We start from the raw sequence: 57238 nt of genomic DNA on the forward strand, positions 1-57238 counted from the left end.
AACCAATGACAGGCTTAAATCAAACGCGTCCATCTAAACACAGATAATGTAAACCAACAGTAAACCGGGACCTGCGCAACAAGGCAAAATAATACGGAAATTCCTTATTAACACAGCAACATTTCTCGAATTATGTTGCTTATACCGTATTCGCGACAATAAAAAACGAGAACCTTTTGGCTCTCGCTCTTATTAATTCCAGAAAGTAAGGTAGCGTAAAATGTGAAGACGCCGTTTACAGCGCCTGCGTCATCGGACGGAAAATAACCTCGTTCACACCGACATCTTCCGGCTCGCTGATAACAAATGCCACCCTGCGCGCAGAGGTGTCCGGAGGGATACCGACTTGAGTACCATAATCCTGATTAGCGCGTTTCATCACAAAAAGGAAGGGAGATAAAAATGCCAAAAGGCTCCCGGCGGAGCCTCAATTATTTTCGGTAGTCTACCGGTGTCTGACCGGAACGAATGTACTGTGTAATATTGTCAAATGTCACCATGACAGATTTGCAAAAAATGCATTTTGCGCCGAAAGGGTTTTTCTCGGTAACATCAAAAGCAGAGGTTCTGTACTGAGAACCATGACAACATGGACATCTGAAGTGGATATGAGGAGTCATAACGCTCACCTTAAAGTGCGGGCCTCTGGGGCCCTGGTCTACGCTAAATTCGACGTCCTGATCCTCATTTAACGTTTTAAAATTGTCGCTCTGAATTGCAGAAGAAGGGACAAACACATCTTTGCTGCCATCAGCCGGAGCAATAAAACCGAAACTTTTTTCAGCGTTGAATTCTTTTACTAAGCCTGTCTTTTTAATTGACATGATCGATACCTTAATTTGAGCCTTCCGGCGTAGGGTTTTTACAGAAACGACGAAGTGAATAGTGGGAAGACTCAAAGAAGGGACAAAGAGAATATACCTGAAATGAGAACTGCTTGAGTAAACAACTTTATAGATCGTTTGTTCTTAAACCGATGATGTCATTAACGCATGGACGTATCCGTTAAGCAATGTTTATTTTAGCCATCCGGATATCCTTATAGCCAGAAAATAACTCTGGCGTTCTCTTTAAGCACGTGTATAGTGCACCCTGTAATTAGCATTAAGGAATTTGTTTGTCCCGTAAAATGACAGGAATTGTCAAAACCTTTGACTGCAAAAGCGGTAAAGGTCTAATCAGCCCCTCCGATGGCCGCAAAGATGTTCAGCTTCACATTTCCGCACTCAGCCTTCGCGATTCAGAAGTACTGACCCCTGGGTTACGCGTTGAGTTTTGCCGAATAAACGGTCTGCATGGCCCTTCAGCAGCGAATGTTTATCTTTCGTAATCTGTATTAACACCTTTCGCCCAGGAAAAACCGTGGTGCATCATTAGCCATTCGCTAACAGCCCGCAGTCAGTCTATACCTGGCAGACGTTATCGGAAAAAATAAAAAACGGGAACCACTGGCTCCCGTTATAGTGTCACCCAGAATCTGAATTACATATTGGCGATGATCGCGTCGCCAAACTCTGAACATTTCAGCAGTTTAGCGCCTTCCATCAGACGTTCGAAGTCATAGGTCACGGTCTTCGCGGCGATCGCCCCTTCCATGCCCTTAACAATCAGGTCTGCGGCTTCGAACCACTGCATGTGACGCAGCATCATTTCAGCAGAAAGGATGATGGAGCCCGGGTTCACTTTATCCTGACCTGCGTACTTCGGCGCGGTGCCGTGAGTCGCTTCAAACAGCGCGCACTCGTCGCCAATGTTCGCGCCCGGGGCGATACCGATGCCGCCAACCTGCGCAGCCAGCGCATCGGAAATATAGTCGCCGTTCAGGTTCATACAGGCGATAACGTCGTATTCCGCCGGACGCAGCAGGATTTGTTGCAGGAACGCATCGGCAATGACGTCTTTAATGACAATCTCTTTGCCGGTGTTCGGGTTCTTGATTTTCACCCACGGACCGCCATCGATCAGCTCGCCGCCGAACTCATCGCGCGCCAACTGGTAACCCCAGTCTTTAAACGCGCCTTCGGTGAACTTCATGATGTTGCCTTTATGGACCAGGGTCACGGAGTCACGATCGTTGGTGATCGCGTACTCGATTGCCGCGCGCACCAGACGTTTGGTTCCTTCTTCAGAACACGGCTTGATACCGATACCGCAGTGCTCAGGGAAGCGGATTTTTTTCACGCCCATCTCTTCGCGCAGGAATTTAATCACTTTCTCAGCGTCCGCTGAGTCCGCTTTCCATTCAATACCTGCGTAGATGTCTTCAGAGTTTTCACGGAAGATAACCATGTCGGTCAGTTCCGGGTGTTTAACCGGGCTTGGGGTGCCCTGGTAATAACGCACCGGACGCAGGCAAACGTACAGGTCAAGTTCCTGACGCAGCGCAACGTTCAGAGAGCGGATACCGCCACCAACCGGGGTAGTCAGCGGGCCTTTAATCGCCACGCGGTATTCACGAATCAGATCCAGGGTTTCAGGGGGCAGCCAGACGTCCTGACCATAAACCTGGGTGGATTTTTCACCGGTGTAAATTTCCATCCAGGAGATTTTACGCTCACCTTTATAGGCTTTCTCGACCGCGGCATCGACCACTTTGAGCATGGCAGGGGTTACATCAACACCGATACCGTCGCCTTCGATAAACGGGATAATCGGATTCTCAGGAACGTTGAGTTTGCCGTTTTGCAGGGTGATCTTCTTACCTTCCGCCGGAACAACTACTTTGCTTTCCATTCACCTCTCCTTCGAGCGCTTCTGGTTTGCTCGTCTGTCATCGCGCTGCATGTGCCATTGCGTCCTGCTGCACGAATGCGTTAGAGCAATTTTTTGTTAATGTTTTGTAATGAGCATGTCAATACTACCCTAATGTTCGCCGCCATGAAAGACGCTCGTGATTAGGCTATAATGCGGCAATTGCTATAATCTGAAAATACCATGCAGAAAACTTCTTTTAGAAATCACCGGGTTGAGCGATTCAGCTCGCGACAAGCCACTAAGCGGCGCAAAGAAAACCAGCCAAAACGCGTGGTTTTATTCAATAAACCTTACGATGTTTTGCCACAATTTACTGACGAGGCCGGACGGCGCACCTTAAAAGATTTTATCCCCGTACAGGGGATTTATGCCGCAGGCCGTCTGGACCGGGACAGCGAAGGACTGTTGGTGCTGACTAACGACGGCGCGCTACAGGCGCGCCTGACGCAGCCCGGCAAACGCACCGGCAAAATCTATTTTGTACAGGTCGAAGGCGACCCTACGGTGCAAGCGCTGAACGCGCTGCGCGATGGCGTCACGCTGAACGATGGCCCCACCCTGCCCGCCGGCGTCGAGCTTGTCGCGGAGCCTGACTGGCTGTGGCCGCGCAACCCGCCGATTCGTGAGCGGAAAAACATCCCCACCCGCTGGCTGAAGATCACCTTATATGAAGGGCGTAACCGGCAGGTGCGGCGTATGACCGCGCACGTCGGGTTTCCGACGCTGCGTCTGATTCGCTATGCCATGGGGGATTACACGCTGGATAATCTCGCTAACGGCGAGTGGCGAGACGTCACCAATGCAAATAAAGGATAAAGTATGTTCAAACCACACGTCACGGTTGCCTGCATCGTCCATGCAGAAGACAAATTTTTAGTGGTCGAAGAAACGATAAACGGCAAAGCGTTGTGGAATCAGCCTGCCGGACATCTGGAAGCCGACGAAACGCTGGTGCAAGCGGCGGCGCGCGAGCTGTGGGAAGAAACCGGGATTAAGGAGCAACCTCAATACTTTATTCGTATGCATCAATGGATTGCGCCCGACAAAACGCCCTTTCTCCGCTTTCTGTTCTCTATTGAACTTGCCAATATGTGCGACACTGAACCGCATGACAGCGATATCGATTGCTGCCGCTGGGTCAGCGCAGAAGAGATTCTTCACGCCCCGAACCTGCGTTCGCCGCTGGTGGCCGAAAGTATTCGCAGCTATCAGCGGCCAGAGCGTTATCCACTGGAAATGGTCGGTGAATTTAACTGGCCGTTTACTGAGGGTGTCAACTAAAAGGGGTGCGTGATAGAATACGCCGCCTTGAAGTTCAATGTCGTGAGTATTCCAATGTCAGAAAGCCCAAAAAAAGTGATCGTCGGGATGTCCGGCGGTGTCGACTCTTCCGTTTCCGCCTGGCTGTTGCAACAACAGGGTTATCAGGTAGAAGGCCTGTTCATGAAGAACTGGGAGGAAGACGACGGTGAGGAATACTGCACCGCGGCGGCCGATCTGGCTGACGCGCAGGCCGTCTGCGATAAGCTCGGCATTGAACTGCACACCGTTAACTTTGCCGCAGAATACTGGGATAACGTCTTTGAGCTGTTCCTTGAGGAGTACAGAGCCGGACGTACGCCAAACCCGGATATTCTGTGCAATAAAGAGATCAAGTTTAAAGCGTTCCTCGAATTCGCCGCAGAAGATTTAGGCGCTGACTTTATCGCCACCGGCCACTACGTGCGCCGCGCTGATGTGGACGGCAAAAGTCGTCTGCTGCGCGGGCTCGACGGCAATAAAGACCAGAGCTACTTCCTGTATACCCTCAGCCATGAACAAATCGCGCAAAGCCTGTTCCCGGTAGGCGAACTGGCCAAGCCGCAGGTGCGTAAAATAGCCGAAGATCTGGGCCTGGTGACGGCAAAGAAAAAAGACTCCACCGGTATCTGTTTTATCGGCGAACGTAAGTTCCGCGAGTTTCTTGGCCGTTACCTGCCGGCACAGCCGGGTAAAATCGTTACCGTAGACGGCGAAGAGATTGGCCAGCACCAGGGGTTGATGTATCACACGCTGGGTCAACGTAAAGGACTCGGCATCGGCGGCACCAAAGAAGGGACCGACGATCCCTGGTACGTGGTCGATAAAGACGTTGAGAACAACATCCTGGTTGTCGCGCAGGGCCATGAACACCCGCGCCTGATGTCCGTCGGCCTGGTGGCGCAACAGTTGCACTGGGTCGATCGCGAGCCGTTCACCGGCACAATGCGCTGCACGGTGAAAACACGCTATCGCCAGACTGACATTCCGTGCACCGTGAACGCGCTGGATGACGAACGCATCGAAGTGATCTTTGACGAACCGGTTGCCGCGGTCACGCCGGGCCAGTCGGCGGTCTTTTACCGTGGCGAAGTGTGCCTCGGCGGCGGCATTATCGAACAGCGCCTGCCGTTGCCGGTCTAATTTTTACCTCTTAAATACAAGGAAGCAGTGAACGTGGCAAAAAATTACTATGACATCACCCTCGCCCTGGCAGGTATTTGCCAGTCGGCACGCCTGGTGCAACAACTGGCGCACCAGGGACATTGTGATGCCGATGCGCTCCACGTCTCACTGAACAGCGTCATTGATATGAACCCCAGCTCAACGCTGGGGGTGTTCGGCGGTAGCGAAGCCAATCTGCGCCTCGGCCTGGAGACCCTGCTCGGCGTGCTCAACGCCAGCAGTCGCCAGGGGCTAAACGCAGAGCTAACCCGCTATACCCTGAGCCTGATGGTGCTGGAGCGCAAACTCTCCGCCGCCAAAGGCGCGCTGGATACCCTGGGCGATCGTATTAATGGCCTGCAGCGCCAGCTGGAACACTTCGATCTTCAATCGGAAACGCTGATGAGCGCCATGGCCGGCATTTATGTCGACGTCATCAGCCCGCTGGGACCGCGTATTCAGGTGACGGGTTCCCCCGCCGTACTGCAAAGCCCTCAGGTGCAGGCCAAAGTGCGCGCCTCGCTGCTGGCAGGGATTCGCGCCGCCGTGCTCTGGCACCAGGTTGGCGGAGGCCGCCTGCAGCTCATGTTTTCCCGTAATCGCCTGACCACTCAGGCAAAACAAATTCTTGCTCATTTAACCCCGGAGTTGTGATCTATGGAATTATCCTCACTGACCGCCGTTTCCCCTGTCGATGGACGCTACGGCGATAAAGTCAGCGCGCTGCGCGGGATTTTCAGCGAATACGGTTTGCTGAAATTCCGCGTACAGGTAGAAGTACGCTGGCTGCAAAAACTGGCCGCGCACGCAGCGATCAAGGAAGTTCCTGCTTTTGCTGCCGATGCAAACGGTTTCCTCGACGCTATCGTGGCAAACTTCAATGAAGAAGACGCCGCGCGCATTAAAACCATCGAGCGCACCACCAACCACGACGTCAAAGCAGTCGAGTATTTCCTGAAAGAGAAAGTGGCGGAGGTGCCTGAGCTGCACGCGGTTTCCGAATTCATTCACTTTGCCTGCACCTCAGAAGATATTAATAACCTCTCACACGCGCTGATGCTGAAAACCGCGCGCGACGAAGTGATCCTGCCGTACTGGCGCAAAATGATCGACGCGGTAAAAGATCTTTCCGTTCAGTATCGCGACATCCCCCTTCTCTCCCGTACTCATGGTCAACCGGCAACACCGTCGACCATGGGCAAAGAGATGGCAAACGTGGCCTACCGCATGGAGCGCCAGTTCCGCCAGCTGAATCAGGTAGAAATTCTGGGTAAAATCAACGGCGCGGTCGGTAACTATAACGCACACATCGCCGCGTATCCGGAGGTTGACTGGCACCAGTTCAGCGAAGAATTTGTCACCTCGCTGGGCATTCAGTGGAACCCGTACACCACCCAGATTGAGCCGCACGACTACATCGCCGAACTGTTCGACTGTATCGCCCGTTTCAACACCATTCTGATCGACTTCGATCGTGACGTCTGGGGTTACATCGCGCTGAACCACTTCAGGCAAAAAACCATTGCGGGCGAAATCGGGTCTTCCACCATGCCGCATAAAGTAAACCCGATCGATTTTGAAAATTCCGAAGGTAACCTGGGCCTGTCAAACGCGGTTCTGCAACATCTGGCCAGCAAACTGCCTGTGTCCCGCTGGCAGCGCGACCTGACGGATTCAACCGTGCTGCGTAACCTGGGCGTGGGTATTGGTTACGCGTTGATCGCCTATCAGTCCACCCTGAAAGGGGTAAGCAAACTGGAAGTGAACCGCGATCGTCTGCTGGACGAACTGGATCACAACTGGGAAGTATTGGCAGAGCCGATCCAAACCGTAATGCGTCGCTATGGCATTGAAAAACCGTATGAAAAGCTGAAAGAGCTGACCCGCGGCAAACGCGTTGACGCTGAAGGGATGAAGCAGTTTATCGACGGTCTGGCGCTGCCGGAAGACGAAAAAACGCGGCTGAAAGCGATGACCCCGGCGAATTACATTGGTCGCGCCGTGACAATGGTTGATGAGCTAAAATAAGCCACCCGCCTGTGCCGGATGATGATGCAACGGCATCTTATCCGGCCTGCAATGGCCAGACGTGTTTTCCGTGCCGGTGCGCTTCCGGCATTTCCCCTTCCCCGGTTTATTAAATGTTTATCCCCACAGCAACATAATCAGCGTTAAACTATTCATACCGTATATATAGGGAGAAAAGATGATGCGCGTACTGGTTGTTGAGGATAATGCGTTGTTACGCCACCACCTGAAGGTGCAACTTCAGGATGCAGGACATCAGGTTGATGACGCCGAAGATGCCAAAGAGGCCGACTATTATCTTAACGAACACGTGCCAGATATCGCGATCGTCGATCTCGGACTACCCGATGAAGACGGGCTGTCGCTGATCCGTCGCTGGCGCGGGAATGACGTTTCCCTACCGGTTCTGGTGCTGACTGCGCGCGAAGGCTGGCAGGACAAAGTGGAGGTGCTGAGCGCGGGGGCGGATGACTATGTCACCAAACCGTTTCACATTGAGGAAGTGGTGGCACGCATGCAGGCGTTGATGCGGCGTAACAGCGGCCATGCCTCACAGATTATCTCCATTCCCCCTTTCCAGGTCGATCTTTCTCGCCGTGAACTGTCGGTGAACGATGAAGTCATTAAGCTGACCGCCTTTGAATACACCATTATGGAAACGCTGATCCGTAATAACGGCAAAGTGGTCAGTAAAGATGCGCTGATGTTACAGCTCTATCCGGATGCTGAACTGCGTGAAAGTCATACCATTGACGTTTTGATGGGCCGTCTGCGCAAGAAGATTCAGGCGCTGTATCCCCATGACGTGATTACCACCGTCCGTGGTCAGGGATATCTGTTCGAACTGCGCTAATGAATAAACTGCTGCGTCACCTTTTTCCGCTGTCTCTGCGGCTACGCTTTTTACTGGCGACTGCAGGGGTGGTGCTGGTGCTGTCTCTGGCCTATGGCGCAGTCGCGCTGGTGGGCTATAGCGTCAGCTTTGACAAAACGACCTTCCGCCTGCTGCGCGGCGAGAGCAATCTTTTCTATACGCTCGCCAGGTGGGAGGACAATAAGATCCATGTCGAGATCCCGGAGCATCTCGATATGCAAAGCCCCACGATCTCGTTGATTTATGATGAAAACGGCAAGCTGCTCTGGGCGCAGCGTAATGTGCCGTGGCTGGTAAAACTTATTCATCCCGACTGGCTGAAAACCAACGGTTTTCACGAAATCGAAGCCGATATTGACGCCACCAGCACGCTGGTAAACGAAGACCACTCGGTGCAGGCGCAACTGAAAGAGGTACGGGAAGACGATGACGACGCGGAAATGACCCACTCGGTCGCGGTAAACGTCTACCCGGCGACGGCGCGTATGCCGCAGTTGACGATTGTGGTGGTCGACACAATTCCCATTGAGCTTAAACGCTCTTATATGGTCTGGAGCTGGTTTATTTACGTGCTGGCAGCCAACCTGCTGCTGGTGATCCCGTTGCTCTGGGTGGCGGCCTGGTGGAGCCTGCGCCCTATCGAGGCGCTGGCGCGCGAAGTCCGGGAACTGGAGGAACACCATCGCGAACAGTTAAACCCGGAAACCACGCGCGAACTGACCAGCCTGGTGCGCAACCTTAATCGTCTGCTGAAAAGCGAACGCGAACGCTACGATAAGTACCGAACCACGTTGACCGACCTGACCCATAGCCTGAAGACGCCGCTGGCCGTGCTGCAAAGTACGCTGCGTTCAATGCGCAGTGAAAAGCTGAGCGTTAGCGACGCCGAGCCGGTGATGCTTGAACAAATCAGCCGTATCTCTCAGCAGATTGGCTATTACCTGCATCGCGCCAGTATGCGCGGCGGTGGCGTACTGCTCAGCCGGGAACTGCATCCGGTGGCCCCTTTACTGGATAACCTGACCTCGGCGCTCAATAAGGTTTATCAGCGTAAAGGCGTCACTATCAGCCTCGATATTTCACCGGAAGTGAGTTTTGTCGGTGAACAGAACGACTTTGTCGAAGTGATGGGCAACGTGCTGGATAACGCCTGCAAATATTGCCTCGAATTTGTCGAAATTTCCGCCCGCCAGACCGACGACCATCTGCATATTGTGGTGGAAGATGACGGTCCCGGCATCCCGCAGAGCAAGCGCGATCTGGTGTTTGATCGCGGTCAGCGGGTGGATACACTGCGTCCGGGCCAAGGCGTGGGACTGGCGGTCGCCCGTGAAATTACCGAGCAATACGACGGCAAGATTATCGCCAGCGACAGTCTGCTGGGCGGAGCCCGAATGGAGGTGATTTTTGGTCACCAGCAGCCGGGGCAAAAAGACGACTAACGCCGAAAATCACGGGACCTTCGCTAATAAATATGCGCTCACTACATTCATCCTGTTACGCATCCGTTATAATCGGTTGCAACGAACAGCCTGTGGATGCGCAATATGGAATACCAATTAACTCTCAACTGGCCCGACTTTCTTGAACGCCACTGGCAAAAACGCCCGGTGGTGTTGAAACGCGGCTTTAATAACTTCATCGATCCGCTCTCTCCTGACGAACTGGCGGGGCTGGCGATGGAAAGCGAAGTCGACAGCCGTCTGGTAAGCCATCAGGATGGCAAATGGCAGGTCAGCCACGGTCCGTTTGAAAGCTACGATCATCTCGGCGAGAACAACTGGTCGCTGCTGGTTCAGGCCGTTAACCACTGGCACGAGCCCACCGCCGCGCTCATGCGCCCTTTCCGCGCCCTGCCGGACTGGCGTATTGACGACCTGATGATCTCGTTCTCGGTACCCGGCGGCGGCGTGGGTCCGCATCTGGATCAGTACGATGTCTTTATCATTCAGGGGACTGGCCGCCGTCGCTGGCGCGTCGGTGAAAAGTTGCAAATGAAGCAGCATTGCCCGCATCCGGACCTTTTACAGGTCGATCCGTTTGAGGCGATCATTGATGAAGAACTGGAGCCGGGCGATATCCTGTACATCCCGCCGGGATTCCCGCACGAAGGCTATGCGCTGGAAAACGCAATGAACTATTCCGTCGGCTTCCGCGCACCGAATACCCGCGAACTGATCAGCGGGTTTGCCGACTATGTGCTGCAACGCGAACTGGGCAGCACGTATTACAGCGACCCGGACGTTCCCCCACGTGAGCACCCGGCTGATGTGCTACCGCAGGAAATGGACAAACTGCGCACGATGATGCTCGATCTGATTAACCAACCGGAACACTTCAAGCAATGGTTTGGGGAATTTATCTCCCAGTCTCGCCACGAGCTGGATATCGCCCCGCCGGAGCCGCCGTATCAGCCCGACGAAATCTACGATGCCCTGAAGCAGGGCGACGTGCTGGTACGCCTGGGTGGTCTGCGCGTTCTGCGCGTGGACGGTGAGGTATACGCCAACGGCGAGAAGATCGACTCTCCGCATCGTCCGGCGCTGGAAGCGCTTGCCAGCCACATCGTGCTCACCGCCGAAAACTTTGGCGATGCGCTGGACGATCCGTCCTTTCTGGCGATGCTGGCCGCTCTGGTCAACAGCGGCTACTGGTTCTTCGAAGGGTAAGTCGGCGCTTCGCTTATCCGGCCTGCAGGATCACCTCCCGTAGGCCGGACAATACGGCGCCATCCGGTCTCAACAAGACGACGGCTGCTTCGCCGTCAGCTCAGCGATACGCACAATCACCTGTACCGCTTTTTCCATGCCTTCCAGCGTCACAAACTCATGCTTGCCATGATAGTTGTAGCCGCCGGTGAACAAGTTCGGGCACGGCAGTCCCATAAACGACAGCTGCGCGCCGTCGGTGCCGCCGCGGATCGGCTTCATATCCGGTTCAATATCGCAGTCGCGCATGGCCTGCTGGGCGATGTCGAGGATATGCGGGTACTCAGCCACTTTCTCTCGCATGTTGTAATAACTGTCCTCGATCACCAGTTCGATATAGCAGTCCGGGTGTAGCCCTTTGCCCACCTTTTTGGCGATCTCCATCATCTTGCGCTTCCGCGCTTCAAACTGTTTGCGGTCAAAGTCGCGAATGATGTAGTGCATATCGGCGCGATCGACGGTGCCTTTCATGCTCGCCAGGTGATAAAAGCCTTCGTAGCCGTCGGTGGTTTCCGGGCTTTCATCTGCGGGCACCTCGTTATGAATACGCGCCGCCAGCGACAGGGCGTTCACCATCACCCCTTTCGCGGTGCCAGGATGAACGTTATTGCCGACAATCTTGATGTTCACGGACGCCGCGTTGAAGTTCTCAAACTCCAGTTCGCCGACGCCGCCACCGTCAACGGTGTAAGCCCACTTCGCGTTAAACGCCGCGACATCAAAGTGCTTCGCCCCCTTGCCCACTTCTTCATCCGGGGTAAAGGCCACCCGAATATCGCCATGGGGGATGTTTTTCTCTTTCAGTACCGCCAGCGCGGTCATGATTTCCGCCACGCCCGCTTTGTCGTCCGCGCCAAGCAGCGTTTTACCGTCTGTGGTGATCAGCGTTTGTCCCAGCAACTGATGCAGCACCGGGAACATGACCGGCGACAGCACCTCATCGCCAATGCCGAGCGCAATATCACCGCCGCGATAATTTTCAACAATTTGCGGATTCACGTTTTTGCCGCTGAAATCTGGTGAGGTATCCACATGTGAAATGAAACCGATAGCAGGGATATCGCCGGGGATATTCGCCGGCAGCGTCGCCATCAGCGTCCCTTTGTCGCTTAACGTCACATTGACCAGCCCCATCTCTTCGAGCTGTTGTTTGAGCAAATGTAATAGCTTCCACTGTCCCTCTGTACTGGGAACCTGTCTCACACCCGCTTTCGACTGGGTATCCAACGAAACGTAGTGTAGAAAACGCTCAAGTAGTTTATCCATGCAGTCATCCTCACTATTTGTGACAACATTATCAGGAAGCCACAAAAGACAAATATTGCGTCAGGTCACTTTTATCCCCGCAAACGAGAATATTTCTCTTCAGACCCCTACTGACTATAACAAGGATTGGCGATTACAGTGGTTTGCCGTAGAATGACCGCCCTCTTTAAGAGTCACCAAGGTGGTCAACCACAAACCCCGTATCGGTCAGCCATCCGATACGTCTACATGGGACAGAGAAAAAAATTGAATAAACAACCGCGTTCGCTTTCACCGCTGGTTCTTTTATCAGGTATCAGCAAAAGCTTCGATGGCAAAGAGGTCATTTCCCAGTTGGATCTGACTATCAATAATGGCGAGTTCCTCACGCTGCTGGGTCCTTCAGGCTGCGGTAAAACAACCGTGCTTCGCCTGATAGCCGGTCTGGAAACCGTGGATTCCGGTCAGATTATGCTGGATAACCAGGACATCACCCACGTTCCGGCAGAAAACCGCTACGTAAACACCGTTTTCCAGAGCTATGCGTTATTCCCCCACATGACCGTTTTTGAAAATGTGGCCTTTGGGTTACGTATGCAAAAAACCCCGGCGGCGGAAATTGCCCCGCGCGTAACTGAAGCGCTGCGGATGGTGCAACTGGAAGAGTTCGCACAGCGCAAACCGCATCAGCTTTCCGGCGGTCAGCAGCAGCGCGTGGCCATCGCCCGGGCAGTCGTCAATAAACCGCGTCTTTTGCTGTTGGATGAGTCCCTCTCGGCGCTGGACTATAAACTGCGAAAGCAGATGCAGAACGAACTGAAAGCCTTGCAGCGTAAGCTCGGCATCACGTTCGTCTTCGTCACCCACGACCAGGAAGAAGCGCTCACCATGTCCGACCGCATTGTGGTCATGCGCGACGGACGCATTGAGCAGGACGGCACGCCGCGTGAAATTTACGAAGAGCCGAAAAACCTGTTCGTTGCCGGATTCATTGGCGAAATTAATATGTTCAATGCGACGGTCATTGAACGGTTAGACGAACAGCGGGTACGCGCGAACGTTGAAGGCCGCGAGTGCAATATCTACGTGAATTTTGCCGTTGAGCCAGGGCAACAACTGCACGTTCTCCTGCGCCCGGAAGATTTGCGCGTGGAAGAAATTAACGACGATTCGCCTGGCGAAGGGCTTATCGGCTACGTGCGCGAGCGCAACTACAAGGGGATGACCCTTGAGTCGGTTGTCGAACTGGAAAATGGTAAGATGGTGATGGTCAGTGAATTCTTCAATGAAGACGATCCCGACTTTGACCACTCGCTCGACCAGAAAATGGCCGTTAACTGGGTAGAAAGCTGGGAGGTCGTACTGGCTGATGAAGAACACAAGTAAATTCCAGAATGTGGTGATTATCACTATCGTCGGTTGGCTTGTGTTGTTTGTCTTTCTGCCCAACCTGATGATCATTGGCACCAGCTTTTTGACCCGTGACGATGCAAATTTCGTCAAAATGGTCTTTACGTTGGACAACTACACGCGTCTGCTCGATCCGCTCTATTTCGACGTGCTGCTGCACTCGCTGAATATGGCGCTGATTGCCACCCTCGCCTGTCTGGCGCTGGGTTATCCGTTTGCCTGGTTTCTGGCGAAACTGCCGCAAAAAGTGCGTCCGCTGCTGCTGTTTCTGCTGATCGTCCCCTTCTGGACTAACTCGCTGATCCGCATTTACGGGCTGAAAATTTTCCTTAGCACCAAAGGCTACCTTAACGAGTTTCTGCTGTGGCTGGGAGTCATCGACACGCCTATTCGCATTATGTTTACGCCGGGGGCGGTGATTATCGGTCTGGTCTATATCCTGCTGCCATTTATGGTCATGCCGCTTTATTCCAGCATCGAAAAGCTCGATAAACCGCTGCTGGAAGCGGCGAAAGATCTCGGCGCCAGCAAGCTGCAAACCTTTATCCGCATTATCATTCCGCTGACCATGCCAGGCATTATCGCGGGCTGTCTGCTGGTGATGCTGCCGGCGATGGGGCTGTTTTACGTCTCCGATCTGATGGGCGGCGCGAAAAACCTGCTGATCGGTAACGTGATTAAGGTACAGTTCCTGAACATCCGCGACTGGCCGTTCGGCGCAGCGACCAGCATTACGCTGACCATCGTGATGGGCCTGATGCTGCTGGTTTACTGGCGCGCGTCGCGACTGCTGAATAAGAAGGTGGAACTCGAATGATCGGTCGACTGCTCCGCGGCGGTTTTATGACCGCTATCTACGCGTACCTGTATATTCCCATCATTATTTTGATTGTGAATTCCTTTAACAGCTCGCGATTCGGCATTAACTGGCAGGGATTTACCACAAAATGGTATGGCCTGTTGATGAATAATGACAGCCTGCTGCAGGCCGCTCAGCACTCGCTGACGATGGCGATCTTTTCGGCTACTTTCGCCACGCTGATCGGTTCGCTGACCGCGGTAGCGCTGTATCGTTACCGTTTTCGCGGGAAACCGTTCGTCAGCGGTATGCTGTTTGTGGTGATGATGTCGCCGGATATCGTGATGGCGATTTCGCTGCTGGTCCTGTTTATGCTGCTTGGCATCCAGCTCGGCTTCTGGTCGCTGCTGTTCTCGCATATTACGTTCTGTCTGCCTTTCGTGGTGGTGACGGTCTACTCGCGTCTGAAAGGATTTGACGTGCGAATGCTGGAAGCGGCAAAAGATCTGGGCGCCAGCGAACTGACTATTCTGCGTAAAATCATCCTGCCGCTGGCAATGCCGGCGGTGGCGGCAGGCTGGCTACTGAGCTTTACCCTGTCAATGGACGATGTGGTGGTCTCGTCGTTCGTCACCGGACCGGGTTATGAAATTCTGCCATTGAAAATATACTCCATGGTGAAAGTCGGCGTCTCACCGGAGGTGAATGCGCTGGCGACAATCCTGTTGGTGCTGTCGCTGGTGATGGTGATTGCCAGCCAGCTTATCGCTCGCGATAAAACGAAGAGCCTGTCTCGTCAGGCGTAAGTGTTGTTCAATCCGCCTGGAGAGTCAGGCGTTAATCTCAGGGGACGTTAAATGAAAAAATGGTCACGCCACCTGCTCGCGGCAGGCGCTCTCGCTATCGGTATGAGCGCCGCGCACGCGGACGACAGTAAAACGCTCTATTTCTACAACTGGACCGAGTATGTTCCGCCAGGTCTGCTGGAACAGTTCACCAAAGAGACCGGCATTAAGGTTATCTATTCGACCTATGAGTCGAATGAAACCATGTACGCCAAGCTCAAAACCTATAAAGAAGGCGCGTACGATCTGGTGGTTCCGTCCACCTATTACGTGGATAAAATGCGCAAAGAAGGCATGATCCAGAAGATCGACAAGTCGACGTTGACCAACTTCAGCAACCTTGACCCTGACATGCTGAACAAGCCATTTGACCCAAACAACGACTACTCCATTCCGTATATCTGGGGGGCGACGGCCATTGGCGTCAACAGCGACAGCATTGACCCGAAAACCGTCATCAGCTGGGCCGATTTGTGGAAACCGGAATACAAAGGCAGCCTTCTGTTGACCGACGATGCGCGAGAAGTGTTCCAGATGGCGCTGCGCAAACTGGGTTATTCCGGCAACACCACCGATCCGAAAGAGATTGAAGCAGCGTACAACGAGCTGAAAAAACTGATGCCAAACGTGGCGGCTTTTAATTCCGACAACCCGGCAAATCCGTACATGGAGGGTGAAGTCAACCTCGGGATGGTATGGAACGGATCTGCGTTCGTGGCGCGCCAGGCGGGTACGCCGCTGGAAGTCGTCTGGCCGAAAGAAGGCGGTATCTTCTGGATGGACAGCCTCGCCATTCCGGCAAACGCGAAAAATAAAGAAGGCGCGCTTAAGCTGATCAATTTCCTGCTGCGCCCGGATGTGGCGAAAGAAGTGGCGGAAACCATCGGTTACCCGACGCCAAACCTGGCGGCGCGTAAGCTACTCAGCCCGGAGGTCGCCAATGACAAATCGCTCTACCCGGATGCGGAAACCGTCAGCAAAGGGGAATGGCAGAACGACGTAGGCGCGGCCAGCGCAATCTACGAAGAGTATTATCAGAAGCTGAAAGCAGGACGCTGATCCTGCCCTGCGCCGGGCGGCGGCCTCCCCTGCCCGGCCAGATCATCGTCCTCCCTCCTCCCCGCCCCGGTGCGGATATTTTTCCTCCTTCGCCACCAGAAACTGCATCAGTTCACAGTCCGACCTGAGCCTGAATTTATGCATGAGCGCATGGCGATGGGCCAGTACGGTTTTCTGACCAATGTTCATCTGCGCGCCGATCTGCCGGGACGTCAGGCCGGAGAGCAACAGGCGTATCAGATGCTGCTGCTTATCGGAAACGCGCTTATGGGAACAGCTGACGCAGGAGCGTTTAACGTCCTCATCTTTATCTTGCCGGGTTAACGGCCAGTGATGTGCTATCGTATTGCGCAGATGGTCAACCGTGGCGTTATGGGCCATCAACACAATTTGGTGCAGGCAATCCGGCAGTTCGCCGCGTGCGGGAACGTGGCTCTGTTCGACAATGCCAATCATCAACCCGGCCTTACAATGTAATAATTCCGGATGGCACAGATAGGCCTCTCCCGGACGCAGAACAGCAACGAGAATATCCGCCGTCCTGATTTTATCTGGATGATAATCAGCAAAAATGACCGTCTGCTGTTCGTCTTCCTGCTGGAATATTTCCGCCAGCAGCGCGGTCAGCCCAAATTTATAAAAGCTATCATCACAGCGGATAATGATATTCATAAAGCGCCTGTCAAAGTTTTACTGATAGGTCATTGAAACGGTTACGACAGCATTAACGGTGCCCGGCATGACATGTCCCTGCTGGCTCACGATGCGGGCGCGCAGTTGCCATGTATAACGCTGACTTTCCACCTGACCGCTAAGTGATTTTCCATCCCCAAGCGGCTGTCCATCGCGACTCTGAAGCTGTACCGCCACCGGCGTCGCCGTTCCGACGTTTTGATATCGGTCCTGCGGTTGGTTTTGATCCGGACTGCCATTAAACATGACGGTTACCTGGGTAGTGCCAGCGGGACAGTTTTCCACACTCAAATCGAACGCCACCCATGGCGTGGTTGAGCCCGGGGTGTACATGGACGACGCGGTAACCGACTGATCGGCGGTAAGGTCGACCGTTTTCGTTACACTGTCGCTGCTGATCTGACACGGCGCCGCTTTTACGTTGCCGGTGACGTACAGCGCCACCGGATCGCCAATGCTCCACGCCGGCGCAGAAAATAACATCGCTATTGCCAGTCCTTGTTTACCGGGCATTTTCATCACCTGCTATTGATACGTTACATTCAGCGTTGCCGTGGCATTCGCACTGCCCGGCTTAACAACAGCCCTGGTCTGGTAATAACGCGCCGTCAGGGGAAACGCTTCCTGCCCACCCGCCGATTGTTTCAGCAGGATGCGGTTGTTCAGCTGCAGCGGAATCGTGTTGTAAACCAGTTGCACCCCAACACCTTCCGCCGTGCCGGGCATCCCCTGCCCGTTGAGCGCCAGAACGCCGGAATCGCCGCTGACATCCGGGTTTGGCGTTCCGCTCAGTTCAATGTTGATATTGGTTGAAGGATCGCAATTCAATCCCAGGGTTTGCGTATCGCCGCGCGAGGGGATAAATCCTGGTCGGTCTGAAAATGCGCTGGCATTAATATCGCCGAGATTAAAATTAATCACCTGGCTGGAAAGCGAACAGGCTAATACCGTGACCTGACTTGCGGCGTCCAGCGAAATTTGCACAAAGTGATTATCCGGCGCGCCATACCAGCCCTGCGCAATTAATCCAGGGGTTAAGGGGCCAGAGGTGATGTTTCCGGTTTTATAAAAAATGACGTCATAATTACCGAGGTAATAGAGCGTCTTAATATTCGCGCCATAAGATGGCAGCATGAAATTACCGGCGTCGAACGACGTGCGGATCCCGACGCCGTCGAGGTTAGTGTTATACACTCCGCTCATGGACGCGGGCGTGGCGGATAAGTAATTAAACGTATAGCCGCCATTGCAACTCGCGACGCCAGTGGATGAAAACGACGCCAGTTCAACAAATCCGGAGACCCGGACGCGGGCAATTTCCGCGCCTGCGCCTGTATCACGCTGCACCAGAATATTGCCTGCCGACACGGTTCGAATCAGCGGCGCCGTTATTTCGCACACGTCGGCGGAACACAGACCGGAAAAGGCCAGGATTAACGCGCCGAATAAAAAATGAATTTGCCGCACGGTATTGTTCTCATTGCCGTAAGTGAAGTATTCAGCGACAAAGGCTGTTGGCGACGTTGACGCCGGAATACTGTTCTGTCGCATCCAGCGAATAAGCGGCGCGACAGCGCTGTCGCGGGCCGTCTCCCCAGACGACATCCAGCGTGCCCTGCCGTTCCATTCCGCTGAGATAAACCTGTCCGTCATCGCCCACAATAAACCCAGGCCCCTTTGCGCCGCTAACGCTGGCAACCGAACCAAACGGCACCGGAAGCCCGTTATCACGGCGTAAATTCAGCAACAGGCGCTGCCCGACGCTGGCGATAAACTCCGCACGCACGACGGCGCCGCGCGTCGGCACAACGTTTTTATTGGTCAACGCCAGTTCCACGTTGTCGGGAACGGTTAGCGTATCCAGTCCGATATCGTTTTTACGATACGGCGATACGTTACTGGCCAGGGTATAGCCGCGAAAATCGGTTTTGACGCCGCTCTGATTTTTCACCACGACACCGCCTGCGCCCGGCGCTTTAATTAACACGTTAGTTTCTCCCAGCGGCTGGGACAGCGTAACGCCGTCAGCGTGCGCCAACACGCCGCCGGCCAGGGCATAGTTCACCCGCTGGCTCGCGCGGTCGTAGCTGTAGCCGCCGCTCAGTTCCCCATAGGTTCCCTTATAATCGGCGTTCAGACTGCCGGTATAGCCCACGTCATCCGAACCGTATCCCTGCTGGATATTCCAGCTCAGGGCATTTCCTGCCAGCGCCATACCGCTGACTCCGATGCTTTGGGTCGTGCCGCCGCTGCGGCTGTGATTCAGGCCAGAATGAGCCCAGGTATTTGCCATAAACGCCGTCAGCGGCATGCTGACGTTAAGGGCTATCTGGCGATCGCTCTCCGCATGACCGTGATTGCCTGACTGACTGTTTTGACTCTGCGTCCAGCTAATTCCGTAGCTGAGTTGCTTCCAGGTGTTGTTATAGCTGACACTCAGCGACTGCATGGGTTTACCTGAACGCCAGTAATCTTCCCGCACCGCAGTGAGCGACAGCGAACCTGCGCCTGCGCCAAGACTCTGGCTGACGTTAGCCTCCATGCGATTACGCCGCTTCTGCGACAGCACGTTACCGCCACCGTAGGTATCAAACACGTCCTGCATGGCGTAATAACCGCGTGTTGAGTAGCGATAACCGGCAATCGCGAAATTCGTTCCGGTCGCCACGCTGTTTTTGCTGTAGCGAATGCGCCAGGACTGTCCCTGCGCCTTCCCGGCCTCATGTGGTCGGGCCCATGACTAAATCACATCGCCAGAAACCGCCCCTACGACACCGAGGTTTTTGCCCACCCCTATCGCCATCGCGCGGTAGCGTTCAGCGATCTGTATTCCCCCGTAAACGGTAAACGCGTGGGGTAAACCATACATCGCCGTCCCCTGGGAAAATGGAGCGCGCTCCACCCGGCTGTCGTAAGTACGGTAGCGTCCCGCAGTAAGCGAAAATTTGAAGCGTCCTTCACGCTGGAGTACCGGTAATGAGGCAAACGGCACGGTGAAATGCTGCTCGCTGCCGTCGGCTTCTTTCAGGGTCACCTCAAGATCGCCGGCCCCGCCAGTCGGGTACATATCGCTGATCTCAAACGCGCCGGGCGCGACGTAACCTTGATAAATCTGATAGCCGTTTTGCCGGATAATAATTTGCGCATGCGTACGGGCGATCCCCCGGACCACCGGCGCATAACCTTTCAGCGAATCCGGCAGCATGTCGTCATCTGACGCAAGCTGACCGCCGCGAAACGGAATGCTGTCAAAAACATCGGCGGGCGAGGCGCTGTCGCCCAGAACCACCTGCGCTTTCAAGGGAATAATGTTGCGCTGCAGATAGGTGTAAACCGTATCCCAGCGATCGTTGCCCTCGCTGTCGCGATTCCAGGTGGTGTAGTTACGCAGACGCCAGGGGCCGATATTCATGCCCGGTCGCAGATTGGCGTACTGACTGTTGCGGGTTAAGCCGGTATTTTTTTCCCGGCTATTGTCCCCGCTCAGGCTGTAATTCAGCATTGCCGCGGTTATCCCTTCGTCCCACAGTTCCGGCGCAACATAGCCCCGCGCGTGGGCGGAAAGCGCAGCCTGTGGCATACTTAGCATCAGTTTCTGGGAGGAAAATGACAGTTCACTGGATGCCTGAGGGATCGCTGACAGCTCCGCACAGTCGCCTTTCGCCATTAACCCCGGATAGACGTCAGTTCTCACCCCGTAGCGCTGTAAAATAACGTCGCTCAGGCAGGGTTGAAGGTATCCGTCATCATCCCTGACAAAGTCGACCTCCCGGGTTTCCCGCAGCTCTCCGTTAAGGAGAATATCGACCCGATAGGTTCCTTCTGCCTGCTGACCCGTTTCAAAACCAGAAAGGTCAATTTCCCCGGATGCGCTTTGGGTTCGTTCAAGTAACGCCGGGTTGAAATAATCTCTTCCCTTCGCCTCATTCAGCACAGCTGAAATCATTAATGAAATAAACATCGCCAGTCGGATCGGGGGAAGGTGATTTCTGTAATTTGCTATCATCATTGACTTTATTCCCCGACAGCTATCCCTGGCTATATTGCAGCGCGATGCGCGTCGCCTGTCCCGCCATAATCGTTAATGATTTTAAAGGTGACGGCGCCGCCACTGACGCCGGACGGCAGCACGAAACGGGCGGTACTTTCCGGCGCAACGAATGTCACATCGTTCACTTTTTTACCTGCCACGGTAATTTCATTAAAATTAATAAAGTATGCGGAAGGATTTTTTACCTGAATAAACTTTCCGTCCAGCCGCCAGATTAATTTCTCTGCCTGCGCTTCCGGCGTCGACTGACGCAGTTGACCGGGACGATAAATGAGCTTTATTCGTGTCTTTACGGCGATTTGCAACGTATTGTCCTTTCGCGCTGCCGACGGGATTGACTTAATGTTCAACCAGAACAACGATTCTTTATTTTCCGGCAAATTTCCGCTGCGGATAATTCGCATTACGTTTTGCTGACCGTTATCCAGACGATAAAGCGGCGGCGTAATAATAAACGGGGCTTTTGTTCGAGCCGCATCCGGTAATTCAATCCACGATTGAATTAAATACGGGATGGTATCGGGATTACTGACGCTCAGAGAGGCCTCTTTTTTTTCACCATCATAAATAACGCGCGTACCGCCAACGGAAACGCCAGCGTGAGTCATCGAAATACCCATCGCGAAAAACACGGGGAACAGGACGCAACAACGTAATGCATTCATACTAAACCTCTGAAATGGCCAAATACTGGCCCTTAAACGGCGCAGGTAAATCAGTTATAGTTAACGGTAAAATTGGCGACAGCGTTAGCCGGCCCCGCCATCACCGTGGCGCTGGTGGCGACATAAGCCGCGTAAAAATCCAAATTATTATCCGCGGTACTGGATAACGGATACGAATAGCCGTTCACCTCGTTCAGCCCAATGTTGCTTTTATCCGCTGTTTTCAGTCGAATCGCCACGCCACTCGCCGCACCCGGATCCGGGTTTATCGCCAGTAAACTGTTGTCAAACGCATCAACTAAGCCATCAAACTTGACCTTTGCCGACGTCACGCTGACCGGACAATTGATCAATCTTAAAGTGAATTTCGTTGTCGATGCCTCATCGCCAACGCTGACAAAAGCCGTTTTGGAAACGCTGCCCATATCCACCATCAGGGTATTATTGGAACCTATATCCACGGTACATGCGGTATCGAGAATTTGTCCCATAAAATTAACCGTGCCGTCATAGGCGATGGCATTTGAAATAGTCAAAAGACCTGCGACGGATAACGCCATCACTACGCTATTTTTTTTCATCATTGCTATCCTTAACTTTTGTTTATTTATAATCCGGTTAATTTACCGGTGCGAAAACCGCCTCTTTAGCGAGAACATTTCCGCTATGTCTTTGAAAAATGCCAGGCCATAAGTCAAAACAACGTTATCGGGTTACACGTCATTCCGCTTTCTGCAAGCAGCAACCAAATACGTTGTCATATTGCTTAATGATGATTTTCATATAGCTGCATATATTCGCTCAAGTGATTTTTTGGTGTAATTTTACACTTTATTCCAGATTCACTTATTAATTTGCACTCCCCATAATTACTAAATCAAGCAGTAAGTTACGTTATTCCAATTATGATAATGCCATGGGAGAGCAATGATGCCTGCACGCAAAATAGCTACTGAATCAATTGCATATAAAGACCTGCCGATAAAACCGGTAAAACACATTGAGCGGATAATAGATAAACTTCTGCCGCACGCTAACATATACGAAACAAAACCAAGACAAATAATTAACTATAAGAACAATAACTCCCATCAATGCTTACTCCTGCTGAAAGGAACCATTTCAATATTCAGAACGCGGGATAGCTTTATGTTTAATTCCGAAGTCGCGCCGTTTGTCTTTGGCTTAAGTAATCAACTCTGTGATGCCAGTTATCTTTTTATGCGCAGTGAGGAGTGCTCGCGGGTGGCGGTATTACCCCTGACAAAAGTCAATGAGGTCATTACGAAAGAGAATCTGTGGGAAAGCCTGGCGTCGCTGTTGGTTTACACCGCAGGACGGGTTTACGATCATTGTACGCGTATTACCGCGCCCAGTTCCTACGATATTATTCGCTCACAACTTTATGAGTTAATGAAGGAATCTGTTGAGTTCCGCCGCAACATTACCGCGGCGAACTACATTCAGAGCCGAACCTTTTTGTCACGCAGCAGCATTATGAAAATTCTTGCCGACCTTAAAAAAGGTGGCTATATCATCACGGAACGTGGCGTACTTCTCCAGATACAGCAAAATATTCCCCTGAAATATTAGCCGTAGACTATGCTCGTCAAAGTAAGAACCTGATACCGCAGGTTCTCAATGCGTTAATCATGACCGGACCGCCATCATGTCGCAGCAATCATCGTTTAATCTTCTCAAGCAGCCTTCCGTTTATGCCCCGGAACTGCTAAAGCAGTTGACGCAGGAGCAGGAATTTCGCTGCTATCCTAAAGGCAGTCGGTTTGTTTTTATTCGCGCGGGCGAGCACTGCTGTCAGTTTATCCGTAGCGGTGTGGTCAGCATTGAAAACCAGGAAAATCACCTGGCGCTCGGCATTGCATCCGCTCCTGTCTCGCTGGGTTTTACCAGCGCCTTATCCGAAAAGCTGCTGCTGCGTGCGCTGGAGCCGTGTGAGGTCGCCACCGTGCCCCTTGATACCGTCATGGCGCGCATTGAGGAGAAACAGCTCTGGGAAATCATGGCGAAGCATATGATCGTCGTGATGAATAAGCTGTTTATACAAAATGAGATGGCGACCGCGCCAACCGCCTATGATCTTCTTTGTAAGCAGTTGCTGGCGCTGAATCAGGAGCCGGACAGTATCCGGGAAAGCGTGGCCGCTTATCAGTTTATTCTCGACAGAACGCATATCTCACGCAGCAGCGTCATGAAAATTCTCTCGGCGCTGAAAAAAGGGGGCTATATCGAACTGAGCCAGGGCAAGCTGATCGCGATTAACCATCTGCCATCACGCTTCTAATCGTTATCGCGCAGCGATTTATACTGGCCGACGTCAATGCCATAGAACTTCATTTTTCGCCAAAGTGTCGTCCTGCCAATTTTTAACAGCGCGGACATCTCCTGTACCCGTCCGCCGGTGAGTCTGGCGGCGTGAATAATCGCCTCTTTCCCGGCATCCGCGAACGATAAGCTGGCAGACCGCCGCTCTTCCGCCAGAGGCGCATTTCGCCGTTCGTTGAAGACATAATCCGGCAGGTGGCTGAGGTGAATGCGCCCTTTTTCACTGCGCAGCGCCGTATTCTCAATGACGCTGTTCAGTTCAAAATCATTTCCCGGCCAGTCGCAGGCGACCAGTTGCGCCAGCACCTCATCGTCCATCCTGAGCCGCGTGGAAAAGCGTTTCTCAAGACGGCGTAACCGGTGATCGACCAGCGAAGGAATGCTGCTGCGACGCATCCGCAGCGGCGGAATGGTGATCTCAAAAGCATGTAGCGCATAGTAAAGCTGACGGCTGAAGCGGTTTTGTTCCACCAGCAGCGCCAGATCTGCCGTGGTGGCGGCGATAACCTTCACATCGACCGGCACTACGCGCCTGGCATCGAGACGGGTAATCACGCCCTGTTTGATGACCTGCAGCAGCGCCGACTGCAGTGCCGGGGCGAGATATTCGATTTTTTCCAGATAGAGCGTTCCACCGTTCGCCAGTTCCAGCCGACTCAGGCGTCCTTCGCCCTCCTCACCCGCCGTCGTTGACGCAAAATCCAGTGCCCGTTCGGCATACAGTTGACAGTTTACCGCAATGTACGGCCCTTCCGCGCGCTCGCTGTCATTGTGGATCGCCTGGCTCAGCAACTCCTTACCCACGCCTTCCTCGCCGCGCAATAGCACCGGAAAAGCGCCGCGCGCCGCCTGGCGGCCAAAGTGGACGAGCCGCTGGGTTTGCGGATCGTTCTGCGCCATTTGCGCAAAGGTAAAATTCACTTTGCCCAACTGACTGGTCATGAGCTGGCGCATTTTTTCCACCGGGTGCAACAATAAAATAAAGCCGGTGCCCTGTGCGTCCTGGATCGGTTTCAGGGTGATCACCGCATCCACAAACTGATGCTGGCTTTCGAACGTTGCCTCGACATGATGAAGTGGACGGTGTTGCCGGACGGCCCGCACCAGCACTGCGGGCAACGTGAATAACTCCGTCAGGCTTTTCCCCTGGGCTGCCGCTACGTCAAGGTGCAGCAACCGCGCCGCCCTTGCGTTGATAAACTGCACGTGGCCCTGGGCATTCCAGGTCATCACGCCATCGTCCATGCTTTCTAACAGACCATTCAGATGGTTAAGGTGACGGTTGGATTCCGCCAGCAGACTGTCGGTGAGCAGAGAATTAGCCACCTCCCGGGCTATCGCCAGCGTGAGCGGCAGATCGGATGAGGTATCGTCGCCCGCCCGGCAAACCAGCGCGATCGAACCGGTAAGACGTCCATGATTATCAAAAACCGGTGTCGCGCAGACGCACCACGGGCGCAACGCGTGCCGGAAGTGATGGGAACCCCGGGTTTTTACCGGCTGCCCAAGCAGAGCAGCCAGAGACAGCGCACAGGTGCCAATAATGCTTTCCGCACAGTAGGTCCCCTCAACAAACCCAAGCGCCGCAAGCTGCTCAAGCGTCCCGGCATCGCCGCAGCAGCTCAACACGCAGGCGCTTTCATCAAGAATAAACAGCCCGCACCGACGCGGCATCATGTACTCCCACGCATCTTCCAGCGCCGCCTGTCCCAGCGTCAGCAGCGCCGCTTTACGCCGGCAAATGGTGTCAAAGGTCAGCCCCTGCGCCCGATGCGGCCTCGACCAGAAATCAGGGCGCATAATACTGGCGCAGCGCAACCATGAAGCGCGCAGAAACGCAGGAATCTCGTCATCAGGTGAAGCCATTGCCGGTTATCTCCAGTCAGGGTGCGCTCGCTCGCATTTTTGCGTGTTTTCCGTCAAATACGTTCCAGAATGAAACATTTCTGCTCAGTTTGGTTCCATTATGAAACATAACACCGATGAATTTTCTTTTTCGCGCGCTGGGGCACAATTGCGCTATCGGCAGCGCGCGGTCGCCGTGATGTTGAACACGTCCTGTCCCTGGAGATAACCCGGAGCAAAAAATGAAAAAGTTAATTAACCGTGTGGAAGACGTACTGAGTGAACAACTGGCGGGCCTGGCGAAAGCCTACCCTACGCTGACCCTGCATCAGGATCCGGTGTATGTCACCCGCGCGGATGCCCCCGTTCAGGGCAAAGTGGCGCTGCTGTCCGGCGGCGGAAGCGGGCATGAGCCGATGCACTGTGGCTATATTGGGCGGGGAATGCTCTCCGGCGCCTGCCCCGGCGAAATATTCACCTCGCCGACGCCGGATAAAATGTTTGAGTGCGCCATGCAGATTGACGGCGGCGAAGGCGTGCTGCTGATTATTAAAAACTACACTGGCGATATCCTCAACTTTGAAACCGCCACCGAACTGCTCCACGACAGCGGCGTGAAGGTCACCACCGTTGTGGTTGACGACGACGTGGCGGTCAAAGACAGCCTGTATACCGCCGGACGTCGCGGCGTCGCCAATACGGTCCTGATAGAAAAGCTGGTCGGCGCGGCGGCAGAGCGCGGCGACTCGCTGGAAGCCTGCGCTGCGCTGGGCCGCAGACTGAATAATCACGGTCATTCGATTGGCGTCGCTCTTGCGGCCTGCACGGTTCCCGCCGCCGGTAAACCATCTTTCACCCTGAACGACAACGAAATGGAGTTCGGCGTGGGTATTCACGGTGAGCCAGGTATCGACCGTCGCGCCTTTTCCTCGCTGGATGAGACCGTGGATCAGATGTTCGATACGCTGCTGGAAAACGGTGCCTATAGCCGTACGCTGCGCCACTGGGATCCACAGCAGGGCGTCTGGCTGGAAGACAAACAAAACAAGCAGCCTTTACAGCGCGGCGACCGGGTAATTGCGCTGGTCAATAATCTCGGCGCGACGCCGCTTTCGGAACTCTACGGCGTTTACAATCGCCTGGAAACGCGCTGCCAGGAGGCAGGAATGATTATCGAGCGCAATCTGATCGGCGCCTACTGCACGTCGCTCGATATGTCCGGCTTTTCCATCACCCTGTTGAAAGTGGACGACGACACCCTCGCATTATGGGACGCCCCGGTTCACACCCCGGCCCTGAACTGGGGAAACTAAGGAGAACGTTATGTCACTGACCAGAACGCAAATCGTCAACTGGCTCTATCGCTGCGGCGACATTTTCAACCAGCAAAGCGATTATCTCACCGGGCTGGATCGCGAAATAGGCGACGCCGACCACGGTCTGAATATGCATCGCGGTTTTAGCAAGGTGGTAGAAAAATTACCCGCTATTGCCGACAAAGATATCGGTTTTATTTTGAAAAATACCGGCATGACGCTGCTTTCCAGCGTCGGCGGCGCCAGCGGCCCGCTGTTTGGTACCTTTTTTATCCGCGCCGCCCAGGTGACGCAAGCCCATCAGAGTCTGTCGCTGGAAGAACTTTATCAGATGATGCGCGAAGGCGCAGATGGCGTCATCAGCCGGGGCAAAGCGGAACCGGGGGATAAAACAATGTGCGACGTTTGGCTGCCGGTGGTCGAGTCGTTGCGTCTGGCCTGCGAACAAAATCTGTCCATACCCGCCGCCCTGGACGCCGCCGCCGCGCAGGCGGAAGCCGCCGCGCAAAGTACGATTACGATGCAGGCACGCAAAGGGCGCGCCAGCTATCTGGGCGAGCGCAGCATTGGGCATCAGGATCCTGGCGCAACCTCGGTCATGTTTATTACCCAGATGCTGAGCGCAGCGGCAAAAGAGTAAGGACGGTGTGATGGTAAACCTGGTGATTGTTTCTCATAGCGCCCGGCTGGGTGAAGGGGTCGGCGAGTTAGCGCGGCAAATGTTAATGGGCGAAGATTGTAAGATCGCCATTGCCGCCGGGATCGACGATCCGCAAAACCCTATCGGTACCGACCCGATAAAAGTGATGGCGGCTATCGAGTCTGTTGCCGATGCCGACAACGTGCTGGTGATGATGGATATCGGCAGCGCGTTGCTGAGCGCGGAAACAGCGCTGGAACTGCTCGAACCGGCTGTTGCCGCGAAAGTTCGCCTGTGCGCCGCGCCGCTGGTGGAGGGCACGCTTGCGGCCACGGTGAGTGCTGCGGCAGGCGCGGATATCGATAAAGTCGTTGCTGATGCGATGAATGCGCTGGAGGCGAAACGTGAGCAGTTAGGTTTACCTTCCCCAGCCCCCCAGACGCAGGCCGCGCCCTCGCTCGCGCTTGCGGACGGCGAAGCGAAGTCGGTTTCGGTGGTGGTAAAGAATCACAACGGGCTGCATGTGCGTCCGGCGTCGCGGCTGGTTTCGACGCTGTCCGGCTTTAACGCCGCCCTTCTGCTGGAAAAGAACGGCAAATGCGTGACCCCGGACAGCCTGAATCAGATTGCGTTGTTGCAGATACGTTGTAATGACACTATTCGCCTGTTAGCCCGTGGCGAGCAGGCGGATGACGCGCTGGCGGCGTTCAGCCAACTGGCGGCCGCGAATTTTGGCGAGTCGGCAGCAGCGCCGGCAATGCAGACTGCGACGGCGGCGGTAACGGGAAAAGCATACCGCTATGCGCCGACACTGCCCCCCGTCGTTAAAAAGAGCGTATTGAGCGTCACGGCAGAACAGTCACGTCTGCGCAACGCGTTGGATCTCACCCTGCTGGATTTGATGTCACTGGTAACCCGCGTCGAGGCGAGCTGGCCGGGCGATCTGGCGGCGATCTTCTCCGGCCACCATATGCTGCTCGACGACCCGGAGCTGTTTACCCGCGCTTGTGAATTACTGCGAAGCGAGCACTGCACCGCAGAGTACGCATGGCAGCAGGTATTAACGGAGATGAGCGAGCAGTATCGCCAGCTTGATGACGCTTATCTGCGGGCGCGCGATATCGACATTGACGATCTGTTGCAGCGTAGTCTGCGTCATCTGCAACAATGCCCGCTTACGTTGCCTGAGTTTACTGCTCCGGCGATTCTGGTGGCGGACGATCTCTGCCCTTCCACCGTGGTGGCGCTTGACCCTGCGGTGGTGAAAGGCATTTGTCTGCGTGGCGGAAGCCCGCTTGCGCACGGCGCGCTTATCGCCCGTGAAATGGGCATCGCCTGGGTTTGTCAGCAGGGCCATGCGCTGGATGCAGTACAAACCGGCGAGGCGCTGACGCTCGACGTCGCGGGGCAGCGTGTCTTACGACAGAAATGACCCTGCCGGTATCCGGTCCGCAGTGTTCAGTGGGCCGGATACACGCTTACCCTACCGTTAGCCCGCAAACTGACCTTTTTGCAGGTCCTGAACCACAGCATGCATTTTGTCGGCATTGAGCTGGTAAAACTTAATCGACACCGCGGTGAGTAAATAAAACAGCGCGGGCAGCAGCGTAAACAGCATTATCACGCCATCCACGGCGCCGTCCGGCTGGGTGTCGCTGTTGGTGGCGTAACCGTAAAACGCCAGTACCCAACCGATAATCGCACCACCAACCGCAACGCCAAGTTTGATGACAAAAATGTTCGCCGCGACGTTCATTCCGGTGATTCGCCGACGGGTTTTCCATTCACCGTAGTTATTAGCATCAGTGATCATCGACCATTGAATCGCGCCATTGCCGCCCTGAATAATCTGGATCGCCAGATGCGCCAGCAGCGGGACAATCAACCATTCTACCGGCAGGAAATAACAGGCTACGCCGAGCGCGGCGTTGAGAATATTGATCCAGAAAGAGAGCTTAATTTTGCAAAAGCGGGTGCCAAACGGTTTCGCCAGCACCGAACCGAGCATTGATGCAAACATCCCGCCAAGCATAAACCAGGTGATCACATCCGCACCTTTGTTCAGCACCGTGTTAACGTAATACACCACTGCGCCGCCGCGGATCACTACCGCCACCAGCATCATAAAGTTATAGACCGACAAAATACGCCACTGCTCGTTTTGAAAAAGGATTTTCACATCGCGGGCGATGTTCATATTCTCCTCTTTAATCGGCTGAACGCGTTCTTTGGTGGTCAGGAAGCAGATCAAAAACATAACGCAGCCAATCGCGCCAAACAACGCCATCGCCAGTTGAATACCGCTCGCTCTGTCGCCCGGCGAGAGGTAATCCGCCACCGGCAGAATAAAGGCGGTGCCTAACGCGCCGCCAATAGGCGTAATGGCGAACCGCCAGGATTGCAGTGATAAATTCTCATTGGGATCGGCGGTTAATGCCGCGCCTAACGAGCAGTAAGGAATATTAATGGCGGTATACATTAATGTCATAAATATATAAGCCGCGACGGCATAGGCTATTTTACCGCTGTCGCTAAAATCTGGCGTGGAATAGACCAGCACGCAGCTCACGGCAAAAGGGATACAGATTGCCAGCAGCCACGGACGAAAGCGGCCCCAGCGCGTCGCGGTCGCATCGGCAATTGCACCCATCACCGGATCGGTAATGGCGTCCAGCAGACGGACCAGCAAAAACATGGTCCCCATTACGGCGGGCGGCAGGCCATAAATATCGGTATAAAAATAGGCCAGAATGGCAACGGAAGAGTCAAAGACAATATGGCTTGCGGCGTCGCCCAGGCTATAACCTATTTTTTCTTTTATGGGTAATTGTTCCACTTCAGACATAATTTATCCTTAATAAAATAATAAAAGCAGCACACAACATCCCGGTGCGTGCATTTCTTCACAGATGCTTTTTTCGGTCTATTATGTTTTTTGATTCATTTCTTATGTTTTTTATCTTCTGTGATCGCTCTTCATAACCTGCGTGCGCTTCGGCTATTGTTATTATTTTGGTGAATATATTTCCCGCCATTACGTCATACCCGGATAACAAAAATGTCTGTAGCTTCGCAAAATGCGGCTTCAACGACGCGCAGCAGGCGATCCTGAACTACGATTTTCTCATGATAAATGCCGTAATCCGGTACGCACTAAGGAGATTATTCAATGCTTACCCCCGCTGTTCGCCATACAGGCGCGCTATCCTGGGCCATTAAACTGGCGCTGACCGGCACCCTTCTCACCTTTGCCTCATTGTCGGCCAATGCAGAAGAACCGATGACCAACCCGCCGCAGCCGCCCGACATTTTGCTCGGTCCCCTGTTTAATGATGTGCAAAACGCAAAATTGTTTCCCGATCAGAAAACCTTTGCTGACGCCGTACCGAATAACGATCCGCTGACCATCCTTGCGGACTATCGGATGCAGAAAAACCAGTCCAGCTTTGACTTGCGCCACTTCGTCAACGTCAACTTCACCTTACCGAAAGAAGGGGAAAAATATGTCCCGCCAGCGGGGCAGTCGCTGCGCGAACATATTGACGGACTGTGGCCGGTACTGACCCGTTCAACCGAAAGCGCGGGTAAATGGGACTCCCTGCTGCCGCTGCCTGAACCTTATGTGGTGCCCGGCGGGCGCTTTCGCGAGATCTACTACTGGGACAGCTATTTCACCATGCTGGGGCTGGCCGAAAGCGGTCACTGGGACAAAATTGCCGATATGGTGGCGAACTTCGCCTGGGAAATTGACGCCTTCGGGCATATCCCGAACGGTAACCGCACCTATTATCTGAGCCGCTCGCAACCGCCCTTCTTTTCTTTTATGGTCGAATTACTGGCGCAGCATGAAGGCGATGACACGCTGAAAAAATATTTGCCGCAGTTACAAAAAGAGTACAGCTACTGGATGGAAGGCGTCGACACGTTACAGCCAGGCCAACAGCATAAGCGGGTGGTGAAAATGGATGACGGTGCCGTACTCAATCGCTACTGGGACGAACGGGATACGCCGCGCCCCGAATCCTGGGTGGAGGATATCGCCACCGCGAAAAGCAACCCCAATCGTCCGGCCACGGAAATCTACCGCGATCTGCGTTCGGCTGCGGCCTCTGGCTGGGATTTCAGCTCGCGCTGGATGGATGATCCGCAGCAGCTCGGTACGATTCGGACCACCAGCATTGTGCCCGTGGATCTCAACTCCCTGCTTTACAAGATGGAAAAAATCCTCGCCCGCGCGAGCAAAGCAGCAGGCGACGACGCACAGGCCAGTCATTATGATCGGTTAGCGAACGAACGTCAGAAAGCCATCGAACATTACCTGTGGAACGACAAAGAGGGCTGGTACGCCGACTACGATCTTAAGAGCAAACAGGTACGTAATCCGCTTACCGCCGCCGCGCTGTTCCCGCTGTACGTCAATGCCGCCGCGAAAGATCGCGCCCACAAAATGGCCGTCGCTACCCAGGCGCACCTGCTCCAGCCTGGCGGCCTTGCCACTACGTCGGTGAAAAGCGGTCAGCAATGGGATGCGCCAAACGGCTGGGCGCCGCTCCAGTGGGTCGCCACCGAAGGATTGCAGAACTACGGGCAGGAAAAAGTGGCGATGGAGGTGACCTGGCGTTTCCTGACTAATGTTCAGCACACCTACGATCGGGAACAGAAGCTGGTAGAGAAGTATGATGTCAGCAGCACTGGCACCGGCGGTGGCGGCGGTGAATATCCGCTGCAGGATGGGTTTGGCTGGACGAACGGCGTCACGCTGAAAATGCTCGACCTGATCTGTCCGCAGGAAAAACCCTGCGACAGCGTCCCCTCCACCCGGCCTGCCGTTCAGCCGACAAGCGCTGAAAACGCGCAAACACAAGCCACGCCGTAATCATGGCGCTAACCGGCCTGGGGCGCCAGGCCGGTGCGCAGATCTCTGTCAGAAACTGTAGCTGGCGCCAACCTGAACAGTCCGGTCGCGCCCGATCCAACAGTTGGTGCTGTCGTAGCAACTGAAGGTCTCTTTATTGGTGACATTCTGCGCGCTGGCCTTTAGCGTCACGCCGCTGAGCGAAGGTAACACTTCGCCCAGGCGGTAAGACATTGCCAGATCGTACTGCGTCGTGCCGCCCAGCTTCCCGGCTGTGTTATCCGGCGAAATCTCCATCGGTCCGGTGTAGCGCGCGCCAGCGCCCAGCATGAGCCCGCGTAGCGCAGTGCTATCGAAGGTGTAATCGCCCCACAGCGTAAAGGCGTTTTCCGGTACCTGAGTGGGCCGTTTTCCTTCGTAGCTTTCATCTTTCGTATTAATCGCATGGGTGTAGGCGTAGTTGGCGATCAGCGTGACGTTGTCAGCAGGACGACTGATGAGGGACAGCTCAGCGCCTTTTGACTCAATTTCGCCAGTCTGGCGGTAATCCCATGTTGGCGTCGCCGAAAGGACATTTTTCTGACGAATAGTGAATACCGAAGCGGTAAAGGTGGTGGCATAGTCAGCCAGCAGATACTTCGCCCCGCCCTCCACCTGTTTGCTGGTGGTCGGCTTCACGTCTTTGGTCGTCAGCGTGCCCTGCGGCGAAATCGGCCTGAAGCCTTCAGAATAGCTGATAAACGGGGATAGTCCGTTAGCAAAAGCGTACAGCGCGCCAATACGTTTGGTCACCCGATCCTGGGAGATCCACGTTTTCTCGCCGTTCTGCAGCGCGTCAGTGGTCGTCGAGCGATAGTCATCGTAGCGGATACTGGCCAGCAGGTTTACGCCGCCAAAGATGATCTGGTCCTGGAGATAGTAACCATTTTGTCGGTAAGAAAGACGATTTTTTTGCGCGGTGTACAGGCCGAGATCGTCAGTATGAATCTGGTGGAAATCCGGATGGCGCATGTCAATGCCCGGCGTGGCGCTGGCATAACGATAGAAATAATGGCTGTCGAGTTTCTGATAGTCGAAACCGGCCAGCAGGTGATGCTGCCAGTCGCCCAACAGCACCGTTTTGGTTAACTGGTTATCAATGTTAACGCTCTTAAGATCTTCATCAGTGGTGTAGGCAAAGCGATCGAGCATCCAGACCGGGTTGACGCCATTGCCGGTGGCATAGACGCTGCGCTGGTGGGTATCGACGTCAAAATACCGCGCTTTCTGGCTGAATCCCCAGCCGCTCTCGAACGCATGTTCGAGATGGTAGCCCAGCATCCACTGACGTTGTTTGAAGCCGCTCCACTTATCGCCTGCAAAATCCCGACGGTCGGCATAACCGGAGCGCAGATATGCGATGGGCAATGGATTCGACGGCGACAGCGACGGCGTATTTTGTACCAGCGCATCCATCGTCAGACGCGTTCTGCCGTCCGGCTGCCAGCTCACGGAGGGTGCAAGCAGGTAATCTTCATAGCGCGTGGTATATGGCTGATCGTTCCCTTCCGTCGCTTTCCCGAGCAGGCGATAATTCCAGTCGCTGTCACGGATGTTTCCCGTTGCGTCCAGATACCCTTCTTTCAGGTTGCGCGTACCGGTCATAACACCCAACTCCGTTTTCTGCTCCGCCTGCGGCGTCTTGCCCTGAATATTCACCAGCCCACCCGGCGAGCCGTTGCCGTACAGCACCGACGCGGGGCCTTTGAGAATATCGACATGTTCAATGAGCAGCGGATCGATGCGCGCTTTAGTGTTGCCCGTGACGTTATACGGCAACTGTAAGCCGTTGTAGTACTCTTGATCGACGGTGAAACCGCGGATTTTGTACTCGCTCATGTAGGTCGTATTGCCGCGCATTTCCGTTGACACGCCCGGTGCGTAGCGCAATATCTCGTTAACCGACGTTGCATGGCGCAGCGTGATTTCTTTTTTATCGAGAGTATTAATCACCTGCGGCGTCTTACTTTCAGGCGCTGCGGATTTGGTCGCGCTGTTGGTCCAGGCAGGCAGCAAGCTCTCCTGCCCCGACGCGGACACCACGATAGTGGCTTCGTCTGCCTCTGCGGCATAACAGGAAGTGGTCAGAGCCAGTGAGATACAGCCAGAGAGCGCGCGCAAGCGAAAGCGTGAAGGGGTTATCATCATGAGAATCGTTATAATATGAAATAGGAATAGCAATTATTCTCATTTTTATTTGCAAATCAACAACACCCTTTCTACGGTATATTTTTTCGCATAAAACAACGGCTCCCGCAGGAGCCGTTGTGCCGAGGGTTAGTCGCGCCGCACAAGCCGGAAAACGCCCAGCACCACAACGGCGCCCACCACCGCGACGAGGAAACTGTGCAGATTAAAACCGCTGATGCTGCCGCCAATGCCGAACATGGTCGCCAGCCAGCCCCCCACTACCGCCCCCACAATACCGAGTATGCAGGTGAGAATAAACCCGCCGCCGTCGCGCCCCGGCATCAGCAGTTTGGCAATAACACCGGCAATCAGACCGAAAACAATCCAGGCAATGATCCCCATGTTGAGGCCCTCTGTTCAGTGAAACCACACGCAACACCTTCTTGCGCCCGTAAGCTAAGTATAGGCAAGTCGTTGATCCACGCCGAACCGGGCAGTGCAATTATTCCTTGTGGTGTAGATAAGGGTTGTCTCAGGTTCTGCCGCGCCCTGCCGATAACCCCTCGAAAACCTGCAACCTGGGCACATAATTACATCGCGTCCAACGCGCGTTGTAGCTTCCAGATATAGCGCGGCGCCTGCGGCGCGGGATGGTTATCGACGACATGCTCAAAAAATTCGTCCGCATCCAGATCGTTAATTTTTTCGATCGCCTTTTTACGGTCGGAGGAGAAGGTACGCAGCAGCGCACCCGCGCCGTTCGCATACGAAACCACCAGCGCGTACTGCATCACCTGCGGGTCTTCGATGCCTGCGAGCGGACCGTTTTCCAGAATGCTCAGGTAAGCGGCGCCCATCGAAATGTTACGCTCCGGGTTTTTCAGTTCGCTGGTGGAAGGCTCGCCGCTCCAGCCCATACGACGGTACACATCGCGCCCGGAGGTGGACGCCTTAAGCTGCATCAGCCCGACAGCGTTGGATTTGCTTACCACACTGGGGTTGCCGCCGGATTCAATGGCGATAATCGCGGTAATCAGCTTCGGGCTGACACCCCAGGCTGCGCCGGCTTTCTCACTGATCGGCATCCACTGCATTGCCCGTTTTACCGGCACTTCCGGGTTCCACGGCGGATTTTTATAATCGGGTTTTGAACTACAGCCAGCAAGCAGCACAATCAAAAAAGCAAACCATCTCAATTTCACGTCATCTGTCCTTATGGCCGACGCATCGGGCGTTTATTCGGCGTCAATACAACAATGCAGGCCGGATAAGCCAGGCGTTATCCGGCAAAACGTTCTACTATAGGCGGCATGATATACATTAGGTTTCTGTTGTAGCAAGGAATTGCCATGTCCCGGTTTCACTTAATTGCCCCTTCGGGCTATTGCATTAATCAGCAAGCGGCTTCACTGGGTATTCAACGTCTGGAACAGGCTGGTCACCAGGTAGAAAATACCGCCGTGGTTGGACGACGTTATCAGCGTTTTGCCGGTACCGAAGCGGAGCGCCTGGCGGATATCACTGAACTGGTTAACCTGACGATGCCTGGTACTATCGTCATGCCAGTGCGCGGCGGGTACGGCGCGAGCCGTCTGCTGGCGCATATCGACTGGCAGGCGCTGGCCGCGCGTCAGCAGCAGGATCCGCTGCTTATATGCGGACACAGCGATTTTACGGCGATCCAGTGCGGTTTGCTGGCGTTGGGTAAGGTCATTACCTTCAGCGGTCCGATGCTGGCAGGCAATTTTGGCGCGCCGGAACTGGACCGTTTTACGGAAGATCATTTCTGGCGGGCGCTACGTAACGCGGTGTATTCAGTGGCGTGGCGCAGCGAAGGCCCGGCGTGTCATACCGAAGGCACTCTCTGGGGCGGTAACCTGGCGATGCTGATTTCCCTCATCGGCACGCCGTGGATACCGAAAATTGAAAACGGTATTCTGGTGCTGGAAGATATCAACGAGCACCCCTTCCGCGTTGAGCGTATGCTACTGCAACTTTTTGACGCGGGCATCCTCAACCGTCAGAACGCCATTGTGCTGGGTAGCTTTAGCGGTAGCGCGCCAAATGAGTATGACGCGGGATACGATCTCAACGCCGTCTATGCGTTCTTACGCGAACGCCTCGCTATTCCGCTCATCACCGGGCTTGATTTTGGCCACGAACAACGCACCGTGACGCTGCCGCTGGGTGCGCATGCGGTTTTGCGTAATGACGCCAATGGCGCTCAGCTTACGCTGTCCGGTCATCCGGTATTGAAATCTTAAAAAAAGCGCTGGCGAGGGCTAACTAATCCGCGGGAACGGTCGTTAATATGTTAGGCTTAATGAATAAAAAAGCATAATTGAGGAGAATACGACCGTTGGACGCCACTGCAATAATCAGTCTTTTTATCCTGGGGTCCGTCCTCGTCACCAGCAGTATCTTACTCAGTTCATTTTCGTCACGTCTCGGTATCCCCATTCTGGTTATTTTCCTCGCCATCGGCATGCTGGCAGGCGTTGATGGCGTGGGCGGTATACCGTTCGACAACTATCCGTTTGCATATATGGTCAGTAACCTGGCGCTGGCGATTATCCTGCTGGATGGCGGGATGCGTACCCAGGCCAGTTCCTTTCGCGTCGCGCTGGGTCCGGCGCTGTCGCTGGCGACCGTCGGCGTGCTGATCACCTCTGGCTTGACCGGCATGATGGCGGCGTGGCTGTTTAAGCTGGACCTGATCGAAGGCTTGCTGATTGGCGCGATTGTCGGCTCTACCGACGCCGCGGCGGTTTTTTCGCTGCTCGGCGGCAAGGGGCTGAACGAACGCGTGGGCTCAACGCTGGAAATCGAATCCGGCAGTAACGACCCGATGGCGGTATTCCTCACCATTACCCTGATTGAGATGATCCAGCAGCATGAGACCGGCCTGAGCTGGATGTTCGCGGTCCATATCATTCAGCAGTTTGGTCTCGGGATCGCGCTTGGCTTAGGCGGCGGCTACCTGCTTCAACAGATGATCAACCGCATCTCCTTGCCCGGCGGTCTGTATCCGCTGCTGGCGCTGAGCGGCGGGATCCTGATTTTCGCCTTAACCACCGCGCTGGACGGCAGCGGGATCCTGGCGGTGTACCTGTGCGGCTTTTTGCTGGGCAACCGCCCGATCCGCAACCGTTACGCGATACTGCAAAACTTCGATGGGCTGGCCTGGCTGGCGCAAATTGCCATGTTCCTCGTACTGGGACTGCTCGTTACGCCGTCTGACCTGCTGCCCATAGCCGTCCCGGCGCTGATGCTGTCGGCGTGGATGATTTTCTTTGCCCGTCCCATTTCGGTTTTTGCCGGGTTACTGCCGTTCCGCGGCTTTAACCTGCGCGAGCGGGTATTCATCAGTTGGGTTGGACTGCGCGGCGCGGTTCCCATCATTCTTGCGGTGTTTCCGATGATGGCCGGTCTGGACAACGCGCGCCTGTTTTTCAACGTCGCCTTCTTCGTGGTGCTGATCTCGTTGCTGTTTCAGGGCACCTCGCTCTCGTGGGCGGCGAAAAAAGCGAAGGTCGTGGTGCCGCCCGTGGGTTGGCCGGTTTCCCGGGTGGGACTGGATATTCATCCGGAAAACCCCTGGGAGCAGTTTGTCTACCAGCTCAGCGCCGACAAATGGTGTGTGGGCGCGGCCCTTCGCGATCTGCATATGCCGCAGGAGACGCGCATTGCAGCGCTGTTCCGCAACAATGAGCTGTTTCACCCAACCGGCAGCACCCGTTTACAGGAAGGCGATGTGCTCTGCGTGATAGGACGCGAACGCGATTTGCCTGCGCTGGGGAAACTCTTCAGCCAGTCACCGCCGGTGGCGCTGGACCAGCGTTTCTTCGGTGATTTCATTCTGGAAGCGAGCGCGAAATTCGCCGATGTGGCGCTGATTTACGGGCTGGAAGACGGAACCGAGTATCGCGACAAACAGCAGACGCTGGGTGAAATTGTCCAGCAGTTGCTCGGCGCCGCGCCAGTCGTGGGCGACCAGGTTGAATTTGCCGGCATGATCTGGACGGTCGCCGAAAAAGAAGATAACGCAGTGCGCAAAGTCGGGGTGCGCGTGGCGGGAGAAGAAGACGAAGAATAACGATGGCGATGCCGGACACGCGTAGCCGTCGCCCGGCATCGTTCAATAAGTTACACCGTCACAACCGGCACGCGCAGCGCCAGAGCGCACATGAGCTCATAACCGACGGTGCCGGCGGCAGCGGCGACGTCGTCAATCTTAATCTCTTTGCCCCAAAGCTCAACCGGCGTGCCAATCCCCGCCTGCGGACAGGGCGTTAAATCCACCGCCAGCATATCCATAGAGACCGTACCCACCGTCATCGTGCGCACGCCGTCAACCAGAACCGGCGTTCCCGTTGGGGCGTGGCGCGGATAGCCGTCGGCATACCCCGCCGCGACAATACCGATCCGCTGTTCGTGCTGGGCTGTGAAACGCCCGCCGTAACCAACCCGGTCGCCGGCTTTCAACGTCTGCACGCCGATGATTTCGCTGCAAAGGGACATGACGGGTTTCAGCCCGGTATTGGCGATATCACGCCACTGGCCGGAAGGCGACGCTCCGTACAGAATAATCCCCGGTCGCACCCAGTCGCCGTGGGCTTCCGGATGCCACAAGGTTGCCGCAGAATTCGCCAGCGAACGGCGGCATTCCAGCCCTTCCGTCGCCTGCGCAATCCGCGCCATCGCCTCATTGATGCCGTCAGGGTGTTCAGCATCGGCAAAATGCGACATCAGCGTCATCTCGCCGACGTTCGGCATGGCCCGCAGTTGTTGCCAGACTGTCTGCAACCGTTCCGGTAGAAAACCAAGACGGTTCATCCCGGTATTCACTTTCACGTACACGTCCAGCGGCGCGTTGAGTTTCGCGTTCTGGATTGCCTTCAACTGCCAGTTGCTGTGTACGCACGTTGTCAGCCTCCAGGTATCGTATACGGTCAGATCGTCTGCATGAAAGAAGCCTTCCAGCATCAGGATCGGTCCTTTCCAGCCGCGCTCTCGCAGGGTTATCGCTTCTTCTAAATTGAGCAGCGCAAACCCATCGGTGCCGCCTAACGCATTCCAGATACGTTCAATGCCATGTCCGTAGGCGTTGGCTTTAACCACTGACCAGACGCGGGCGTCCGGTGCAGCCTGACGGACAATACTCAAATTCTGTTTCATCGCCTGCAGGTCAAGGCTGGCCAGTATAGGGCGGGTCATTTCGCATCCTTATCAGTGATGTGCGCCATGAAGTTGCTGTGGCCGGGATGGCGTATACCCCGGGCTGTAACGCGCCACGCTCAAATCCTCATACGGGATCGCGGGCGTGCGGCCAGAGAGGATATCGCTCAGGAGCTGTCCGGAGCCGCAGGCCATGGTCCACCCCAGCGTCCCGTGTCCGGTATTCAGCAGCAGATTTTTAAAGCGGGTTCGCCCCACGACTGGCGTACCATCCGGCGTCATTGGGCGCAGCCCGGTCCAGAATGTGGCCTGTTCAATGCGTCCACCGCGCGGGTAGAGATCGCGCACCACCATCTCCAGCGTTTCCCGACGCGGCTGGAGCAGTTCGGTATTAAAGCCGACGATTTCCGCCATGCCCCCGACACGAATGCGCTGATCGAAACGGGTAATGGCGATTTTGTAGGTTTCATCAAGAATAGTCGAAACAGGCGCGCCGTCCTCTTCCGCCACAGGGATCGTCAGCGAATAGCCTTTCAGCGGATAAACCGGAATATCGACAATGCCTTTCAGCATCGCCGTGGAATAGGAGCCAAAGGCCATCACATACGCATCGGCTTTGATGATCTCGTCGCCGCACTTCACGCCATAGATACGCTCGCCTTCACAGAGCAGCTTGTCCACCGGCGTGTTGAAACGGAACGTGACGCCAGCCTGTTCAGCCATTTGCGCCAGTCGCTGGGTAAAAAGCTGGCAGTCGCCCGTTTCGTCGTTCGGCAACCGCAGCCCGCCGGTCAGCTTATGCGCCACTTCCGCCAGCGCCGGTTCCACTTCCGCCAGCCGGGCAGATTCCAGCAACTGGTACGGCACGCCCGCGTCTTCCAGCACCGCGATGTCCCGGGTGGCGTTTTCATACTGCTGTTCGGTGCGGAAGAGTTGTAGCGTCCCGCCCTGACGTCCTTCGTACTGAATGCCGGTTGACGCACGCAGCGCTTTCAGACAGTCGCGGCTGTACTCCGCGAGACGCACCATGCGGCCTTTGTTTTCCATGTAGTGGCGGGTGTCGCAGTTCCGCAGCATTTGCCACATCCATTTAAGTTGAAACGGCGAACCGTCCAGACGCACGGCCAGCGGCGCGTGGCGCTGGAACATCCATTTAATTGCCTTTAAAGGAACGCCTGGCGCCGCCCAGGGGGCGGCATAGCCTGGTGAAATCTGTCCAGCGTTCGCGGCACTGGTTTCCAGCGCCGGACCGGGTTCACGATCGATGACGGTAACCTCGTGCCCGGCCTGACATAAATACCAGGCGCTGGTCACGCCAACGACGCCACTTCCCAGTATGACAACTCGCATAGCCACTCCGTTAACAGTAAAAGAACAATCTTCTAATTACATCTTGATAACCCAGATGAAAATATTATTCAACATATGGCTTTTTTATGGTGACCTGCCTCACAGATAGCCGATTGCAGGGTGATAGCGATTGTTTGGCATCTCCTGCTATGCCGAATTTTTATCCAGCATAAAATAGCGTAGCGATGGCAATTTCTGGCGGGATAACCAGCAGAAATCGCGAAGAAAAGATCGCATCGCCAACACGGTTTTTAACAGGGTGTTCTATGCTTGAAATGAGGTGCTCCACACAGAGAGCGCCGCCAACAATGAGGGTGCGCGAATGGCTACGATTGATTCCATGAACAAGGACACCACACGGTTGAGCGATGGACCCGACTGGACGTTTGATCTGCTGGATGTTTACCTGGCAGAAATAGACCGCGTGGCAAAACTCTACAGACTGGACACCTATCCGCACCAGATTGAGGTCATCACCTCCGAGCAGATGATGGACGCCTATTCCAGCGTCGGGATGCCGATCAATTATCCGCACTGGTCATTTGGCAAAAAGTTTATCGAAACCGAAAGATTGTATAAACATGGGCAGCAGGGTCTGGCCTATGAGATTGTCATTAACTCGAACCCGTGTATCGCTTATCTGATGGAAGAGAACACCATTACCATGCAGGCGCTGGTAATGGCTCACGCCTGCTACGGGCATAACTCTTTCTTCAAAAACAATTATCTGTTCCGCAGTTGGACCGACGCCAGCTCGATTGTTGATTATCTGATTTTTGCCCGCAATTACATCACTCAGTGCGAAGAGCGTTACGGCGTTGATGAGGTGGAAAAATTGCTGGACTCCTGTCATGCGCTGATGAATTACGGGGTTGATCGCTACAAGCGTCCGCAAAAAATCTCTTTGCAGGAGGAGAAAGCCCGTCAGAAAAGCCGTGAAGAATATCTGCAAAGCCAGGTAAACATGCTGTGGCGTACACTGCCGAAGAAAGAGGAAGAAAAAACGGTGGCCGAGGCGCGACGTTATCCGTCGGAGCCGCAGGAGAACTTGCTCTACTTTATGGAGAAGAACGCGCCACTGCTGGAGTCCTGGCAGCGTGAGATCCTGCGTATCGTGCGCAAAGTGAGCCAGTATTTCTATCCGCAGAAGCAGACCCAGGTGATGAACGAAGGCTGGGCCACCTTCTGGCACTATACGATCCTGAATCATCTTTACGACGAAGGCAAAGTCACCGAGCGCTTTATGCTGGAATTTTTGCACAGCCACACTAACGTGGTGTTCCAGCCGCCCTATAACAGCCCATGGTACAGCGGCATTAATCCCTATGCGCTGGGCTTTGCGATGTTCCAGGACATCAAGCGCATCTGTCAGTCGCCAACGGAAGAAGATCGCTACTGGTTCCCCGATATGGCGGGATCAGACTGGCTGGAGACGCTGCATTTTGCGATGCGCGACTTTAAAGATGAAAGCTTCATTAGCCAGTTCCTGTCGCCGAAGGTGATGCGTGATTTCCGCTTCTTTACGGTGCTGGACGACGATCGGCATAACTATCTGGAAATCTCTGCGATTCATAACGAGGAAGGCTACCGTGAAATCCGCAATCGCCTGTCGTCACAATATAACCTGAGCAATCTTGAGCCAAATATCCAGGTGTGGAATGTCGATCTGCGCGGCGATCGCTCTCTGACGCTACGCTACATTCCGCACAACCGCGCGCCGCTGGACAAGGGGCGTAAAGAGGTGCTGAAGCACGTGCATCGGCTATGGGGATTTGACGTGACGCTGGAACAGCAGAACGAAGACGGCAGCGTTGAGCTACTGGAACGCTGCCCGGCGAGAGTGAACAGTTTGTAATCGCCCTGTCGCCCGCAGGGGAAACCGCCGGGTTGGATAAACGCAAAAAACCTCTCTGCAGAGAGGTTTTTCTTTTATGTCCTATCGCCCCTGAATCGCGAGATCGCCCGGCAGGTTTTTCTGCATCCGGTGCCAGATCTCGCCGCTGTCGTGACCGTAGCGGCGTACCGTTTCATACACCTGATCGTGCGCGCCTTGCAGGCAGAGTTGCGACAGCTTGTGATAGAACCCCAGCGCCAGGCTGCGCGCTTCCGGATTAGCGAAATAGTGACGCCCGATACGGGTGTACAGCCCTTTCATGCCGTTGAGGATCAGGCCGTAAATCGGGTTGCCGGAGGCAAACGCCAGGCCGCGGAAAATGTTGTAATCAAGTTCCGCAAAGGCGTCGGCGTGGTCGGCAACTTCCTGCGCTGTCGCCAGCACTTCCTGAGCTTTGTCAGGATGCTGACGAAATGCGGTGCGGATAAAGATCGTTGAGATGTTGGTTCGCACCGACAGTAGATTATCAATCAGTTGCGGAACGCTTTCATGATCGAGACGCGCCAGGGTTTCAAGAATGTTCAGCCCGGACGTTTCCCAGAAATTATTCACCTTCGTCGGTTTGCCGTGCTGAATGGTCAACCAACCATCACGCGCCAGACGCTGAAGCACTTCACGTAAAGTGGTACGCGTCACCCCGATCAGCTCGGAGAGTTCACGTTCAGCAGGCAGAATAGTGCCCGGGGGGAAGCGGTTATTCCAGATACTTTCAATGATGTACTCTTCCGCGAAACCCGCCGGGCTCTGCGCCTTAATGACCATAGTGAGATTTCCATTACACAGCAAAACATAGTTACACTCATCATACCAGACGGGTTACAACCCCGATAGCGCAGGCAACAAAGAAAAAGGGGATCAAGGCTTCATTTTCCGGATAACGCCGCGCCGGTATATAAGGTTAAGGACTTGCCTGGTTTACCGCTGACCGCTAAGCTTTGCGGCTAAACATAAAAACATCATTTCATTTAATTAGGTAAGGGAAACCGCCATGGAGATCTCCTGGGGTCGCGCATTCTGGCGCAACTTTTTAGGCCAGTCGCCAGACTGGTACAAACTCGCTCTACTGATATTTCTGATCGTTAACCCGCTGATTTTCATGATCAACCCCTTCGTAGCGGGATGGTTGCTGGTGGCGGAATTTATCTTCACGCTGGCCATGGCGCTGAAATGCTACCCGCTGCTGCCGGGCGGACTGCTGGCGATTGAAGCGGTGATGATCGGCATGACCAGCGCCGCCCATGTGCGCGAAGAAGTCGCGGCCAATCTGGAAGTCCTGCTGCTGCTGATGTTTATGGTGGCGGGCATCTACTTTATGAAGCAGTTACTGCTGTTTATTTTTACCCGCCTGCTGTTGAGTATTCGCTCCAAAACCATGCTATCGCTGGCCTTCTGCATTGCCGCCGCCTTTCTTTCGGCTTTCCTTGATGCGCTTACCGTGGTTGCCGTCGTTATCAGCGTTGCCGTTGGCTTTTACGGTATTTATCACCGTGTGGCCTCCGCGCGCGGTGAAGATAACGATATTCTGGACGATAGCCATATCGATCAGCATTACAAAACGGTGCTGGAGCAGTTCCGCGGCTTTTTACGCAGCCTGATGATGCACGCAGGCGTTGGGACCGCGCTTGGCGGCGTGATGACCATGGTGGGCGAACCGCAGAACCTGATTATTGCAAAAGCCGCCGGCTGGCATTTTGGCGACTTCTTTCTGCGCATGTCGCCTGTCACCCTCCCCGTGCTGATTTGCGGCCTGCTGACCTGCGTATTGGTAGAGAAAATGCGCTGGTTTGGTTATGGCGAAACGCTGCCGGAAAAAGTGCGTGAAGTCTTGCAGCAGTTTGACGATCAAAACCGCCATCAGCGCACCCGTCAGGACCGACTGAAACTGGTGGTGCAGGCGATTATCGGCGTCTGGCTGGTGGTTGCCCTGGCGCTGCATCTGGCGGAAGTGGGGCTGATTGGCCTGTCGGTCATTATTTTAGCGACCTCGCTAACCGGCGTAACTGACGAGCACGCCATCGGCAAAGCGTTTACCGAGTCACTGCCCTTTACCGCCCTGCTGACCGTGTTTTTCTCAATTGTCGCCGTAATCATTGACCAGCATCTGTTTACGCCGATCATCCAGTATGTCCTGCAGGCGTCGGAGCATGCCCAGTTAACGCTGTTTTATCTGTTTAACGGGCTGCTCTCTTCGATCTCCGATAACGTCTTCGTCGGCACGATTTACATCAACGAAGCCAAAGCGGCGATGGAAAGCGGCGCGATCTCACTGCAACAGTTTGAACTGCTGGCGGTGGCCATTAATACCGGCACCAACCTGCCGTCCGTCGCCACACCAAATGGCCAGGCGGCCTTCCTGTTCCTGTTGACTTCTGCCCTTGCGCCATTGATTCGCCTCTCTTATGGTCGGATGGTGTGGATGGCGCTGCCTTATACCGTTGTTCTGACGCTGGTGGGTCTGCTGTGCGTGGAGTTCACTCTCGCCCCGTACACCGAATGGATGACCCGGATCGGCCTTTTAGCTACACTTCCATAACAACTTACCGGGCATTTCACTGCCCGGTTTGCCTTTTTGCGTGATAATTATCCAATTACACAATATTTCATTTTCTCCTGGTGGCGCAGTTATTGAATTGGTTTACACTGCCGTGTCTACGCATATTGCAGGGAAATAACTATGTTGCGATTTTTGAACCAGTGCTCACGGGGTCGGGGCGCATGGTTACTGATGGCATTGACTGCCCTGGCGCTCGAACTGGTCGCGCTGTGGTTTCAGCATGTCATGCTACTTAAACCGTGTGTGTTGTGCATTTACGAACGCTGCGCGCTGTTTGGCATCATGGGCGCCGGGTTAGTCGGCGCCATCGCGCCGAAAACGCCGTTACGCTATGTCGCGCTGGTGATTTGGATCTACAGCGCCATCCGCGGCGTTCAACTGGCATGGGAACACACCATGATTCAGTTACATCCTTCCCCCTTCATGACCTGTGATTTTATGGCGCGCTTCCCGGGCTGGCTGCCGCTGGATAAATGGTTGCCGCAAGTGTTTGTTGCCTCTGGCGACTGTGCGGAACGTCAGTGGGAATTTTTAAGCCTCGAAATGCCGCAGTGGTTGTTAGGCATTTTTGCCGCTTATCTGGTGGTGGCGATTCTGGTGTTAATCGCGCAGCCGTTTAAGCCGAAAAGACGCGATCTGTTTGGTCGTTAATCCGTAACGCTCCCACCCGGGGGCGTTTTTTTTGCCGGAAAATCATTGCGTGCGACGCTTTATAAGATGTATATTAAATACATCTTATAAAGCCCACCAGGGGGAGTCCTTATGTCACATCTACGCATCCCGGCAAACTGGAAAATCAAACGTTCAACCCCATTTTTCACCAAAGATAACGTCCCCGCAGCGCTTCTCTCCCACCACAACACTGCCGCCGGCGTTTTCGGTCAATTGTGTGTCATGGAAGGGACGGTCACCTATTACGGTTTCGCTAACGAAGAAGCAAAAGAACCGGAAGTGAAAGTGGTGATCAACGCCGGCCAGTTCGCCACCAGCCCACCGCAGTACTGGCACCGGGTCGAGTTGAGCGATGACGCTCAGTTTAATATCAACTTCTGGGTCGATGAAGATCACGAAGGCGAGCAGATGTATCAGGCGAAAAACGCCTAACATCCGCTCTCAGCATGGGCGGCTCAGTCCGCCCATTCAGGTTTATTCAGAATATGGTCCTGCCAGTCGCGGACTTCTGACTCTTTTACCGCAATATGGCGCACCGAGATGCGTTCGCCGTGCATCGCCGCTTTTGACCCCGTCAGCAGAGGGTGCCACGCGGGTAACCCTTTCCCTTCCGCCAGTAAACGATACGCACAGGTCATCGGCAGCCATTCAAAAGTCGGCAAATTATCACGCGTGAGTTTGATGCAGTCAGGCTCGTATTCGAAACGGCGTTCGTAGTTGCGACACTGGCAGGTTTTGATGTTTAACTGTCGGCAGGCGACATTGGTAAAATAGATTTCGTCAGTGTCTTCGTCCATCAGCTTATGCAGACAGCACTGACCACAGCCATCACAGAGCGACTCCCATTCGGCATCGGTCATTTCATCCAGGGTTTTACTTTGCCAGAAAGGTAAATCGCTCATCAGGGTATCCGCCATTGCTGTAAAGCTGCACCTTATAACCAGTCTGGCACGCTGATGCAAGTTTTGCCGCCCGAAAAAGGCGGCAAATAGCTTTTACAGAACGCGAGTCGTAAGGGAATGGCCGTTGAAATGAATCTCCAGCTCGTCGCCGCTGGCAAGCGGCCCGACGCCTTCCGGGGTACCGGTCAATACAACGTCTCCGGCCTTCAGGGTAAAAAATTTACTCATATACGCAATCAGCGGCACGATTTTGTGGATCATGTCGGCGGTCGTGCCCTGCTGGCGAACCTCGCCGTTTACCGTCAGGCTAAGCGGCGTATCCTGCGGATCGCCGTTAAATTCAGCAGCCGGAATAAACCCCGACAACGGGCAGGAATTATCGAAGCCTTTGGCTTTTTCCCATGGCTGCCCCGCCTTCTTCATTTTGCCCTGTATGTCGCGCAGCGTCAGATCGAGCGCCACACCGTAACCGGCAATGGCTTTACGCACATGATCTTCCGTCGCCTGGCGTAACGTAGCGCCAATCAGAACCGCCAGTTCGACTTCATGATGCACCGCGCCCATCGCCGTTGGAATCGCCAACGGCTGGCGCAGATCGCAAAGCGCTGTTTCCGGTTTGATAAACAGCACCGGCTCATCCGGCGTCGCGCTTCCCATCTCTTTAATATGCTTTGCGTAGTTGCTGCCTACGCAAACCACTTTGCTTGCCGGGAAGTCGAGCAGCGCGCCCTGCCAGTTATGATGTTGATACATGCTTTTCCCCTAATCTGTCATCCTGGATGGTCAGTAATGGCACCGGCAAGGCTTAACGCCGGATACCGTTTATTTATCCGTTTCTGGAGCGTGCTGCGAGGAGGCTGAAAGATGTTGCTTCAATAAATCTTCCGGCGGCGGAGGCAATTGTAAATAATATCCCTGCTCCGCTAAGGCTTGCTTTACTTTATCCAGATCGGCGTTGACTAACTTCTTACGACCATCCAGCGGCAATATCATTGCCAGTTTTGGCTGGCCAAATCCTTTCATCAGCTCTTCAGGTACGCGTGAAAAATCGTCTTTTTTTTCGACATATAAATAGGTCTGGTCACGTCGGGTACTTCTGTAGATCACACAAAACATACATTTTACTCTGAATTAAACGGTTGGCGACTTGCCTCAATATAATAGTGACTATAACATGCCTTCTGGACTTCGGAATATCATCCCATATCGGGGATGATAAATAGCAAATTGAGTAAGGCCAGGATGTCAAACACGCCCATCGAACTTAAAGGCAGTAGCTTCACCTTATCAGTGGTTCATTTGCATGAAGCCGAACCCGAGGTTATTCGTCAGGCGTTAGAAGACAAAATCGCTCAGGCTCCCGCTTTTTTAAAACACGCCCCGGTGGTGATTAACGTCAGCGGTCTGGACGCGCCGGTAAACTGGCCGGTTCTGCAGGAGGTGGTGACCTCCACAGGACTGCGGATTATCGGGGTCAGCGGCTGCAAAGACGCCCGTTTAAAAGCGGAAATCGACCAGATGGGCCTTCCCTTATTGACTGAAGGGAAAGAAAAAGCCGCGCGTTCCGCGCCAGCTGAACCCGTCGCCCCTGTCGCCCCGGCGCAAAACGCTGGTTCCGTCACAAAAACGCGATTTATTGATGTGCCGGTTCGTTCCGGTCAGCGCATTTATGCACCACAATGTGATCTGATTGTTACAAGTCACGTCAGCGCTGGCGCAGAGCTTATCGCTGACGGCAATATTCATGTCTACGGCATGATGAGAGGCCGCGCGCTGGCGGGCGCAAGCGGCGATCGGGAAGCGCAAATTTTTTGTACCCATCTGACGGCAGAACTGGTCTCTATCGCAGGTGTTTACTGGCTGAGTGATAAAATCCCAGCAGAATTTTATGGCAAAGCGGCCCGTTTGCAGTTAGCAGACAACGCTTTGACAGTTCAACCGTTGAATTGATCCCTTTTTAACAAGGAATTTCTATGGCACGCATTATTGTAGTTACTTCGGGTAAAGGGGGCGTTGGCAAAACCACCTCCAGCGCGGCCATCGCTACTGGTTTGGCCCAGAAGGGAAAGAAAACTGTCGTTATTGATTTTGATATCGGCCTGCGTAACCTCGATCTTATCATGGGGTGTGAACGCCGGGTCGTTTACGATTTCGTCAACGTCATTCAGGGCGATGCGACGCTGAATCAGGCGTTGATCAAAGACAAACGTACTGAAAACCTCTTTATTCTTCCTGCCTCTCAGACGCGCGATAAAGACGCCCTGACCCGCGAAGGCGTCGCGAAAGTCCTCGACGATCTGAAAGCGATGGATTTCGACTTCATTGTCTGCGACTCCCCGGCGGGGATTGAAACCGGCGCGCTGATGGCGCTCTACTTCGCCGATGAAGCGATCATCACCACGAACCCGGAAGTCTCCTCGGTTCGTGACTCTGACCGCATTCTGGGGATTCTGGCGTCGAAATCCCGCCGCGCCGAAAATGGCGAAGAACCGATCAAAGAACATCTGCTGCTGACGCGCTACAACCCGGGCCGGGTGAATAAAGGCGATATGCTCAGCATGGAAGATGTGCTGGAAATCCTGCGCATTAAGCTTGTCGGGGTGATCCCGGAAGATCAGTCTGTACTGCGCGCCTCGAACCAGGGCGAGCCGGTCATTCTGGATATCAATGCAGACGCGGGTAAAGCGTATGCCGATACGGTAGATCGTCTGTTGGGAGAAGAACGTCCTTTCCGCTTCATTGAAGAAGAGAAGAAAGGTTTCCTCAAACGCCTGTTCGGAGGATAAGTTATGGCATTACTGGATTTTTTTCTCTCGCGGAAAAAGAGTACAGCCAACATCGCGAAAGAGCGATTACAGATTATTGTTGCAGAGCGTCGTCGTAGCGACGCCGAGCCGCATTATTTACCGCAGTTACGCAAAGATATTCTTGAGGTCATTTGTAAATACGTACAAATCGATCCTGAAATGGTCACCGTTCAGCTTGAACAAAAAGACGGCGACATTTCTATTCTCGAACTTAACGTGACATTGCCAGAAGCGGAAGAGTCGAAATAACGCTTTCGCTCAGAAAAATCCTGGAAAAAAAGGCGGAACTTTCTGCCTTTTTTTATTTGTATAAGAAAATCGTAATAAACATTTTTTCTGGTCAAAATATTGGTTATTTATACAGTATGACCTGAATTCATTTCACGGAAAATGTCGGATAGCGGTCGGCGAAATAATCCCGCAAAAACTCAACCGTAATTCGTACCTTCGCGGAGTTCGCCAGCCGGGAGACATAAACGGCCCAGATGTTTGCTGGTTGATAATACTCCGGCAGAACCTGCACCAGTTGACCGCTGGCAATATTGTCACAGACATCCCACCATGAGCGTAACGCAATCCCCTGGCCGTCCAGGCACCACTGGTGAACGATCTCCCCATGGTTCGACGACAGCGCGCCTGTCACTTTGATGGCATGCTGCCCCTCTTTATTTTGGAGTTGCCAAACGCCAAATGGGTGATCGCGCTCTTTTATTACCAGACAGGAACAGGCGGACAGCTCCGTCAGTTGCTTTGGCGTGCCGTGCTGCGCTAAAAATGACGGCGAGGCGCAAAGAATACGATAGTTCGTACCCAGTTTGCGGGCGATAAGATTCGGCGCGATATCATCGCCAATGCGAATATCCAGATCGACGCCTTCATTTGCCAGATCCACCAGCCGATCTTCGACATCAAAGCGCAATTCCAACTGGGGATACTGCTTCGCCAGCGCTGAAAGCGCGGGCGCTACCACGCGCCGGCCAAAGCCAAAGCTACTGATGATCCGCAGCATCCCTTGCGGCACCTGACGTACGTCAGAAAGCTCGTCCATCATCTGATCCACATCATACAAAATACGCTGCGCCCAGGCGTAGATGCGCTCGCCCTCTTCGGTCATGCTCACCCGCCGGGTGGTGCGATGTAGCAGAACCACGTTGAGCGTGTGTTCCAGTAGGGCGATACGTTTGCTGACGAAGGCAGGTGATACGCCCAGCTCCTGCGCCACCGCGGCAAATCCCGAACGCCGGGCAACCTGCATAAAGACGCGTAAGTCATTTAACAACGGCAGATTATTCATGATCTGTGTTTTATGTTTCACCAGTTGGTCTCATTAACTGCCGTTCAGTCAATTATAGGATAGCGGTGAAGTCAATTTTCTGAGCCGATAAGTGAGATCTGAAATGAACAAAACCTGTCGCATTGCCGCCATCCCCGGAGACGGCATTGGTAAAGAGGTTCTGCCGGAAGGGCTACGGGTGTTAAAGGCCGCCAGCGAGCGCTGGGGGCTGTCTCTGAGTATTGAAACCTTTGAATGGGCCAACTGTGAGTACTACCAGCAACACGGCAAGATGATGCCGGATGACTGGCACGCACAGTTGTCATCGTTTGATGCCATCTATTTTGGCGCGGTTGGCTGGCCGGACACCGTGCCGGATCATATCTCCCTGTGGGGATCGCTACTGAAGTTCCGCCGTGAATTCGATCAGTACGTTAACCTGCGACCGGTACGCCTCTTTCCGGGAGTGCCCTGCCCGCTCGCGGGCAAGCAGCCTGGCGATATTGATTTCTACGTGGTGCGAGAAAATACTGAAGGCGAATATTCGGCGTTGGGTGGACGGGTTAATCCGGGCACCGAACATGAACTGGTGATCCAGGAGTCGGTGTTTACCCGCCGCGGCGTGGATCGCATTTTGCGCTATGCGTTCGAACTGGCGCAAAGTCGCCCGCGTAAAACGCTGACCTCCGCCACCAAATCTAACGGGCTGGCGATCAGTATGCCATTCTGGGATGAACGCGTGGAGGCAATGGCGCAGCACTTTCCCGCTATTCGCTGGGATAAGCAGCACATCGATATTCTGTGCGCCCGGTTTGTCATGCAGCCGGAACGCTTTGACGTAGTGGTCGCCTCTAACCTGTTTGGCGATATTCTGTCAGACCTCGGTCCGGCGTGTACGGGTGCCATTGGCATCGCGCCTTCCGCCAACCTGAACCCGGAGCGCACTTTCCCCTCTTTGTTCGAACCGGTTCACGGTTCCGCGCCGGACATATACGGCCAGAACATTGCCAACCCGGTCGCCACTATCTGGGCAGGCGCGATGATGCTCGATTTCCTCGGGGAAGGCGATGCGCGCTATACCGCTGCCCATGACGGTATCCTGGCGGCGATCGAGCAAGTGATTGCCAGCGGACCGAAAACGCCTGATATGAAGGGGAACGCCTCAACCCGGCAGGTGGGCGAGGCTGTCTGCGAACGGATACGGTCCATGCAGTAAGCGAAGACCGTACAGTGCAGTACAGTACAACGCGACCGGCTGGCGGATGTCCAGCCGGAGCGGGCTGACATTAGCCCTGACGCGGATACTCCGCCAGCAGCGCATGAAGCTGCGCGGCCATCAACTCGCCGCGCCAACCGGAGATCAGTTCTGGCTCGCCGTTTTGCGGTTTGAGCTGCCAGTGCCAGTTAAGCAACTGGTTGATCTGGCGGCGTGACGCCAGCAGTTCGGCGCTGACGTTATGCCCGGCGCTCACTCCGGCAATCAGCGCTTTAATATCTTTAAACGCTTTCCGATAGCCGGGCATGTCGATCAGGTTAAGCAGCGGCGCTGGCAGCGCCTCCTCGGGTAACGCCTGCGCTTTGGCAACCAGCGCGAGCAGCGTCTTGCCATGGAAGCGAATTTCACTGCCGGAAAGCCCGAGGCTGTCGAGTTCCCCCATGCTGCCGGGCATATAGCGCGCCACCGACCACAGATGTTCTTCACGCACCACGAAGTTCACCGCCAGATCGCGCTCGCGCGCCTTGCGCAACCGCCAGTCGGCAAGCAGTTGCAGACAGGCCAACTGGCGGGTACGCAGTTGCCAGGCATTGGTGATATCACGCCACGCCTCTTCCGGCGCCAGAATCTCCTGACGACGTTGCTGCATCAGACGGCATTCGTCCAGCGCTGCGGGCAGCCAACCAGCAGCTTCGGTTTCCGCCATCAGTTTTCCGGCGATCGGCAACAGATACCATACGTCCGCCGCCGCATATTCACACTGGCGTTCCGTCAGAGGACGCGCCAGCCAGTCGGTCCGCGATTCGCTTTTGTCGAGCGCCACGCCGCTAAACTCTTCGACCATTGACGCAAAACCCCACGACAGCGGGCGACCGCAGAAAGCCGCCAGAATTTGCGTGTCGATCAGCGGCTGCGGCAGCTCGCCAAAGGCATTCAGAAACACTTCCAGATCTTCACTGCCTGCGTGCAGATATTTCGTGATAGCGGTATCGCGTAAAATCGCCTTCAGCGGCGACCAGTCGGTGATGCCATGCGGATCGATTAGCGCAACATGTTCGCCGTCGAACAACTGGATAAGTCCTAACTGCGGGTAATAGGTGCGCGTACGAACGAATTCGGTATCAAGGGCGATGGCAGGAAACGCGCGAACCGCCTCACAGAGGGTCGCCAGCGCGTCGTCAGTGGTGATCATTTGGTAATTCAAATTGCTTTCTCTTTGTTTTACGCCAAAAAAAACGCCGGATTATCCGGCGCTTGACGTGTTGCTTAACGCTCAGCCTTTATTGTCTACTTTGGCGCGGGCTTCGTCACGCAATTCTCGACGTAAAATTTTTCCGACATTGGATTTTGGCAATTCATCGCGGAACTCCACCAGCTTAGGCACCTTATAGCCGGTTAACTGGCGGCGGCAGAAAGTCACCAGCGCCTCGTCCGTTAATGAAGGATCTTTTTTCACCACGAAAATCTTCACCGCTTCGCCGCTGCTGCCGGACGGCACGCCGACGGCCGCGACCTCCAGGACTCCCGGATGCTGCATCACAACATCTTCGATCTCGTTTGGATAAACGTTGAAACCTGAGACCAGAATCATGTCTTTCTTACGGTCGACAATGCGCAAAAAACCCTCATCGTCCATCACCGCGATATCACCCGTATGCAGCCAGCCGTCCTTGATGATCTCGTCGGTCGCATCCGGACGCTGCCAGTAACCGAGCATCACCTGCGGACCTTTGACGCACAGTTCGCCGGGCTGATCCGGCGGCACTTCGTTATCATCATCGTCCACCAGCTTAGCTTCGGTAGACGGCACCGGCAACCCAATGCTGCCGCTGTGATAGTCAATATCATGCGGGTTCACGCTGACCAGCGGCGCGCATTCGGTCAGGCCATAGCCTTCCAGCAGATACTGCCCGGTCAGTTTCACCCAGCGTTCAGCTACCGCCTGCTGCACCGGCATACCCCCGCCGGCGGAAAGATGCAGGGAGGAGAAATCCAGTTGCTGGAACTCTTTATTATTCAGCAACGCGTTAAACAGGGTGTTCACGCCGGTCATGGCGGTAAACGGGTATTTTGCCAACTCTTTCACCAGCCCCGGAATATCGCGCGGGTTGGTAATGAGCAGGTTCTGCCCGCCCAGTTCGATAAACAGCAGGCAGTTCATGGTCAACGCGAATATGTGGTACAGCGGCAGTGCGGTCACCACCAGCTCTTTCCCCGGATGCAGGAGCGGTCCATAGGTCGCTTTCACCTGCTCAAGGTTAGCCAGCATATTGCGATGGGTGAGCATCGCGCCTTTCGCCACGCCGGTCGTGCCGCCAGTATATTGCAGGAAAGCCAAATCCTCAGACACCACTTCCGGCTTGACGTACTGCATGCGGTAGCCCGCATGTAGCGCGCTGCGAAACGAGATGGCATCCGGCAGATGGTACTTTGGCACCAGACGTTTGATGTATTTGACCACAAAGTTCACCAGCGTCCCTTTTGCCGTCGACAGCTGGTCGCCCATGCGGGTCAGAATAACGTGTTGAACCTGGGTTTTCTCAACCACTTTTTCCAGGGTGTGGGCGAAGTTCGAGACAATGACGATCGCCGCCGCGCCGCTGTCGTTGAGCTGATGCTCCAGCTCGCGCGGCGTGTATAGCGGGTTGACGTTCACCACGATCATCCCGGCACGCAGAATGCCAAACAGCGCGACGGGATACTGCAACAGGTTTGGCATCATTAGCGCGACGCGATCGCCCTTTTTCAGACCCAGCCCTTCCTGCAAATAGGCCGCAAACGCCCTGCTCCGCTCTTCCAGCTTGCGGAAGGTCATCACCTCCCCCATATTAACGAACGCGGGCTGATCGGCGTAACGCGCGACAGCATGCTCAAACAGTTCTACCAGGGATTGATAACGGTCAGGATTGATCTCCGCAGGCACATCCGCGGGATAACGGTTTAACCAAACCTTCTTCACTGCATCACCTCTAAAATGAGTGTTCGTCGTCATCGCAACCCCAGATAATAAACAAGTCGTTAACATAATATTAACTCAGCGTACCAGTTTATTAATTACTCAACGAAAAGGTTGCGAAGCGCGTCACTATTTATTTTTCTTATGACATGACTAACGCAGAAACAGCGGACGTGCCGCTGTTTCTTTTACTGATAATACAAAGGGTTACTCTGTGACTATCGTCTGAACCTGAGCAGGCCCAGGGTTATACCACCCCCAGCCGCCGTAGCCATAGGGCCAGCCTCGTCCGCCATAGAACCAGGGGTCGATAGGCTGCGGCGGCATGACGACCTGTTGAGCGATACGCCAGCGCTTGTAGCCCGTCACGTCCATGGTCATGAAGTTATACGGCGTGTTGCCGACTTTCCCCGCCACGCTGCCGGTGATCGGCCCGACGACCGTCACTAACTGACCGCGAAAATCGACCGGATCAAGAAAGCCGTTCACGTTAGCATAAATACGTCCGCGTGACGGCTCGCCAAGGATCGGGCGCGCGCCGCTGTCCAGCGGGACGGTAGCGATTTCCAGTCGGGTTTTGCCCTGCTGGTTTTGAATATCCACCACCTTACCGCCAAATCGCGCTTCCTGACCAACGTACAGCTGCGGGGCATTCATCACCCGCATCAGATCGTCCTGCGGCGTCGGGCTGGTGCCTTTGATGGCATCCGGAACGGTCACACACCCGCTGAGCATCAGCACGATCGCGCCCGCCAGCAGATTTTTAACAACTTGTTTTTGAACCGCCATACTGCGACTCCTTTTCTCAGCGCACTGCCCCGAAGTTCCAGTGCATTTCCAGGGCATACATACTACTGAGATTCATTCTTTGCCCGGAAGTTTCTTCCAGGCCACGTTGTTACGTAAATAAACCGGTTCGGCGTGTTCAACGGCGACCGTTTTTCCTGCCGCCAACAATTGGCGGGCAACAGGAAGCATGTCTTCCGCTGCGGGCAGCAAAATGCCGCCGTCACGCAGCGCCAGAGCGTTCTGTTTACCAAGATCGGGCCACGCAGGCCAGCCGGTTCCCACGGTGACCCATTCGCCGGCGAGCTGCTGCAGCCGTTCTTCCACCTGCTCCGGTTTGAGCACCGCTTCCGTTTCTTCGCCGTGCCAGAGGCCGTCTTCGTCACGCTGATACTCAGCCCAGTAGACTTCGCCCATGCGCGCGTCAATGGCCGCCAGTACGCGGGTTGCGCCGCTTTTGCGCCAGGCGCCCTGCGCCATTGTCGCCAGCGTGGAGACGCCAATCATCGGCAGTTCCGCCCCCAGGGCCAGCCCCTGCGCAATGCCAATACCAATACGCACGCCGGTAAAACTGCCCGGCCCGCGTCCATAGGCCAGCGCGTCAAGTTCAGTGAGTGAAAGGCCGCTTCGGGTCAGGATGTCCTGCACCATGGGCAGGATACGTTGCGTATGTTCGCGTGGACAAAGCTCAAAATGAGCCGTGAGGGAACCGTCGTTCCACAGAGCGACAGAACAGGCTTCTGTGGCGGTATCGATAGCCAGAATTCGCATGGGTTTTCGTGCTTAGATCAATAAAATGGCCCGCATCTTACCATACTCCAGCGTAAATTACTCCGCTGAAGGCATGGCGAGAAAACGGACCGCGCGGGCGATATCCCGGGTACGCGG

Annotated in this window: 54 protein-coding genes and 4 pseudogenes (1 of these 58 only partly in view); 29 read left to right on the plus strand and 29 right to left on the minus strand. The window is 54.6% G+C overall.

What is annotated here, in order from left to right; translation table 11 throughout:
• Window positions 1–235 precede the first annotated feature (235 nt).
• The 3 genes and pseudogenes from JY391_RS12670 to JY391_RS23785 all read right to left on the minus strand — a co-directional run.
• Window positions 236–409, minus strand: coding sequence for a hypothetical protein (locus tag JY391_RS12670; protein ID WP_211934407.1), 174 nt, complete (start codon window positions 407–409; stop codon window positions 236–238).
• Between the two features lie 22 nt (window positions 410–431).
• Window positions 432–620 (minus strand): cold shock small protein YmcF, encoded by a 189-nt coding sequence (gene ymcF, locus JY391_RS23780; protein WP_042287743.1) that lies wholly within the window; start codon window positions 618–620, stop codon window positions 432–434.
• Between the two features lie 18 nt (window positions 621–638).
• A pseudogene (locus JY391_RS23785) lies at window positions 639–824 on the minus strand (cold shock domain-containing protein); the annotation flags it as partial.
• A gap of 293 nt (window positions 825–1117) precedes the next feature.
• On the opposite strand from JY391_RS23785, the gene cspF reads away from it, so the two are divergent.
• Window positions 1118–1330: a cold shock-like protein CspF gene (cspF, locus tag JY391_RS12680; protein WP_042287635.1), complete on the plus strand. Its 213-nt coding sequence runs from the start codon at window positions 1118–1120 to the stop codon at window positions 1328–1330.
• Window positions 1331–1482: 152 nt separating this feature from the next.
• Here cspF and icd read toward each other — a convergent pair whose 3' ends face one another.
• The gene (gene icd / locus JY391_RS12685; RefSeq protein WP_042287636.1) at window positions 1483–2733 is read right to left on the minus strand and encodes an NADP-dependent isocitrate dehydrogenase; all 1251 of its coding nucleotides are present in this window, start codon (window positions 2731–2733) and stop codon (window positions 1483–1485) included.
• Between the two features lie 201 nt (window positions 2734–2934).
• Here icd and rluE point away from each other — a divergent pair, with 201 nt between their 5' ends.
• The 8 genes from rluE (at window position 2935) to roxA (ending at window position 10788) form a co-directional block, all read left to right on the plus strand.
• Entirely contained in the window at window positions 2935–3570 is a 636-nt protein-coding gene (gene rluE / locus JY391_RS12690; protein WP_211934409.1) for a 23S rRNA pseudouridine(2457) synthase RluE, read from the plus strand.
• Between the two features lie 3 nt (window positions 3571–3573).
• Window positions 3574–4035 carry an NUDIX domain-containing protein gene (locus JY391_RS12695; RefSeq protein WP_211934410.1) on the plus strand — a complete coding sequence of 154 codons (462 nt, stop codon included), beginning with the start codon at window positions 3574–3576 and terminating at the stop codon, window positions 4033–4035.
• Window positions 4036–4089: 54 nt separating this feature from the next.
• Complete coding sequence (gene mnmA, locus JY391_RS12700; RefSeq protein ID WP_060569624.1) at window positions 4090–5196, plus strand: tRNA 2-thiouridine(34) synthase MnmA; 1107 nt, start codon at window positions 4090–4092, stop codon at window positions 5194–5196.
• A gap of 33 nt (window positions 5197–5229) precedes the next feature.
• Window positions 5230–5871 (plus strand): high frequency lysogenization protein HflD, encoded by a 642-nt coding sequence (hflD, locus tag JY391_RS12705; protein ID WP_042287747.1) that lies wholly within the window; start codon window positions 5230–5232, stop codon window positions 5869–5871.
• Between the two features lie 3 nt (window positions 5872–5874).
• Window positions 5875–7245 carry an adenylosuccinate lyase gene (gene purB, locus JY391_RS12710; protein ID WP_042287640.1) on the plus strand — a complete coding sequence of 457 codons (1371 nt, stop codon included), beginning with the start codon at window positions 5875–5877 and terminating at the stop codon, window positions 7243–7245.
• 181 nt (window positions 7246–7426) lie between these two features.
• Window positions 7427–8098 (plus strand): two-component system response regulator PhoP, encoded by a 672-nt coding sequence (phoP, locus tag JY391_RS12715; protein WP_042287748.1) that lies wholly within the window; start codon window positions 7427–7429, stop codon window positions 8096–8098.
• The gene (phoQ, locus tag JY391_RS12720; protein WP_042287641.1) at window positions 8098–9561 is read left to right on the plus strand and encodes a two-component system sensor histidine kinase PhoQ; all 1464 of its coding nucleotides are present in this window, start codon (window positions 8098–8100) and stop codon (window positions 9559–9561) included. Before phoP ends, phoQ begins: the two co-directional genes overlap by 1 nt.
• 105 nt (window positions 9562–9666) lie before the next feature.
• Window positions 9667–10788, plus strand: a complete 1122-nt coding sequence (gene roxA, locus JY391_RS12725; protein WP_042287642.1) for a [50S ribosomal protein L16]-arginine 3-hydroxylase — start codon at window positions 9667–9669, stop codon at window positions 10786–10788.
• Window positions 10789–10857: 69 nt separating this feature from the next.
• On the opposite strand, the gene pepT is transcribed toward roxA, so the two are convergent.
• On the minus strand, window positions 10858–12093 hold the full coding sequence (gene pepT, locus JY391_RS12730; RefSeq protein ID WP_042287643.1) for a peptidase T: 1236 nt from the start codon (window positions 12091–12093) through the stop codon (window positions 10858–10860).
• Window positions 12094–12321: 228 nt separating this feature from the next.
• On the opposite strand from pepT, the gene potA reads away from it, so the two are divergent.
• Genes potA through potD form a run of 4 tightly spaced genes read left to right on the plus strand, consistent with a single transcriptional unit; the run spans window position 12322 to window position 16185 of the window.
• Window positions 12322–13458: a spermidine/putrescine ABC transporter ATP-binding protein PotA gene (potA, locus tag JY391_RS12735; protein ID WP_060569622.1), complete on the plus strand. Its 1137-nt coding sequence runs from the start codon at window positions 12322–12324 to the stop codon at window positions 13456–13458.
• Window positions 13442–14299 (plus strand): spermidine/putrescine ABC transporter permease PotB, encoded by an 858-nt coding sequence (gene potB, locus JY391_RS12740; protein WP_060569621.1) that lies wholly within the window; start codon window positions 13442–13444, stop codon window positions 14297–14299. Before potA ends, potB begins: the two co-directional genes overlap by 17 nt.
• Window positions 14296–15087, plus strand: coding sequence for a spermidine/putrescine ABC transporter permease PotC (gene potC / locus JY391_RS12745; protein ID WP_042287646.1), 792 nt, complete (start codon window positions 14296–14298; stop codon window positions 15085–15087). The genes potB and potC overlap by 4 nt, the downstream gene beginning before the upstream one ends.
• A gap of 51 nt (window positions 15088–15138) precedes the next feature.
• A complete protein-coding gene (gene potD / locus JY391_RS12750; protein ID WP_042287648.1) occupies window positions 15139–16185 on the plus strand; it encodes a spermidine/putrescine ABC transporter substrate-binding protein PotD in 1047 nt (348 codons plus the stop codon).
• Window positions 16186–16227: 42 nt separating this feature from the next.
• Here potD and JY391_RS12755 read toward each other — a convergent pair whose 3' ends face one another.
• From JY391_RS12755 to JY391_RS12780, 6 genes and pseudogenes are all read right to left on the minus strand, one after another.
• Entirely contained in the window at window positions 16228–16857 is a 630-nt protein-coding gene (locus JY391_RS12755) for a helix-turn-helix transcriptional regulator (protein ID WP_211934411.1), read from the minus strand.
• Window positions 16858–16875: 18 nt separating this feature from the next.
• Window positions 16876–17391, minus strand: a complete 516-nt coding sequence (locus JY391_RS12760; protein ID WP_052406284.1) for a fimbrial protein — start codon at window positions 17389–17391, stop codon at window positions 16876–16878.
• Window positions 17392–17403: 12 nt separating this feature from the next.
• The gene (locus JY391_RS12765; RefSeq protein WP_229264048.1) at window positions 17404–18483 is read right to left on the minus strand and encodes a fimbrial protein; all 1080 of its coding nucleotides are present in this window, start codon (window positions 18481–18483) and stop codon (window positions 17404–17406) included.
• Window positions 18377–20887 (minus strand): annotated as a pseudogene (locus tag JY391_RS12770) (fimbria/pilus outer membrane usher protein). Before JY391_RS12770 ends, JY391_RS12765 begins: the two are co-directional and overlap by 107 nt.
• A 29-nt stretch (window positions 20888–20916) precedes the next feature.
• Entirely contained in the window at window positions 20917–21594 is a 678-nt protein-coding gene (locus tag JY391_RS12775; protein WP_211934412.1) for a fimbrial biogenesis chaperone, read from the minus strand.
• 50 nt (window positions 21595–21644) lie between these two features.
• On the minus strand, window positions 21645–22175 hold the full coding sequence (locus tag JY391_RS12780; protein WP_211935799.1) for a fimbrial protein: 531 nt from the start codon (window positions 22173–22175) through the stop codon (window positions 21645–21647).
• Between the two features lie 349 nt (window positions 22176–22524).
• Between JY391_RS12780 and JY391_RS12785 the strand changes: the two genes are divergently transcribed.
• Window positions 22525–23187, plus strand: a complete 663-nt coding sequence (locus JY391_RS12785) for a winged helix-turn-helix transcriptional regulator (RefSeq protein WP_042287756.1) — start codon at window positions 22525–22527, stop codon at window positions 23185–23187.
• Window positions 23188–23263: 76 nt separating this feature from the next.
• On the plus strand, window positions 23264–23896 hold the full coding sequence (locus JY391_RS12790; protein ID WP_060569617.1) for a winged helix-turn-helix transcriptional regulator: 633 nt from the start codon (window positions 23264–23266) through the stop codon (window positions 23894–23896).
• Here JY391_RS12790 and dhaR read toward each other — a convergent pair.
• Window positions 23893–25803, minus strand: a complete 1911-nt coding sequence (gene dhaR, locus JY391_RS12795; RefSeq protein ID WP_211934413.1) for a dihydroxyacetone kinase operon transcriptional regulator DhaR — start codon at window positions 25801–25803, stop codon at window positions 23893–23895. The genes JY391_RS12790 and dhaR overlap by 4 nt on opposite strands.
• A gap of 221 nt (window positions 25804–26024) precedes the next feature.
• On the opposite strand from dhaR, the gene dhaK reads away from it, so the two are divergent.
• Genes dhaK through dhaM form a run of 3 tightly spaced genes read left to right on the plus strand, consistent with a single transcriptional unit; the run spans window position 26025 to window position 29170 of the window.
• On the plus strand, window positions 26025–27095 hold the full coding sequence (gene dhaK, locus JY391_RS12800; RefSeq protein ID WP_211934414.1) for a dihydroxyacetone kinase subunit DhaK: 1071 nt from the start codon (window positions 26025–26027) through the stop codon (window positions 27093–27095).
• A gap of 10 nt (window positions 27096–27105) precedes the next feature.
• Complete coding sequence (dhaL, locus tag JY391_RS12805) at window positions 27106–27738, plus strand: dihydroxyacetone kinase subunit DhaL (protein WP_042287666.1); 633 nt, start codon at window positions 27106–27108, stop codon at window positions 27736–27738.
• A 10-nt stretch (window positions 27739–27748) separates the two neighbouring features.
• On the plus strand, window positions 27749–29170 hold the full coding sequence (gene dhaM, locus JY391_RS12810) for a dihydroxyacetone kinase phosphoryl donor subunit DhaM (protein WP_211934415.1): 1422 nt from the start codon (window positions 27749–27751) through the stop codon (window positions 29168–29170).
• A 57-nt stretch (window positions 29171–29227) separates the two neighbouring features.
• Here dhaM and JY391_RS12815 read toward each other — a convergent pair whose 3' ends face one another.
• Window positions 29228–30583: a glycoside-pentoside-hexuronide (GPH):cation symporter gene (locus JY391_RS12815; RefSeq protein WP_211934416.1), complete on the minus strand. Its 1356-nt coding sequence runs from the start codon at window positions 30581–30583 to the stop codon at window positions 29228–29230.
• Between the two features lie 324 nt (window positions 30584–30907).
• Here JY391_RS12815 and JY391_RS12820 point away from each other — a divergent pair, with 324 nt between their 5' ends.
• A complete protein-coding gene (locus tag JY391_RS12820) occupies window positions 30908–32614 on the plus strand; it encodes an alpha,alpha-trehalase (RefSeq protein WP_211934417.1) in 1707 nt (568 codons plus the stop codon).
• A gap of 48 nt (window positions 32615–32662) precedes the next feature.
• Here the strand turns inward: JY391_RS12820 and JY391_RS12825 are convergent, their stop codons facing one another.
• The 3 genes from JY391_RS12825 to emtA form a co-directional block, all read right to left on the minus strand.
• The gene (locus tag JY391_RS12825) at window positions 32663–34774 is read right to left on the minus strand and encodes a TonB-dependent siderophore receptor (RefSeq protein ID WP_211935800.1); all 2112 of its coding nucleotides are present in this window, start codon (window positions 34772–34774) and stop codon (window positions 32663–32665) included.
• Between the two features lie 135 nt (window positions 34775–34909).
• Window positions 34910–35164, minus strand: coding sequence for a GlsB/YeaQ/YmgE family stress response membrane protein (locus tag JY391_RS12830; RefSeq protein ID WP_042287677.1), 255 nt, complete (start codon window positions 35162–35164; stop codon window positions 34910–34912).
• Window positions 35165–35352: 188 nt separating this feature from the next.
• Window positions 35353–35964 carry a membrane-bound lytic murein transglycosylase EmtA gene (gene emtA / locus JY391_RS12835; protein WP_042287680.1) on the minus strand — a complete coding sequence of 204 codons (612 nt, stop codon included), beginning with the start codon at window positions 35962–35964 and terminating at the stop codon, window positions 35353–35355.
• 147 nt (window positions 35965–36111) lie between these two features.
• On the opposite strand from emtA, the gene ldcA reads away from it, so the two are divergent.
• Together ldcA and JY391_RS12845 are read left to right on the plus strand one after the other, a co-directional pair.
• Window positions 36112–37026 carry a muramoyltetrapeptide carboxypeptidase gene (gene ldcA / locus JY391_RS12840; protein WP_211934418.1) on the plus strand — a complete coding sequence of 305 codons (915 nt, stop codon included), beginning with the start codon at window positions 36112–36114 and terminating at the stop codon, window positions 37024–37026.
• 95 nt (window positions 37027–37121) lie between these two features.
• Window positions 37122–38792, plus strand: a pseudogene (locus JY391_RS12845) (potassium/proton antiporter); the annotation flags it as partial.
• Here the strand turns inward: JY391_RS12845 and JY391_RS24075 are convergent.
• The 3 genes and pseudogenes from JY391_RS24075 to JY391_RS12855 all read right to left on the minus strand — a co-directional run.
• Window positions 38793–38897: pseudogene (locus JY391_RS24075) on the minus strand (hypothetical protein); the annotation flags it as partial.
• Between the two features lie 11 nt (window positions 38898–38908).
• The gene (dadX, locus tag JY391_RS12850; RefSeq protein WP_042287687.1) at window positions 38909–39979 is read right to left on the minus strand and encodes a catabolic alanine racemase DadX; all 1071 of its coding nucleotides are present in this window, start codon (window positions 39977–39979) and stop codon (window positions 38909–38911) included.
• A gap of 12 nt (window positions 39980–39991) precedes the next feature.
• Window positions 39992–41290, minus strand: a complete 1299-nt coding sequence (locus JY391_RS12855; RefSeq protein WP_042287690.1) for a D-amino acid dehydrogenase — start codon at window positions 41288–41290, stop codon at window positions 39992–39994.
• Window positions 41291–41612: 322 nt separating this feature from the next.
• Here JY391_RS12855 and JY391_RS12860 point away from each other — a divergent pair, with 322 nt between their 5' ends.
• The gene (locus JY391_RS12860) at window positions 41613–43145 is read left to right on the plus strand and encodes a SpoVR family protein (RefSeq protein WP_042287691.1); all 1533 of its coding nucleotides are present in this window, start codon (window positions 41613–41615) and stop codon (window positions 43143–43145) included.
• An 81-nt stretch (window positions 43146–43226) separates the two neighbouring features.
• Here the strand turns inward: JY391_RS12860 and fadR are convergent, their stop codons facing one another.
• The gene (fadR, locus tag JY391_RS12865; RefSeq protein WP_042287694.1) at window positions 43227–43946 is read right to left on the minus strand and encodes a fatty acid metabolism transcriptional regulator FadR; all 720 of its coding nucleotides are present in this window, start codon (window positions 43944–43946) and stop codon (window positions 43227–43229) included.
• Window positions 43947–44172: 226 nt separating this feature from the next.
• Between fadR and nhaB the strand changes: the two genes are divergently transcribed.
• From nhaB to JY391_RS12880, 3 genes are all read left to right on the plus strand, one after another.
• Entirely contained in the window at window positions 44173–45717 is a 1545-nt protein-coding gene (gene nhaB / locus JY391_RS12870) for a Na(+)/H(+) antiporter NhaB (RefSeq protein ID WP_042287696.1), read from the plus strand.
• 141 nt (window positions 45718–45858) lie between these two features.
• Window positions 45859–46389, plus strand: a complete 531-nt coding sequence (dsbB, locus tag JY391_RS12875; RefSeq protein ID WP_042287698.1) for a disulfide bond formation protein DsbB — start codon at window positions 45859–45861, stop codon at window positions 46387–46389.
• A gap of 111 nt (window positions 46390–46500) precedes the next feature.
• Window positions 46501–46842 carry a TehB family protein gene (locus JY391_RS12880; RefSeq protein ID WP_042287700.1) on the plus strand — a complete coding sequence of 114 codons (342 nt, stop codon included), beginning with the start codon at window positions 46501–46503 and terminating at the stop codon, window positions 46840–46842.
• A gap of 23 nt (window positions 46843–46865) precedes the next feature.
• Here JY391_RS12880 and ycgN read toward each other — a convergent pair whose 3' ends face one another.
• From ycgN to JY391_RS12895, 3 genes are all read right to left on the minus strand, one after another.
• Entirely contained in the window at window positions 46866–47312 is a 447-nt protein-coding gene (gene ycgN, locus JY391_RS12885) for a cysteine cluster protein YcgN (protein WP_060569797.1), read from the minus strand.
• A 93-nt stretch (window positions 47313–47405) separates the two neighbouring features.
• Window positions 47406–48065 carry a fumarylacetoacetate hydrolase family protein gene (locus JY391_RS12890; RefSeq protein WP_042287702.1) on the minus strand — a complete coding sequence of 220 codons (660 nt, stop codon included), beginning with the start codon at window positions 48063–48065 and terminating at the stop codon, window positions 47406–47408.
• Between the two features lie 69 nt (window positions 48066–48134).
• On the minus strand, window positions 48135–48428 hold the full coding sequence (locus JY391_RS12895) for a YcgL domain-containing protein (RefSeq protein WP_042287705.1): 294 nt from the start codon (window positions 48426–48428) through the stop codon (window positions 48135–48137).
• 126 nt (window positions 48429–48554) lie between these two features.
• On the opposite strand from JY391_RS12895, the gene minC reads away from it, so the two are divergent.
• Genes minC through minE form a run of 3 tightly spaced genes read left to right on the plus strand, consistent with a single transcriptional unit; the run spans window position 48555 to window position 50368 of the window.
• The gene (minC, locus tag JY391_RS12900) at window positions 48555–49262 is read left to right on the plus strand and encodes a septum site-determining protein MinC (protein WP_042287708.1); all 708 of its coding nucleotides are present in this window, start codon (window positions 48555–48557) and stop codon (window positions 49260–49262) included.
• 23 nt (window positions 49263–49285) lie between these two features.
• Window positions 49286–50098 carry a septum site-determining protein MinD gene (gene minD, locus JY391_RS12905; RefSeq protein ID WP_042287710.1) on the plus strand — a complete coding sequence of 271 codons (813 nt, stop codon included), beginning with the start codon at window positions 49286–49288 and terminating at the stop codon, window positions 50096–50098.
• A gap of 3 nt (window positions 50099–50101) precedes the next feature.
• The gene (gene minE / locus JY391_RS12910; protein WP_001185666.1) at window positions 50102–50368 is read left to right on the plus strand and encodes a cell division topological specificity factor MinE; all 267 of its coding nucleotides are present in this window, start codon (window positions 50102–50104) and stop codon (window positions 50366–50368) included.
• A gap of 127 nt (window positions 50369–50495) precedes the next feature.
• On the opposite strand, the gene JY391_RS12915 is transcribed toward minE, so the two are convergent.
• Window positions 50496–51413: a LysR substrate-binding domain-containing protein gene (locus JY391_RS12915; protein WP_042287762.1), complete on the minus strand. Its 918-nt coding sequence runs from the start codon at window positions 51411–51413 to the stop codon at window positions 50496–50498.
• A 103-nt stretch (window positions 51414–51516) separates the two neighbouring features.
• On the opposite strand from JY391_RS12915, the gene JY391_RS12920 reads away from it, so the two are divergent.
• Window positions 51517–52608: a tartrate dehydrogenase gene (locus tag JY391_RS12920; protein WP_211934419.1), complete on the plus strand. Its 1092-nt coding sequence runs from the start codon at window positions 51517–51519 to the stop codon at window positions 52606–52608.
• Window positions 52609–52678: 70 nt separating this feature from the next.
• On the opposite strand, the gene rnd is transcribed toward JY391_RS12920, so the two are convergent.
• The 5 genes from rnd to yoaA all read right to left on the minus strand — a co-directional run.
• Entirely contained in the window at window positions 52679–53812 is a 1134-nt protein-coding gene (rnd, locus tag JY391_RS12925) for a ribonuclease D (RefSeq protein ID WP_181821466.1), read from the minus strand.
• Between the two features lie 69 nt (window positions 53813–53881).
• Window positions 53882–55567, minus strand: a complete 1686-nt coding sequence (fadD, locus tag JY391_RS12930; protein WP_060569607.1) for a long-chain-fatty-acid--CoA ligase FadD — start codon at window positions 55565–55567, stop codon at window positions 53882–53884.
• Between the two features lie 204 nt (window positions 55568–55771).
• Window positions 55772–56353: a Slp family lipoprotein gene (locus tag JY391_RS12935; protein ID WP_060569606.1), complete on the minus strand. Its 582-nt coding sequence runs from the start codon at window positions 56351–56353 to the stop codon at window positions 55772–55774.
• Window positions 56354–56425: 72 nt separating this feature from the next.
• The gene (gene tsaB / locus JY391_RS12940) at window positions 56426–57121 is read right to left on the minus strand and encodes a tRNA (adenosine(37)-N6)-threonylcarbamoyltransferase complex dimerization subunit type 1 TsaB (protein WP_042287721.1); all 696 of its coding nucleotides are present in this window, start codon (window positions 57119–57121) and stop codon (window positions 56426–56428) included.
• Between the two features lie 57 nt (window positions 57122–57178).
• On the minus strand, window positions 57179–57238 hold the final stretch of the coding sequence (gene yoaA / locus JY391_RS12945; RefSeq protein WP_200033016.1) for a DNA repair helicase YoaA. 1851 nt of this gene lie beyond the right edge of the window; 60 of the gene's 1911 nt are visible here — the last part of the coding sequence; its start codon lies beyond the right edge, outside the window; it ends in the stop codon at window positions 57179–57181.

The organism is Citrobacter sedlakii, from assembly GCF_018128425.1.
Taxonomy (GTDB): domain Bacteria; phylum Pseudomonadota; class Gammaproteobacteria; order Enterobacterales; family Enterobacteriaceae; genus Citrobacter_A; species Citrobacter_A sedlakii.

Coding starts and splice junctions, on each gene's coding strand:
- tsaB (WP_042287721.1), bottom strand. CDS start 57,121: ATGCGAATTCTGGCTATCGATACCGCCACAGAAGCCTGTTCTGTCGCT.
- JY391_RS12935 (WP_060569606.1), bottom strand. CDS start 56,353: ATGGCGGTTCAAAAACAAGTTGTTAAAAATCTGCTGGCGGGCGCGATC.
- potC (WP_042287646.1), top strand. CDS start 14,296: ATGATCGGTCGACTGCTCCGCGGCGGTTTTATGACCGCTATCTACGCG.
- JY391_RS12695 (WP_211934410.1), top strand. CDS start 3,574: ATGTTCAAACCACACGTCACGGTTGCCTGCATCGTCCATGCAGAAGAC.
- pepT (WP_042287643.1), bottom strand. CDS start 12,093: ATGGATAAACTACTTGAGCGTTTTCTACACTACGTTTCGTTGGATACC.
- rluE (WP_211934409.1), top strand. CDS start 2,935: ATGCAGAAAACTTCTTTTAGAAATCACCGGGTTGAGCGATTCAGCTCG.
- minE (WP_001185666.1), top strand. CDS start 50,102: ATGGCATTACTGGATTTTTTTCTCTCGCGGAAAAAGAGTACAGCCAAC.
- ycgN (WP_060569797.1), bottom strand. CDS start 47,312: ATGAGCGATTTACCTTTCTGGCAAAGTAAAACCCTGGATGAAATGACC.
- JY391_RS12920 (WP_211934419.1), top strand. CDS start 51,517: ATGAACAAAACCTGTCGCATTGCCGCCATCCCCGGAGACGGCATTGGT.
- dhaR (WP_211934413.1), bottom strand. CDS start 25,803: ATGGCTTCACCTGATGACGAGATTCCTGCGTTTCTGCGCGCTTCATGG.
- fadR (WP_042287694.1), bottom strand. CDS start 43,946: ATGGTCATTAAGGCGCAGAGCCCGGCGGGTTTCGCGGAAGAGTACATC.
- icd (WP_042287636.1), bottom strand. CDS start 2,733: ATGGAAAGCAAAGTAGTTGTTCCGGCGGAAGGTAAGAAGATCACCCTG.
- dhaM (WP_211934415.1), top strand. CDS start 27,749: ATGGTAAACCTGGTGATTGTTTCTCATAGCGCCCGGCTGGGTGAAGGG.
- dhaK (WP_211934414.1), top strand. CDS start 26,025: ATGAAAAAGTTAATTAACCGTGTGGAAGACGTACTGAGTGAACAACTG.
- dsbB (WP_042287698.1), top strand. CDS start 45,859: ATGTTGCGATTTTTGAACCAGTGCTCACGGGGTCGGGGCGCATGGTTA.
- minC (WP_042287708.1), top strand. CDS start 48,555: ATGTCAAACACGCCCATCGAACTTAAAGGCAGTAGCTTCACCTTATCA.
- JY391_RS12880 (WP_042287700.1), top strand. CDS start 46,501: ATGTCACATCTACGCATCCCGGCAAACTGGAAAATCAAACGTTCAACC.
- JY391_RS12755 (WP_211934411.1), bottom strand. CDS start 16,857: ATGAATATCATTATCCGCTGTGATGATAGCTTTTATAAATTTGGGCTG.
- JY391_RS12860 (WP_042287691.1), top strand. CDS start 41,613: ATGGCTACGATTGATTCCATGAACAAGGACACCACACGGTTGAGCGAT.
- nhaB (WP_042287696.1), top strand. CDS start 44,173: ATGGAGATCTCCTGGGGTCGCGCATTCTGGCGCAACTTTTTAGGCCAG.
- JY391_RS12915 (WP_042287762.1), bottom strand. CDS start 51,413: ATGAATAATCTGCCGTTGTTAAATGACTTACGCGTCTTTATGCAGGTT.
- potD (WP_042287648.1), top strand. CDS start 15,139: ATGAAAAAATGGTCACGCCACCTGCTCGCGGCAGGCGCTCTCGCTATC.
- ymcF (WP_042287743.1), bottom strand. CDS start 620: ATGACTCCTCATATCCACTTCAGATGTCCATGTTGTCATGGTTCTCAG.
- JY391_RS12895 (WP_042287705.1), bottom strand. CDS start 48,428: ATGTTTTGTGTGATCTACAGAAGTACCCGACGTGACCAGACCTATTTA.
- JY391_RS12790 (WP_060569617.1), top strand. CDS start 23,264: ATGTCGCAGCAATCATCGTTTAATCTTCTCAAGCAGCCTTCCGTTTAT.
- JY391_RS12820 (WP_211934417.1), top strand. CDS start 30,908: ATGCTTACCCCCGCTGTTCGCCATACAGGCGCGCTATCCTGGGCCATT.
- JY391_RS12830 (WP_042287677.1), bottom strand. CDS start 35,164: ATGGGGATCATTGCCTGGATTGTTTTCGGTCTGATTGCCGGTGTTATT.
- JY391_RS12855 (WP_042287690.1), bottom strand. CDS start 41,290: ATGCGAGTTGTCATACTGGGAAGTGGCGTCGTTGGCGTGACCAGCGCC.
- ldcA (WP_211934418.1), top strand. CDS start 36,112: ATGTCCCGGTTTCACTTAATTGCCCCTTCGGGCTATTGCATTAATCAG.
- phoQ (WP_042287641.1), top strand. CDS start 8,098: ATGAATAAACTGCTGCGTCACCTTTTTCCGCTGTCTCTGCGGCTACGC.
- dadX (WP_042287687.1), bottom strand. CDS start 39,979: ATGACCCGCCCTATACTGGCCAGCCTTGACCTGCAGGCGATGAAACAG.
- JY391_RS12775 (WP_211934412.1), bottom strand. CDS start 21,594: ATGAATGCATTACGTTGTTGCGTCCTGTTCCCCGTGTTTTTCGCGATG.
- JY391_RS12760 (WP_052406284.1), bottom strand. CDS start 17,391: ATGCCCGGTAAACAAGGACTGGCAATAGCGATGTTATTTTCTGCGCCG.
- JY391_RS12780 (WP_211935799.1), bottom strand. CDS start 22,175: ATGAAAAAAAATAGCGTAGTGATGGCGTTATCCGTCGCAGGTCTTTTG.
- purB (WP_042287640.1), top strand. CDS start 5,875: ATGGAATTATCCTCACTGACCGCCGTTTCCCCTGTCGATGGACGCTAC.
- roxA (WP_042287642.1), top strand. CDS start 9,667: ATGGAATACCAATTAACTCTCAACTGGCCCGACTTTCTTGAACGCCAC.
- JY391_RS12815 (WP_211934416.1), bottom strand. CDS start 30,583: ATGTCTGAAGTGGAACAATTACCCATAAAAGAAAAAATAGGTTATAGC.
- dhaL (WP_042287666.1), top strand. CDS start 27,106: ATGTCACTGACCAGAACGCAAATCGTCAACTGGCTCTATCGCTGCGGC.
- potB (WP_060569621.1), top strand. CDS start 13,442: ATGAAGAACACAAGTAAATTCCAGAATGTGGTGATTATCACTATCGTC.
- JY391_RS12765 (WP_229264048.1), bottom strand. CDS start 18,483: ATGTCGTCTGGGGAGACGGCCCGCGACAGCGCTGTCGCGCCGCTTATT.
- potA (WP_060569622.1), top strand. CDS start 12,322: ATGGGACAGAGAAAAAAATTGAATAAACAACCGCGTTCGCTTTCACCG.
- mnmA (WP_060569624.1), top strand. CDS start 4,090: ATGTCAGAAAGCCCAAAAAAAGTGATCGTCGGGATGTCCGGCGGTGTC.
- JY391_RS12785 (WP_042287756.1), top strand. CDS start 22,525: ATGCCTGCACGCAAAATAGCTACTGAATCAATTGCATATAAAGACCTG.
- JY391_RS12890 (WP_042287702.1), bottom strand. CDS start 48,065: ATGTATCAACATCATAACTGGCAGGGCGCGCTGCTCGACTTCCCGGCA.
- phoP (WP_042287748.1), top strand. CDS start 7,427: ATGCGCGTACTGGTTGTTGAGGATAATGCGTTGTTACGCCACCACCTG.
- minD (WP_042287710.1), top strand. CDS start 49,286: ATGGCACGCATTATTGTAGTTACTTCGGGTAAAGGGGGCGTTGGCAAA.